This window comes from Nonomuraea sp. NPDC046570 (assembly GCF_040645915.1).
In the GTDB taxonomy this organism is placed as follows: domain Bacteria; phylum Actinomycetota; class Actinomycetes; order Streptosporangiales; family Streptosporangiaceae; genus Nonomuraea.
In genome coordinates this window covers 1-54,903 of the sequence record NZ_JBEYZF010000030.1, presented here as the reverse complement: position 1 = coordinate 54,903, position 54,903 = coordinate 1, and the positions used below count along the sequence as shown (strand labels likewise).

The window sequence follows — 54,903 nt, the reverse complement described above, 5'->3', positions numbered from 1 at the left end:
CTGGTCGGCGCCCTGCAGGGCCCCTGAAAGAACTCTCCGTTACTAATGGATCACAGGGTCCCTCAAGGGACCGGCAGGGAGCCGGAACCGGGGGCTCAAGGAGAGAGTCATGATCAAGAAGCTCGCGACGGGATTCCTCGCGGTCGCCGCCACCGGCGCGCTCGCCCTGTCGCTGCCCGCCGCCGCCCAGGCCGCCACCGCCGCCTCCTCCGCGCCCACCTCCTCCGCCGACTACGCCTCCTACTGGAGCGCGACCGGCAAGTACGGCCTGGCCAAGGCCCAGGGCTGGATCGGCGTCGAAGGCGAGTACGACCACGACAACACCGTCCACGTCAAGGGCCGTCTGTACGACCTCGACAACCGTTCCTACAAGCAGGGCGGACAGTGCGCCTACGTGAAGTTCCAGGCCGGCGACGACGAGTACGACTGGAACACGGTCTACGTCAAGAAGTACTGCGGCTACCCCGGCTACAAGGCGTTCCACTTCTCCGAGGACGACGTCTATGCGATGCGCGTCAAGGTGTGCCAGTGGAACCCGTTCGACCACTACACCACCAAGTGCGGCAAGTGGACCTACCTCTACGACGAGGGCGAGATGTGATCTCGTCCGGACAGGGGCCCCGCGAGGGGCCCCTTTCTCATGTCGTGTTGCGGTGGTAGATGAGCCGCAGCCCGATCAGCGTCAGCCACGGCTCGTGCACGTCGATGGAGCGCGACTCGCTCACCACCAGCGGCGCGTGCCCGCCGGTGGCCACCACGGTGACATCGTCGGGATCGTCGGCCAGCTCCGCCGCCATCCGCTCCACGATGCCGTCGACCTGCCCCGCGAAGCCGTAGATGATGCCCGCCTGCAGCGCCTCCACAGTGTTCTTCGCGATGACCGAGCGCGGTCTGATCAGCTCGACCTTGTGCAACTGGGCACCGGCCGCGGCCAGCGCGTCCACGGAGATCTCGATGCCGGGAGCGGTCACCGCGCCGACGTACTCACCCTTGGCCGAGACCGCGTCGAAGGAGGTGGCGGTGCCGAAGTCGACGACGATGCAGGGCCCGCCGTACTGGTCGATGGCGGCCAGGGAATTGACGATCCGGTCGCTGCCGACCTCCTTCGGGTTGTCCATCCTGACCGGCACGCCCGTACGGATGCCCGGCTCGACGATGACCGCGGTGACGTCGCCGTAGTAGCGGCGGCACATCTCGCGCATCTCGTTGAGCACCGACGGCACGGTCGAACAGATCGCGATCCCGCTGACATCGGCCCCCTTGAGCAACGGCGACTGCCCGAGCAGCCCCTGAAGCACGACGGCGACCTCATCGGCGGTACGGCGAGCGTCGGTGGCGATGCGCCAGTGCTCGATGACCTCCTCGCCCTCGAAGAGGCCGAGAACGGTGTGCGTGTTGCCGACGTCGATCGCGAGCAGCATCAGTTCCCCCGTAGGTCCAAGGCGATGTCCAGAGCCGCAGCGGAATGCGTGAGCGCTCCCACAGCAACGTAGTCCACGCCAGTGTCGGCTACAGCACGGGCCGATTCCAAGGTCAATCCGCCACTCGCCTCAAGCCGTGCCCGCCCCTTCACCATCTGTACGGCCCGCGCCGTCTCCTCGACGCTGAAGTTGTCGAGCAGAATCTCCCGCGCCCCCTCGGCGAGCACCGGCTCGATCTGGTCGATCCGGTCCACCTCCACCTCGATCGGCAGGTCGGGATACCGCTCGCGCACCGCCCTGAACGCCTCCGCGACCCCTCCGGCCGCCACCACATGGTTGTCCTTGATCAGCGCCGCGTCGGACAGCGACATCCGGTGGTTGACCCCGCCGCCCGCCCGCACCGCGTACTTCTCCAGCGCCCGCAGCCCCGGCAGCGTCTTCCTGCTGTCGCGCACCCGGGTGCCGGTGCCCGCCAGCGCCTCGACCCAGCGGGCGGTCTGGGTGGCGATGCCGGACAGGTGGGTGAGCACGTTCAGCGCGGTGCGCTCGGCGGTGAGCAGGTCTCTGGTCGTCCCGGTCACGGTCATCAGCACATCGCCTCTGGCGACCCGCTCGCCGTCCTTGGCGCCCCGCTCGACGCGGCTCGCGCCGAGCCTGGTGAAGACGGCCTCAGCGATCGCGAGCCCGGCCACCACGCCGCCGGCCCTGGCGACCACGTCGGCGGTCGAGGTGTGCGCGGCGGGGATGGTGGCCAGGCTGGTCACGTCCCCGGCCTCCTGCAGGTCCTCGGCGAGCGCCCGGTCGATCACGGCGCCGACGTCGGCGGGGTCGAGCCCGGCCGCGGTCAGCTCCTGCGCGAGCCGCTGCGGCATCGCGTCCCCGTGCGGCGTGTAGGTCATGCTCAGCCCCTTCTCGGTCAGCGTGATGTCGAGGTGCGCCAGCCACTGCCGGTCGTCGCGGTCCGGGTGGTCCTCGCGCCAGTGCGAGCCGCGGGTCTCCTCGCGGGTGCCGGCGGCGGCGGCCAGCACAGAGGCGACGGTGAGCAGGTTCGTCGCCTCCCACGACTCGGTGCGCGGTTCGACCTTCACCGGGGTCCAGCGGGCGTCCAGCAGGGCTCTGGCGGTCTCGGCCAGCGATTCGCCGCTGCGCAGGACGCTGGCGCCCCGGCTCATGTGGGCCTGGATCCGGCCGCGTACCCGGGGGTCGAACAGGCCCTCCGGGCCCTGGCCCGGGTGCGGGGCGCCGGGGGCGTGCCGTACCGCGTGGATGTCGTCGGCGATGCGTTCGGCGAAGACCAGGCCTTCGAGCAGGGAGTTGGAGGCCAGCCGATTGGCGCCGTGCACGCCGGTGCAGGCGACCTCGCCGCAGGCGTACAGGCCGTCGATCGAGGTACGGCCGTGCAGGTCGGTCCGGACGCCGCCGCTGGCGTAGTGGGCGGCGGGGGCGACCGGGATCAGGTCGGTGACCGGGTCGAGGCCGTGCTCACGGCAGACGGCGTGGATGGTGGGGAACCTGCGCCGCCACTTGTCCGCGCCGAAGTGGCGGCCGTCGAGGTACACGTGCTCGGCGCCGCTCTCCCGCATCCGGCGCATGATGGCCTTGGCGACCACGTCCCTGGGCGCCAGGTCGGCCAGCTCGTGCTGCCCCGCCATGAAACGGCTGCCCGCCGCGTCGACCAGGAACGCGCCCTCGCCCCTGACCGCCTCGGAGATCAGCGGCTGCTGCCCGGTGGAGTCGGCGCCGAGCCAGAGGACCGTGGGGTGGAACTGGACGAACTCCAGGTCCCTGACGACGGCTCCGGCCCTGAGCGCCAGCGCGACGCCGTCGCCGGTGGAGACAAGGGGGTTGGTGGTGGAGGAGTACACCTGGCCCATGCCGCCGGTGGCGAGCACCACCGCCCTGGCGTGTACGGCGCCGACGCCGTCGATCGCGCCTTCGCCCATGACGTGCAGCGTCACGCCCCTGGCGTGGTCCTGGGCGTCCTTGAGCAGGTCGAGGACGAGGGCGTGCTCGATCACCTCGATCGCGGGCCGCGCGCGCACGGCCTCGATGAGCGCCCGCTGCACCTCCGCGCCGGTGGCGTCGCCGCCGGCGTGCACGATGCGGTCGCGGTGGTGACCGCCCTCGCGGGTGAGCTGCAGCTCACCCCGCTCGTCGCGGTCGAAGCGGGCTCCTCGCTCGATCAGCCGCCGCAGCGCCCCAGGCCCCTCGGTGACCAGCGCCCGTACGGCCGGCACGTCGCAGAGGCCCACCCCTGCGGTCAGCGTGTCCCCCAGGTGCTCCTCGGGCGTGTCGCCGGGGTCGAGCACGGCGGCGATGCCCCCCTGGGCCCACTGGGTGGACCCGGCGGAGAGCACGTCCTTGGTGACGACCAGCACACTGGCCGAGGGGTCGAGTTCGGTCAGCCGCAGGGCCACGGTCAGCCCGGCGATGCCGGAGCCCACCACGACCACGTCGGCCTCGACGGTCCAGCCGGGGGCCGGCGCCGTCAGCCGCAGGGGAATCGCCGGTGCACTCATGGGGGTCTCCTCGCGGGGCGCGATTTCGTCAATATGACGATAACGCCTTTCCCGGGGACGCCCTCAGGAGGGGTCCAGCTCCAGCATCACGTTGTCGATGAGCCGGGTGCCGCCGACCCTGGCGGCGACCGCGAGCACGGCCTCCCCTCTATGGTCGTCGCCGACCTCGGCGAACGTCGCGGGATCGACCAGCGCCAGGTAGTCGAGGGCGAGTCCGGGCGCGCCCGCGTCGAGCACGGTCCGCGCGGCGCCCCTGATCAGCGTCGGGGTGGCGCCCGGAAGCGCGGCCTGCTCCTGACCGGCCCGGAGCGCCCTGGACAGGGCCAGCGCCGTCACCCGGTCGCCGGCGGACAGGTAGCGGTTGCGGCTGGACAGGGCCAGCCCGTCCGGCTCCCGCACGGTCGGCTCGCCGACCACCTCGACGGGCACGTCCAGGTCGGCGACCATCCGCCTGATCAGGGCGAGCTGCTGGGCGTCCTTCTGCCCGAAGACCGCGACATCGGGGCGGACCAGGTTGAACAGCTTGAGCACCACGGTCAGCATCCCGTCGAAGTGGCCGGGCCTGACCGCGCCCTCGACGATCGTGCCCATCTCCCCGGCGGAGACGCCGACCTGCCGGTCGGGGTGGTACATGTCCTCGACGGCGGGCGCGAAGACCACGCCGACCCCTTCGGCCTCGCAGACCTCCAGGTCGGCGTCGAAGGTGCGGGGGTAGCGGGAGTAGTCCTCGCCGGGGCCGAACTGCAGCGGGTTGACGAAGATACTGACCACCACCTGCGGGGCCAGCCGCCTGGCCGTCCGGATCAGGGATCGGTGGCCCTCGTGCAGGGCGCCCATGGTCGGCACCAGCGCGAGCCGCCCCTCCCCGCGTGCCTTGACCAGCTCGGCGCGGTTGTGCGCGACGACTACGTCCATATGTTGCCTCCCAGCGCGTCGAGAAGGCGCTCGGCGGCCTCGGGCTTGAGCAGCCCGGCGGCCAGCGCCCGGTCCGCGGTGAGCCTAGCGAGGGCCACATAGGCGTCCGCCGCCTCGGGTGCGGCCAGGATCAGCGCGTCGACGTGCTTGCGCACCGTGCCCGCGTCGCCTCGGACGACCGGGCCGGTCAGCGCGGTGATGCCCATCCTGAGCACGTTGTCGAGGGCGGCGCCGAGCAGTGGGCCGAGCATCCGCCCCGGATGCTCCACGCCGATCCTCTCCAGCAGTTCGGAGGACTCGGCGATCAGCGTCACCATGTGGTTGGCGGCGTTGGCCAGGGCGGCGTGGTAGAGCGCCCGGTCCTCATCGGCGATCCAGACCGGCTCGCCGCCCATCTCGATGACCAGTGCCTCGGCGATGGGCCGCAGCGGCTCGGGCGAGGTGACCCCGAACGAGCAGCCGGTGATCCTGGTCAGGTCGTCGTCGCGGCCGGTGAACGTCATGACCGGGTGCAGCGCGAGCGGGATGGCGCCGCTGCGCGCGGCGGGCTCCAGCACGGCCAGGCCGTAGGCGCCGCTGGTGTGCGCGAGCAGCTTGCCCCTGAGGTCGGCGCCGGTCGCGGCCAGCCCCGCGACCAGGTCGGGCAACGTGTCGTCGGGCACCGTCAGCAGAATGAGCTCGGCCGCGCGGACGACCTCCTCCGGATTGGTGGTGGGCACGCCCAAACGTTCGGCGGCCCAGCGTTGCGAGGTGTCGGAGACCCCGCTCGCGGCGACGACGCGGTGGCCCGCCTGCGCGAGCGCGGCGCCCAGCGCCGACCCGACCTTGCCCGCCCCCAGCACGCCGACGGCGAGCCGTGCGGGGCGATCCCCTGCGTCCATGACGTCCCGTCCCCTGTCAACCCGTTGCACTGCCGACCAGGGTATAGGCCGCGTGTGAGCGAGCCGGGGCACGGCACGTGACTGGGCCTTTGCCGCATGTTGAGGTAGCGACAAATCGGACAAGGGCATACAAACTACGCACCCCCTGTCGGAACGAGAGAGGGGAATTCATCAACACGGGCGCCGAGTCTGCCATTGACCCGACGCCCGCGATGATGCCCACTCCAGGGTGGTGCGCTCGACCGGTCATCCGCCGACTGACCGGCCGCGGCAGTGAAGGGGGCGGGCGGTCCGGTAACCAACCCGGTCCGCCCGTCTCTTCACGCTCTAGAAGTAGTTCTCCACCGAGGCGCCGCCCTTGCAGCCGGCGACGGCCACGCCCAGGATGGCGATCGCGTTGCCGCACACGTTGATCGGCACGGAGATCGGGGCGAAGATCTGGTTGCCGGAGAGCACGCCGCTCCGACCGCTGGTGTTGTTGTCGGCGTGGGCCGGAGCGGCGAGCGACATCATGGCCAGCACGCCGGCGACAACGATGGACTTCTTGAACACGAGGGGCTCCTCTCAGCATGCGGCCGGGGGCCGCAGGTCGGGATGATCGAGCCACCGGTGAGCGAACCGCGCCCGCTGGGGGTCGGGCCGGGGCGACCGCCCGGTGACAGTCCGTAACGCTAGCGCAAAGCGGCGACAGAGTGTGGCAATAGCATTACTCGGCGTGTCATTGGCGCGCCATGAGATAGTCCGTGACATGTGGCTCACCTGGCGGGCGGCCATGGAGCGCGCCCTCTATGGCGACGCGGGTTTCTACCTGCGCGAACGCCCATCCGGACACTTCCGCACCTCGGTCAGCGCGTCGGCCGCGTTCGCCGAGGCCGTACTGGCGCTGCTGGTCGAGACCGACGGCGAGCTCGGCAGGCCCGCGCGGATCGACCTGGTCGACATCGGCGCGGGTGAGGGGGTCCTGGTCAGCCGCGTGCTGGCCGCCGCGGAGCCCGCGCTGCGCGAGCGCCTGCGCCTCACCGCCGTCGACCTGTCCTCCAGGCCGCCGGGCCTGGACGACGCCATCGCCTGGAGCGCGAGCGTCCCGGAGTCCGTCACCGGCCTGGTGATCGCCAACGAGTGGCTGGACAACGTGCCACTCGACGTGGCCGAGCAGACCCCCGAGGGGCCCCGGCTGGTGCTGGTCGATCCGGATACCGGCGAGGAGCGGCTCGGCCCGCCGGTGTCCGGGCCCGATCTGGACTGGCTGGAGCGCTGGTGGCCGATGCCGCGCGTGGGCGCCCGCGCGGAGATCGGCAGGCCCAGGGACGAGGCCTGGGCGAGCGTGATCGTACGGCTCACGCGAGGCCGTGCGGTGGCCATAGATTATGCACACCCTGTGGATAACCGCCCGCCCTACGGGACGATCACCGGATACCGTGACGGGTCGGTCGTGGCACCCATACCCGACGGGACCTGCGATATCACCGCGCACGTGGCGCTCGACGCCTGTGCCGCCGCGGGCGAGAACGCCGGAGCGATATCCACAGGCTTGTCCACACAGCGTGACATCCTGCGCTCGCTCGGGATCACCGGCACCCGCCCTCCACTCGATCTCGCCGCCCTTGACCCGCGCGCCTACCTGCGCGCTCTCGCCCGCGCCGCCGAGGAGGCGGAGCTGATTGCCCCGGGGGGTCTGGGGGGCTTTGGGTGGCTTACCCAGATACGGTAAAAGAGTGGAGATCGAACAGACCGCCCTGCCGGGCATAGGACTCAAACATGAGTTCGCCACCCAGTCCGGCCGCCGCATCGCCGTCGTCTCACACCGTGCCGGTCGCCGGGACCTGGTCATCTATGACCGGTTCGACCCCGACCGGGCGTGTGAGGCCATACAACTGAACGACGAGGAGGCCGACGCGCTCGTCGAGCTTCTCGGCGCCCCTCGAATCGTGCAGCGTCTCAACGACCTGCATCGCGAAGTCGAGGGGCTGGTCAGCCTTCAGTTGCCGATCCTGGGCGGCTCACCGTACGACGGCAGGACGCTGGGCGAAGCCCGGATCAGGACGCGCACGGGGGCCTCCGTCGTCGCCGTGGTCAGGGCCGGGCAGGTGCACGCGAGCCCCACCCCGGACTTCTCGTTCGCCGCCGGAGACGTCGTGGTCGTCGTCGGTGACGAGGAAAACACCTCCGCAGTCGCCGACATACTGACGGACGGCTAGTGCATCACACCGCGATCGTCTTTCTCGAACTCGGTGGGATCATCCTTGCACTCGGTGTACTCGGCGCTCTCGCGTTGCGCGCCGGAATCTCCCCCATCCCCCTCTATCTCATCGCCGGCCTCGCCTTCGGTGAGGGCGGCATCCTCCCCCTCGCGACCAGCGAGGACTTCATCGCCATCGTCGCCGAGATCGGCGTGGTCCTCCTGCTGCTCACACTCGGCCTCGAGTACAACGCGAGTGAACTGGTCTCCAGTCTTCGCGGCAACGCCAGAGCCGGTTTCGTCGACATGGTGCTCAACGCGGCACCCGGCGCCATAGCCGCCCTGCTGCTCGGCTGGGGTCCCGTCGCCGCCGTGGCGATGGCGGGCGTGACCTACATGACCTCCTCGGGCATCACCGCGAAGGTGCTGTCCGATCTCGGGTGGATCGGTAACCGCGAGACACCCGTGGTGCTGAGCCTGCTGGTCTTCGAGGACCTGGCCATGGCCGTGTACCTGCCGGTGCTGACCGCGCTGCTGGCCGGGGTGAGCCTGGTGAGCGGCGCCATCACGGTGGCTATCGCGCTCGGCACGGTCACCGTCGTCCTCATCGTCGCGCTGCGCTTCGGCCGCTTCATCGAGGCGTTCGTGTCCAGCCCGAACAACGAGGTGCTGCTGCTCAAGGTCGTCGGCCTGGCCCTGCTGGTGGCCGGGATCGCCCAGCAGCTCCAGGTCTCGGCCGCGGTCGGCGCCTTCCTCGTCGGCATCGCGCTGTCGGGTGAGCTCGCGCACGAGGCACGCGCCCTGCTGATGCCGCTGCGCGATCTGTTCGCCGCGGTGTTCTTCGTCTTCTTCGGTCTGCAGACCGACCCGACGAAGATCGGGCCGGTCGCCGGGCTGGCCGTGCTGCTGGCGGTGATCAGCATGGTGACCAAGATGGCCACGGGCATCTACGCGGCGCGAAGAGCGGGGATCGCCAGGGCTGGCCGGGCCCGCGCGGGCATCGCGCTGATCCCGCGCGGCGAGTTCAACATCGTGGTCGCCGGCCTGGCCGTGGCCGCGGGCGTGCACCCGGACCTGGGGCCGCTGGCTGCGACCTACGTGCTGATCCTCGCCGCGTTCGGACCGCTGGCCGCCAGGCTGGTCGAGCCGCTCATCGAGCGGTTCACACAGACACGTCCAGCGACCGAAGCCCTCGAATGATGTAGCCGGGGTTCCAGACGGGCTCGGTGACGAGCTCCATCTTCGGCGCCTTCCGCAGGAGGGCGCCGAAGGATTCGGCCAGCTCGATCCTGGCCAGCGGCGCCCCCAGGCAGAAGTGGATGCCCGCGCCGAAGGAGATGTGCGGGTTGTCGGCCCGGCCGACGTCCAGCCGGTCGGGGTCGGGGAACACCTCCTCGTCGCGGTTGGCCGAACCGAACAGCAGCGCGACCTCCACGCCGCGCGGGATGCGCACGCCGCCGATCTCGATGTCCTCCAGCACCCAGCGCTCGAACATCTGCAGCGGGGTGTCCCACCGCATGAGCTCCTCGATCGCGGTGGGCAGCAGCGAGTGGTCGGCGCGCAGCCGGGCCAGCTCGCCGGGGTTGCGGAACAGCGACCACCAGCCGTTGCCGGTGACGTTCACCGTCGCCTCGTGACCCGCGTTGAGCAGCAGCACGCAGGTGCCGACCAGTTCGTCCTCGGTCAGCTTGTCGCCCTCGTCGGCGACCTGGGCGAGCAGGCTGATCAGGTCGTCACCCGGCTCGGCCCTGCGCCGGCGGGCCAGATCCTTGAGGTAGTCGGCGAACTCCGCCGCCGCCCGTACCGCGGTGTGCTGGACCTGCTCGGACGGGTTCAGCTCGTACATCCCGCAGATGTCGGCCGACCAGGGCCGCAGCAGGTGGCGGTCGGCCTCGGGGACGCCGAGCATCTCGGCGATGACCGTCACCGGGAGCGGCTCGGCCACCTCGGAGATGAGGTCGCCGCCGCCCTTGGCGACGAAGTCGTCGATCAGCGACTCCGCGATCGCCTTGACCTTCGGCCTGAGCGACTCGACCATGCGCGGGGTGAACGCCTTGGAGACCAGCCGCCGCAGACGGGTGTGCACGGGCGGCTCGACGTCGAGCATGCCGGCCCTGACCACCCGCCAGAACGGATCCTGGAAGTCCGGCTCCGGCTCGCGGCCGAACTCCTCGTGGGTGGTCACATGCAGGTACGCGCGGCCCAGGCGGCGGTCCCTGAGCAGCGCGTTCACATCGGCGTGACGGGCGATGAGCCACTGCCCCGTCGGCTCGAAGAAGCTGACCGGCGCCTCGCGCCTGAGCTGGGCGTAGACGTCGTACGGGTGCGCGACGAAATCAGGATTCCAAGGATCAAATTGCACTATTCCATCTTATGGTCGGCATTCCGTGCTTGCCTGGTCCGCATCCGGATGTTGAGCAGCTCCACCACCAGCGAGAACGCCATCGCGAAGTAGATGTAGCCCTTGGCGATGTGCTGGCCGAGCCCCTCGGCGATGAGCACCACGCCGATCAGCACGAGGAAGGACAGCGCCAGCATCTTGATGCTCGGGTGCTTGTCCACGAACCTGCTGATCGGGCCCGACGCGAACAGCATCACCAGCACCGCCACGATGACCGCCGCCACCATGACGCCGAGCTCGTCCACCATGCCCACCGCGGTGATCACCGAGTCGAGCGAGAACACGATGTCCAGCACCATGATCTGCAGGATCACCGAGGCGAAGGACGTGACCGCGCGCTCCTTGCCGCCCTTGTCCTTCAGCTCCATGCTGTCACCGATCTCGATGACGCTCTTGGCCAGCAGGAACAGCCCGCCCAGCAGCAGGATCAGATCTCGTCCCGAGATCTCCTGCCCGAACACCTCGAACAGCGGCGCGGTGAGCTTGATCACCCACGACAGCGCGAGCAGCAGCGCCAGCCTGCTGACCAGCGCGGCGCCGAGCCCCAGCACCCTGGCCCGGTCCCGCTGCTCGGGCGGGAGCTTCCCGGCCAGGATCGAGATGAAGATGATGTTGTCGATACCGAGCACGATCTCCAGAGCAACCAGGGTGAAGAACCCGATCCAGATCTGCGGGTCTGCCACCCAGTCCAACATCCGTGCCTCCATGCTCGCCGGTCTTCCTCCCTGGCCCCAACGAGCGACGTGTCGGAGAAGTTCATTTCATGGTCACACTCGTCTCGAATGCCGGGTTGCGAACGACCGCCAAGTGTCGGTTATAGTTCGGCCGTAGGTCATGAGTGCCAGCGCCAAGCCCCGGCTCGCTGGCCGGCAACCCTCGCGTCCGCGGCGGGGTGCCCCGGGTGAGGACCTGGTCCGTCACGAGGTGTGGCGGGCAAGCGCGGGCTCCGATACGCCACGGCCAGGGGTCCGATGACCTCCGGAGGCTTTCGCGTGTCCACTCTGACGATCTTCAACGCCGTGCCCGCCCAGGCCGACTCCCCCACCGCCATCGCCGTTCAGCGGGGCGGGCGGGCCATCCCCGCCGTGCTGGGCGCCGACCTTGAGGTTCCGGTCAGGGGCGGGCGGCTGGTGCCGTACGCCAACCTCGACTACGCCGCCAGCGCGCCGTGTCTGGAGCCGGTCAGCGCGGCCGTCAGCGCCGCGCTCCCGGCCTACTCCAGCGTGCACCGCGGCGCCGGGTACGCCTCCCAGCTCACCACCGCCCGGTACGAGCAGGCCAGGCACACCGTCCGCGCCTTCGCCGGCGCCCGCCCCGACGACGCGGTGATCTTCACCCGCAACACCACCGACTCCACCAACCTGCTGGCCAGGTCCCTGCCCGAGGGCACCACCGTGGTCGTCTTCGACACCGAGCACCACGCCTCCCTGCTCCCCTGGGACCGGACCGTACGCCTGGCCGCCCCCGCCTTCCCCGGCGAGGCCGTCCGCGCCGCCGACGCCGCGCTCGCCTCCGTCGACGGCCCCGCGCTGCTGGTCGTCACCGCCGCCTCCAACGTCACCGGCGAGCTGTGGCCGATCGCCGCCCTCGCGCACATCGCCCACCGGCACGGCGCCCGCATCCTGGTCGACGCCGCCCAGCTCGTCCCGCACCGGCGGCTCAACCTCACCGCGCTCGATCTCGACTACGTCGCCTTCTCCGGGCACAAGCTCTACGCCCCGTTCGGCGCGGGCGTGCTGATCGGGCGGCGGGACTGGCTGTCGGCGGGCGAGCCGTACCTCAAGGGGGGCGGCGCGGTGCGCGCCGTGGGCGCGGACGAGGCGGAGTGGCACGAGGACGCCGAGCCGCGCCATGAGGCGGGCACGCCGAACGTACTCGGCGCGCTGGCCATCGCCGCCGCCTGCGACGCGCTGACCTCGACCGGCTGGACCTCCCTGGTCCGCGAGGAGGAGCGGCTGATCTCCCGCCTGCGGGCCGGCCTGGCCGGGATCGGCGGGGTGCGCGAGCTGTCACTGTGGGGGCCCGAGCACCCGCGGGTGGGCATCGTGTCGTTCGTCGTGGACGGCTACACCGCCCGCGAGGTCGCCGAGGCGCTGTCCGGTGACTACGGCATCGGGGTGCGGGACGGCAAGTTCTGCGCGCACCCGTTCGTGCGTCACCTGCTGGGCGAGTCCGACGGAGGGTGCGAGGACGGTACGGCTTCCGCCGTACGGGCGTCGATCGGCATCGGGTCCACCGAGGAGCACGTGGACCGTCTCCTCGGCGCCCTGCGCGACCTCGTCGCCGGATCCGCTCGGCCCTAGCCGCGGTCCTTACGCCGCGGGTTGTCCGCGAGTAGCGCGTCGATGTCCTTGCGTTCCTCCTCCGACCAGCTCTGCGGGCCGCTCAGCCCCTGGCTGCCGGGCTCGCCGCCGGGCGCGGCGTGCTTGCCCGGCTCCCGCTGCCTGGGCAGCCCAGGTGACGAGGTGGACCCTGATTCGGTGACCTCCGACTGCGGCGGCGTCCCGGAGTCGTCGGCGTCCGACCGGCCGTACGTCGATGGCGTCTCGCCGGCCTCGGCGCTCTCTCCTCTGGCGGGCGCCGCCGTGTCGGCGGCGGTCTCGTCTCGGGCGGGCGTCGCAGGCCCGGCCATGGGCGCGGTCGGCTCGGTCGCGGCGGGCGTGGTGTCCGTCTCGGTGTAGGCGGGCTCTTCGGTCACGGGGATGGGCGCCCGAGCGGCCTCCGCCTCGGCGGCGCGACGCTCGTTCCGCCGTCTGTAGGCCCCCAGGAGAAGCCCGTCGACGCTGAAGCGGCCCCCACCCAGCACGGCGAGGAGCAGGCAGGCCGCGCCGAGCGCGCCCACCAGTTCCCAGCCGCCGTCGGCGATGAAGATCCCGTTGGGTGCGTGCACGAAGATCAGCGCTCCCAGAGCCACCCCCAGCACGGCCAGTGCCGCGAGCGGCACCAGCAGACCGATGATCAGGAACAGTCCCCCGATGGTCTCGGCCGTCATGGTGAACCCGGCGGCCAGCTGCGGTAGCGGGATGTTCAGCTGCGTGAACCCCTGGGTGATGCCTTCCAGCCCGGCGCCCTGCCATTTCTGCAAGCCGTGGGCGAGGAAGATGACGCCGATCGTCACCCGCGAGATCAGGGCGGCGATATCGAAAAGTACACGTTTCATGCCAAATCTCCCCCCATCACGAGAGTCCTCCCCGCCCTACACCCGGAAATGCGCTTCTTTGTCGTTCCTTGACCGACACCCGAGCTGGATCGCCTCCGCGCACGGTGGCAGCATGGCCGTATGACGGAACGCGTGGTCGGGATAGGAGCGGGCGCGGCCGAGGTCGCTCAGGGCAAAGAGCTGGCCACCGAGGACATGATCCTCAACATCGGCCCGCAGCATCCGTCCACGCACGGCGTGCTACGGCTGCGGCTCACCCTCGACGGCGAGCGCATCGCCACCGCCGAGCCCATCATCGGCTACATGCACCGCGGCGCCGAGAAGCTGTTCGAGGTCCGCGACTACCGCCAGATCATCATGCTGGCCAACCGGCACGACTGGCTGTCGGGCTTCGCCAACGAGCTGGGCGTGGTCATCGCCGCCGAGCGCATGCTCGGCATGGAGGTGCCCGTCCGCGCCGTCTGGGCGCGAACCCTGCTCGCCGAGCTGAACCGCGTGCTCAGCCACCTGATGTTCCTCGGCTCCTACCCGCTGGAACTCGGCGCGATCACCCCGGTCTTCTACGCCTTCAACGAGCGCGAACGCCTCCAGGGCGTCATGGAGGAGATCTCCGGCGGGCGCATGCACTACATGTTCAACCGCGTCGGCGGACTGAAGGAGGACCTGCCGGCCGGCTGGCTCACCCGGGTGTCGGAGGTGGTCGCGGAGACCCGGCGCCGAGTGCCGGCCATCGAGGACCTGATCCTGCACAACGAGATCTTCGTCGCCCGCACCAAGGGCGTCGGCGTCCTCGACCGCGACACCATCATGCAGTACGGCGTGAGCGGCCCCATCGCCCGCGCCTCCGGGGTCGACCTCGACCTGCGCCGCGACCAGCCGTACCTCGCCTACGACGAGTTGCCGGTGAAGGTCGTCACCCGTACGGCGGGCGACTGCCACGCGCGTTTCGAGGTGCTGCTGGAGCAGGTCAAGGTCTCTCTCGACCTGGCCGACAGCTGCGTCGAGAAGCTGCGCTCGCTGCCACCGGGCCCGATCAACCAGCGGCTGCCCAAGGTCCTGAAGGTGCCCGAAGGCCACACCTACGCCTGGACGGAGAACCCGCTCGGCATCAACGGCTACTTCCTCGTCTCCAAGGGCGACAAGACGCCGTGGCGGATGAAGCTGCGCTCGGCCTCCTACAGCAACGTCCAGGTGCTGCGCGAGATGCTGCCGGGGCACCTGGTCGCCGACATGGTCGCCATCCTGGGTTCGATGTTCTTCGTCGTGGGTGACATCGACAAGTGACCTCTCCCTCCCCTCCCCACCAGCGGGACAAGTACGTCGACTGGCTGCGCGCGCTCAGCCTGATCACCGTGGTGATCTGGCACTGGGCGTTCACCATCCTGCAGTGGGAGCCCGAGGGCCCGGTGCCGACCAGCCCGCTCGGCTTCACCTCCGGACTATGGATCCTCACCTGGCTGCTGCAGGTGCTGCCGCTGTTCTTCTACGTCGGCGGGCACGTCCACCTGCTGTCGTGGAACCGCGCGCAGGCCCGCGGCGTCGGCATCGGCGCCTTCGTCTGGCGGCGCATCCGCGCGCTGGCGGTCCCCGCGCTGACCCTGTGCGCGGTGTGGGTCGTCATCGGCGTCGTGGTGACGCGGGTGTTCGACATCCCGTGGATGGGCCGGGTGGTCCTGCTCGTGCTCAGCCCGCTCTGGTTCCTGGCCGTCTACCTGGTGCTCATCGCCCTGCTGCCGGTGGCCCTCTGGCTGCACCGCCGCTACGACGTGCTCGCCCTCGTCTGGCTGGGCGGCGCGGCCCTGGTGGTCGACGTCGTACGGCTGCGCTACGGCGTGGAGGCGGTCGGCTGGCTCAACATGATCCTGGTGTGGGGCCTGGCCCACCAGGCGGGCTTCTTCTACGACCGGGTGGTGGAGCTGCCCCGCCGCTACGACGTCGCCCTGCTGTGGACCGGCCTGTTCGCCCTGTTCGGGCTGGTCTATTCGGGCCTCTACCCCGGCTCCATGGTCGGCGTCCCCGGCGACAAGCTCTCGAACATGGCCCCGCCCACCTTCGTCATCGTCGCCCTCCTGATCTTCCAGATCGGCCTGGTCGAGGTCCTCCGCCCCGCGATGGAACGCCTGCTGGAGAAGCCGATCTGGCGCGGTGTCAACGACACCATCAACAGCTTCGCCCTCCCCTTGTTCCTCTTCCACACCACCGGCATGGCCATCGCCCTCGGCGTCTGGTGGTGGCTCTTCGGCTTCCCCTCCAGAAACCCCGCCCCCACCCTGGCCTGGTGGCTGGAACGCCCCTTCGCCATCCTCGGCCCCCTGATCTGCACCCTCCCGGTCATCGCCCTCTTCGCCCGCCGAGGCAGCCGTTGAACAAACGCGCGACAAATGTTCAACACGGAGTTAGCCTGAGGGCATGGCGACGATCGGTTTCCGGCCCAACGAGGAAGACGAGAAGATCATCCAGGCCGCCCTGCGCGAGGGCGAACGCACCAGCGACGTGATCCGCCGCGCCCTGCGGCTGCTGGAGCGCGAGGTCTGGATCGAGCACGCGCGCGCCGACGCGGAACAACTGACCGGCGAGGACCTCGCCACCGAACAGGACGCCTGGTGATCAGAGGCGCGGTCTACCGGATCGACCTGGGAGACACGAAACGTGGCCACGAGCAGCGGGGAAAGCGCTACGGCCTGGTGCTCAGCCCGACGTCCATGCCGTGGAGCGTGGCGACCGTCGTCCCCACCTCCACCAGCGCGGGGCCGGCCGTCTTCCGCCCCGAGATCGAGCTCGGCGGAACGCTCACCCGGTTCCTCGTCGACCAGATCCGCGTCCTCGACGTCGGATTCGTCCACGGCGAGCCTGTCTACTACCTGGGGCGGGACGAACTGGCCGAGGTCGAGCACGCGGTGACGCGCTACCTCGGGCTGTGAGTCAGGTCTTCTCTTCGGGGGACTTGGGGATGCGGCAGGAGTGCTCCAGGTAAAGGGCGGCGCCGATCAGGGCGACGAACGCCGCGAAGGAGGCGGTGGCGATGAAGAACTCGCCACGGGGGGTTTCGCGGGTCAGGAGCTGGACGGTGTGCAGGGCGAAACCGGCGAAGACACCCGCGAAGGCGGCGCCCGCGTAGGCCGAGGCCTTCGCCAGGGCCGCCAGCCGGGCCACCGCCAGCGGCTCGACCGGCTCGGTATCGGGTTTGCGGTCGATCCTGGCCTTGGTCATCCAGCCGGTGTAGGCCTCGCCGATCGCGAGCAGCAGCACCGTCGGGATCGCCGTCCACGGGATGACCGGCAGATCGGCGTAGATCGGGCGGACCACCAGCAAGGTGAGCAGGGCGACGACGACCACGATGCCGACGAGGATCGCGGGGCGGGTGGGCTTCACGCGTTCCTCCATACCCACGAACTCAATCGGGCCTCTGCAGTCTCATGTCAGGCCGCAGGCGCACCCCGCTCTGGTCGAGGCCCGCCAGCAGTTCGGCCACCGTACCGCGGCCGGGCACGACCGCGTCCGGGTCGGCCTGTGACCACGGGACCAGCACGAAGGCCCGCTCGTGTACGCGCGGGTGCGGCAGCGTCAGCTCGGGATCGTCGGAGGACTCCGTGCCCACCACGATGAGGTCGACGTCCAGCGTGCGCGGCCCGAAGCGCTCGACGCGCTCGCGGCCGAAGGCGTTCTCGACGCTCTGCGCCCGCTCCAGCAGGGTCGCCGGATCGAGCGTGGTCTCCACGACCACGACCGCGTTGAGGTACGGCTTCTGCCCCTCGGGCCCGCCCACCGGGTCGGTCTCGTACACCGGCGAGACCGCGACGAACTCCAGCCCCGGCGCGTCGAACAGCGTGTCGAGCGCGCCCTGCAGGGTCTGGAACCGCCTGCCGAGGTTGCTGCCGAGAGCGAGGACGGCTTTCATACGCGCCTCCGGAGAATCGTGACGACCACGTCGTCGAAGGGCAGCGGAATCGGTGCGGCCGGCTTGTGCACACTCACCTCGGCCGCCTGAACCAGCTCACTGGCCAGGCACACGTCGGCCAGCCGCTGGGCGAGCGTCTCGATCAGGTCGACCGGCTCGCCCTCGACGACCGCGACGAGCGCCTGGGCCAGCTCGCCGTAGTGGACGGTCTTGGTGAGGTCGTCGCCGGCCGCGGCGGGGGCGGTGTCGAGGAACAGCGTCGCGTCGACCACGAACTCCTGGCCGAGCTCCCGCTCGGCGGGGAGCACCCCGTGCCTGCCCCGGGCCCGCAGGCCGGTCAGCGCGATCCGGTCAGCGCTCAAGGTCGCCTTCCTCTTCCTCGTCGTCGCTCTGCAGCACCGGCGAGCCATGGTGCATCCACAGCCGCCAGCCCTGCGCGGTCTTGATGTAGACGTTGCTCGCCACCACCTTGCCCGCCGCGAAGCTGGAATCACCTTCGTCACCCGCGGTCAGGATGTTCTCCACACAGGTGAGGACGGCGACATCGCCGAGCACGTTGGTGTTCACGTCGGTCAGCACGAACTGGATGTAGGTCGTGTTGGCCATGATGAGCGCCCACGATCGCAGCACCTCCGCCCGCCCGGCCAGCAGGGACCACCCCGGATGTACGCAGCTCACCAGGTCGTCGCCGGAGTCCTCGGCCCAGATCTCGGTCATCCGGTCGAGGTCGGCGTCCTCGATCGCGGTGTAGAAGGCCTGGTTGACCGTCTCGATCGCGGAGATGTCGACGCTCATATGCTCCTTTCCGCCTCTCGCCCTGACGTCTGTACGGCGCCCCGCCACGCGGCGGCCACCCGGACCGCGTCGGCGTTGGGAGCGACGTCGTGCACGCGTACGCACCAGGCGCCCGCCTCGGCGGCCAGCGCGGTGACCGCCAGCGTCGCCGCGTCGCTGCGGTCGAAGGTCCGCGGGGTGCCGTCGGAGCCGGCCAGCAGCCGCCCGAGGAACCTCTTGCGCGACGCCCCGATCAGCAGCGGGTAGCCCAGCTCGGCCAGCCGGTCCATGCCGGCCAGCACCGCCCAGTTGTGTTCGGCGTTCTTGGCGAAGCCCAGCCCGGGGTCGAGCACGATCTGGCTCTCCGCGACACCCTCGGCCAGCACGGTGGCGACCCGCTTGGACAGCTCCTCGCACACCTCGGCGACCACGTCGGAGTAGACCGCCCGGTTGTCCATGTCATGGCTGTGCCCACGCCAGTGCATCACCACGTACGGCACGCCGGTAGCGGCCACCACCCTCGGCATGTCGGGGTCGGCCAGCCCGCCGCTCACGTCGTTGACCAGCCGGGCCCCCGCCTCGACGGCGGCCCTGGCCACATCGGCCCGCATGGTGTCGACGCTGACCGCCACACCTTCGGCGCTCAGCGCCCTGATCACGGGCACGACCCGGGCCAGCTCCTCCTCCAGGGACACCCTGGCCGCGCCAGGCCTGGTGGACTCGCCGCCCACGTCGACGATGTCGGCCCCTTCGGCGACCAGCTCCAGGCCGTGGCGGACGGCCGCGGCCTCGTCGAACCACAGCCCGCCGTCGGAGAATGAATCAGGGGTCACGTTGACCACGCCCATGACGAGGCACCGATCCTCGGCAGGCAGCCCCGGCACGCACTTCATGCGCCCAAGCCTAGGCGCTCCCGCCGACCGCTCGATGCCCAGGATGCCCGTTTCCCCTCAGGATGGCGTCAGCGGCTCAGGATCAGCGACATGGCCTCGGCACGGGTCTTGTCACTGGCCCGGAAGTCGCCGCGGACGGCCGAGGTGAGGGTCTTGGCGCCGGGCTTGCGCACCCCGCGCATCGTCATGCAGAGGTGCTCGCACTCCATCACCACGATCACCCCGCGCGGCTCCAGCACCCGCATCAGGGCGTCGGCGATCTGCGAGGTCATCCGCTCCTGGACCTGCGGCCTGCGGGCGAAGACGTCGACCAGCCTGGCCAGCTTGGACAGGCCGGTGACCTGCCCCTTCTCATTGGGGATGTAGCCCACGTGGGCCACGCCGTGGAAGGGGACGAGGTGGTGCTCGCAGGTGGAGTAGACCTCGATGTCCTTGACCAGGACCATCTCGTCGTGGTCGACGTCGAAGACCTTGGTCAGCACGTCCTCGGGGGTCTGGCGCAGCCCGGAGAACTGCTCGGCGTAGGCGCGGGCGACCCGGCCCGGGGTGTCGAGCAGGCCGTCGCGGTCGGGATCCTCGCCGATGGCGTAGAGGATCTCACGGACGGCCTTCTCGATCCGGGCCAGGTCGACGTTGTCGTACTTCACGCAGAGTCTCCGGACGGCAGGGCTTCCTGGTGCCCCGAGGTGATCGACCCGTTGCCGACCTGCTCCTTCGGGGTCAGGATCGGCGGGCGGTCCGAGGGGAGCCGCTTGCCGTAGCCCGCGTAGGACGGACGGTGCTCCCTGACGACCACGGACGAGAAGATCTCCACCACCTGCTGGCGGGAGAGGGTCTCCTTCTCCATGAGTTCGAGCACCAGGTTGTCGAGCACGTCACGGTATTCGACGAGGATGTCCCACGCCTGGTCGTGCGCGGTCTCGATCATCCGGCGGACTTCCTCGTCGATCGTCGAGGCGATCTTCTCGGAGTAGTCGCGCTCGTGGCCCATCTCGCGGCCGAGGAACACCTCGGCGTTGCCGGTGCCGAACTTACGGGCGCCGAGCTGCTCGCTCATGCCGTACTCGGTCACCATGCGGCGGGCGACGGCCGTGGCCTTCTCGATGTCGTTGGAGGCGCCGGTGGTGGGCTCGTGGAAGACGAGCTCCTCCGCCGCGCGACCGCCGAGCAGCATCGCGAGCTGGTCCATCATCTCCGACCGGGTGGCGAGGAACTTGTCCTCCATCGGCAGGGTCATGGTGTAACCGAGCGCGCGGCCACGAGACAGGATCGTGATCTTGTGGACCGGGTCGGAGTTGGGAAGCGCGTGGGCCACCAGGGCGTGGCCGCCCTCGTGGTACGCGATCATCTTCTTCTCCTTGTCCGACATCACCCTGGTCTTGCGCTCAGGGCCTGCCATGACGCGGTCGATCGACTCCTCCAGCAGCTCCATCGTGATCAGCTTCTGGTCGGCGCGCGCGGTGAGCAGCGCCGCCTCGTTGATCACGTTGGCCAGGTCGGCGCCGGTGAAGCCGGGCGTCCTGCGCGCGATGACGTCGAGGTCGACGTCGGGCGAGAACGGCTTGCCCCGGCCGTGCACCTTGAGGATGCCCTTACGGCCCTCCAGGTCGGGCCGGTCGACGGTGACCTGGCGGTCGAAGCGGCCGGGACGCAGCAGCGCCGGGTCGAGGATGTCGGGCCGGTTCGTCGCGGCGATGAGGATCACGCCGCCCTTGACGTCGAAGCCGTCCATCTCGACGAGGAGCTGGTTCAGCGTCTGCTCGCGCTCGTCGTGACCGCCGCCCAGGCCGGCGCCGCGGTGGCGGCCGACGGCGTCGATCTCGTCGATGAAGATGATCGCCGGGGCGTTGGCCTTGGCCTGCTCGAACAGGTCGCGGACACGCGAGGCGCCGACGCCGACGAACATCTCGACGAAGTCGGAGCCGGAGATGGAGTAGAAGGGGACGCCCGCCTCACCCGCGACCGCGCGGGCGAGCAGCGTCTTGCCGGTGCCGGGCGGGCCGTACAGCAGCACGCCCTTGGGGATCTTGGCGCCGATCGCCTGGAACTTGGCCGGGGCCTGCAGGAACTCCTTGATCTCCTGGAGTTCCTCGATGGCCTCGTCGGCTCCGGCGACGTCGGCGAAGGTGGTCTTCGGGGTGTCCTTGGTGATCAGCTTCGCCTTGGACTTGCCGAAGTTCATCACCCGCGAGCCGCCGCCCTGCATCTGGTTCATGATGAACAGGAAGAACAGCACGATGATGACGAACGGCAGGAAGCTCACCAGCAGGCCGACCAGGAAGTTCTCCCGCGGCACGTCCACGGTGAAGCTCTTCGTCTTGCCTGCGGCGACCTGCTTCTCCAGCTCTTCGACGAGCTGGGGACCCTGGCCGGTGACCCAGGAGGCCTGGATCAGCTTGACCGGCGCGTCGCCGGCCTTGACCGAGACCGCGTTATGGAGAGTCAGCTCGATGCGCTGGTCCTTGTCGACGACCTTGGCATTGCTGACATTGCCGCTCTTGAGCTGTTGGAGGGCCGTGGAGGTGTCCGCCGTCTTGAAGTTGCCGTCACCGCTCCACATCGTGGTGACGAGCAGGAGAAGCACGACGATGCCCAGGATCCACAGCAGTGGCCCACGTGTAAATCGCTTGAGATCCATCCGATGCGGAACCCCTTGCGGGCCCGTCCCTTCCTGACCATGGCCTGGAACCCCGGGTCACCCCGGGGCTGCGGCATCCTGAGCCGCTCCTACTGACTACCCGAGGGCGACACGAGGTCACCCCCTAGGTGTCAGAAGGTACACCGGGGAGGGCGCAGGGTCACTGCCCGCTCCTCCGGCCTTGCCCTACCAACGTACGTCAGGTCGTGCGGTGTTCCCGGCCCAGCGGGCAATGTCAGGACTGCCCGGACCTACACGGCCCCGTACACGTGGGGGGCGAGTGTCCCGATGAAGGGCAGATTGCGGTAGCTCTCGGCGTAGTCGAGGCCATAGCCGATGACGAACTCGTTGGGGATGTCGAAGCCGATGTACTTGACGTCGATCGGCACCTTGACCGCGTCCGGCTTGCGGAGCGCCGCGCAGATCTCCAGGCTGGCCGGGTCGCGCGACTTCAGGTTCTCGATCAGCCAGTGCAGGGTCAGGCCGGAGTCGATGATGTCCTCGACGATCAGCACGTGGCGGCCCATGATGTCGTTGTCGAGGTCCTTGAGGACCCGCACGACGCCGGAGGACTTGGTGCCCGCGCCGTACGACGAGACGGCCATCCAGTCCATCTGCACCGGCAGGTGCAGCGCTCTGGCCAGGTCGGCCATCACCATGACGGCGCCCTTCAGCACTCCGACGATGAGCAGGTCCTTGCCCGCGTAGTCCTCGTCGATCTGGGCGGCCAGCTCTCTGATCTTTGCCTGGAGCTCGTCCTCGGGGATGAGGACCTTCTCGAGGTCCGTGCCCATGTCGGCTGCGTCCACCTGGGAATTCCTTACGAGACGGGGCGTGCGTGGTGCTTGGCGAGTATCAGGGTGCCATATCGCCTGACCACGGCCACCCCCCCGGGTAGGTCCGCGGCTCCCTGCCCGCGCCACGCGGTGACGAGCCGGTCGGCAGCCTGCACATGGCCCGCCGACAGCGCCCCGGGGGGCGCTCCCGCCGCGATCGCGGCCCGCCGCAGCACCCGCCGCCGAACGGCCCCGGGAAGCCCTTCCAGGGCCGGTACGGCCAGCGTCACCGCCCCCGCGATATCGCTAAGAGCGCAATCCCGATAGGCCCGGTCCGCCCACTCGTCGAGCGCGTCCGCGTCCTCCCGCGCCAGCCCGGCCGTCCGCGCGAGCGCCTGCGCCACCCCCGGCCCCAGCTCCGCCTCCAGCACCGGAAGCACCCTGGACCTCACCTTCACCCGGGTGAAGCGGGGATCGTCGTTGTGCGGGTCGTCCCAGTAGTCCAGGCCGAGCGCCGCGCACGCCGCCTGGGTGGTGGCCCGCCCCAGTTCGAGGAAGGGCCTGCGGTAGCGCCCCGCTACGGCGGCCATGCCGGACAGCGACCTGGTGCCGCTGCCCCGCGCCAGCCCCAGCAGGACGGTCTCCGCCTGGTCGTCGCGGGTGTGCCCGAGCAGCACCGTCGCGGCGCCGAGCCGGTCGGCCGCCTCGCCCAGCGCCTGGTATCTGGCCTCGCGGGCGGCCGCCTCGGGGCCGCCCTCGGTGCCGACCCGCACGACGAGCACCTCGGCCGGGCCGAGCCCCAGCCCGGCCGCCAGCGCGGTCACCTTCTGCGCGCGCGCCGCCGACCCGTCCTGCAACTGGTGGTCGACCGTCAGCAGACCGGCCCTGAACCCCGCCCTGGGCGCGACGAAGCCGAGCGCGGCGGCCAGCGCCAGGGAGTCGGCCCCGCCGCTGCACGCGGCGAGGACGAGGTCGTCCCGCCGGAGGCCGGCCAGCGCCTGCCGGACGGCCCGGCGCACGTCGGCGACCGCGGGATGTGGGCCCATGACCGATCAGGCGGGGAGGGCTTCCGGGCCGATGACCCTGGCGATCCAGGTGTCGGGGGCGGCGATCTCGGCCAGCGTCGGCAGCGTCTCGGGCGAGGTCCAGACCTTGTTGAAGCCGTCCATGCCGGCCCTGGCCACCACGGCGTGCACGAAGGCCGAGCCTTCGGCGTACTGCTTCATCTTGAGGTCGAGGCCGAGCAGGCGGCGCATGGTGCGGTCGAGGCGGGAGCCGCCCTCGCGGCGCTGGCTGAACTTGGCCCTGATGTCGGCCACCGTCGGCACCACCGAGGGGCCGACCGCGTCCATCACGTAGTCGCCGTGGCCCTCCACCAGTGTCATCACCGCGGTGAGCCGGTCGAGGATCTCCTTCTGCTCCGGCGTCTGGATCGCGTCGATCAGGTTGCCCTCGCCGCCGCGGACCACCTCGGCGACCGTGTCGGCGGCGCTGCGCAGGCGCTCCAGCAGGGTGGGCAGGTCGAGGTCGGAGGCGAGCAGGAACTCGGTCATCTGCGCGCGGACGTACTCGCGCAGCCACGGCACCCCGGTGAACTGCACCCGGTGCGTCTCCTCGTGCAGGCAGACCCAGAGCCGGAAGTCGCGCGGCTGCACGCCCATCTCCCGCTCGGCGTGCACGATGTTGGGCGCGACCAGGGTGAGCCTGCCGATGGGCTCGCGGCCCGTGGGGTCGGGCGGCAGGAACAGCTCGTACTGGCCGAGGACGCGTGAGGCGAGGAAGGCCAGGACCGCGCCGACCTCGACGCCCGTGATGCGGGAGCCGACGGCGGAGACGATGGCGGGCGGCTGGTTGATTCTGCTGCTCATCCGCTCGGTCAGCGGTTCGAGCACGACGCGGAAGCCCTCGACGTTGGCTTTGATCCACCCGGGCCGGTCGACGACGGTGGCCGCCTCCGGCGGCGTACCCGTGTCGATCTTGGTGAACTCGCGCACGTGCCCTTCTGCTTCACGGGAGAGAGTGCGCAGGTCGGCGACGGCCTGCCTGGCCTCAGAGCTGCTTACCTGGGGACCGGGGCGCACCAGGCGCGTGCCGGTCGCGACGGCCAGATCCCAATCGATCACCTGCATACCGTCCACCGTACGTGCTCCTGTCTATGAGCGCGCGACGATGGCCGCGAGCCGGTCCAGCGCAGCCTCCGCCTTGCCCCACCCGGGCGGGACCCGGTCGGCCATGAAGGCGAAGGTGACCAGCCGTCCGTCCCTGGTGGTGGCCAGCCCCGCGAGGGTGTTGACGTTGTTGAGGGTGCCGGTCTTCGCTCTGACGATGCCGACCTCGCTCTTGCTGTCGCTTCGGGTGAAGCGGTGGCCGAGGGTGCCGGTGAAGCCGGCGATCGGCATGCCGGACAGGACCGGGCGCAGCCCGGGGTGCCGGGAGCCGGCGGCGACCGCCAGCAGCCGGGCCAGGCCGTCGGCGCTGATGCGGTTCCTGGTGGACAGGCCGCTGCCGTCGTGGACCTGGATGCCCTTGGACGCGCCGAGCCGCCCGAGCACCTCCATGGTGGCCTTCGAGGCGCCCTCGAAGGAGCCTGGCCGGCCCTCCTTGAGCGCGACGTGCCTGGCCAGCGCCTCCGACAGGTCGTTGTCGCTCTGCGTCAGCGCGCGTTCCACCAGCGCGTAGACGGGGGCGGACATGACCTCGCCGAGTTCGGCGGTGCCGGCGGGGGCCTTGGCGGGGCGGACGGTCTTGGCGACGCCGATGCCGTACTTGCCGAGGAGTCGGGCGAAGGCGGTGGCGGCGAAGCGGGCGGGGTCGGAGACGCGCGGGGTCGAGCTGGACGGGTGCTGCCTGCCCTCGTCGATGGCGAGCGCGCTGACCGGGGCCACATTGCCCTCGGGGACGTAGTTGGGCTTCCAGCCGGGGCCGAAGACCGGGCCGGTGAACAGGGACGCGTCGTAGGAGAGCGTGACCTTGGTCTGGCCGGCCTTCTTGAGCGCGGCGGCGGTGCGCGAGGCGAGCACCGCGAGGGAGGCCTGCTTGGGGTAGGCGCCGGGCTTGGCCGAGGGGCCGGCGAGCGTCGGGTCACCGCCGCCGACCAGCACGATCGAGCCCGCCGTACGGCCCTGGACCACACGGGTGGACAGGCGGGCGTCGGGGCCCAGCGAGGCGAGCGCGGCCACGCACGTGACGACCTTGGTGGTCGAGGCGGGGGTGATGCCGGCGTCGGCGTTGGCGGCGAAGATCGGCTCCCCGGTGGCGGCGTCCAGCACGACCGCGCCCACTCGGTCCCCCAGTGCTTTGTCCCCCAGCGCGGTGGTGAGCTGCCGCGTCAAAGTACCCTTAGTCGGGAGAGGTCCGTCCCCACCCGAGGCCAGTACCGGCCCCGCGGTGATCACCGGGACGGGGGGTGGTTCCGCCGGCACGTCCGGCTGTGGCGTCCGCCTCGTCAGCGCGCCCAGGCTGAAGTCGTTCGTCACCGCATAGACGCCGGTGGCGATCGTCACGGCCTGGAGCATGGCGAGTGTGGTCAACGCCACCCACCGCTCGCGCCGTGCCACGTCGCCTGCCCTCTCTCCTATGGGTAGTTCGCCTACGAGACATTAACGCCCAACCGGGGGTGCCCGGGGGCTTGAGCGGAGGAACCGCGGTGGAGTTCGACGTTGTCGTTGAGATTCCCAAGGGGCAACGGAACAAGTACGAGGTGGACCACGAGACCGGCCGGATCAGGCTGGACCGACTGCTGTTCACGTCCACGCAGTACCCCGCCGACTACGGCTTCATCGAGCACACCCTCGGTGAGGACGGCGACCCCCTGGACGCCCTCGTGCTGTTGCAGGAGCCGACGTTCCCCGGCTGTTACATCACCTGCCGGGCCGTCGGGATGTTCCGCATGACCGACGAGAAGGGCGGTGACGACAAGGTCCTGTGCGTCCCCGCCACCGATCCCCGAATGGAGCACATCCGCGACATCCACCACGTTCCGGAGTTCGACCGCCTGGAGATCCAGCACTTCTTCGAGGTCTACAAGGACCTGGAGCCGGGCAAGTCGGTCGAGGGCGCCAACTGGGTCGGCCGGGTCGAGGCCGAGGCCGAGATCGTCAAGTCGATCGAGCGGGCCAAGGAGCAGGGCTACCACGGTCACTGAGGCTCAGCGGGGCCTGGTCGCGCCGACCAGGTCCCGCCGCCACATCGAGGCGACCCGCACGACGTCACCCGTCTGCGGGGCGTGCACCATCAGGTCCCGGCCCACATAGATCCCCACATGGTGGATGTCGCCGGGGTTGGCGGTGACGCGGCCGAAGAACAGTAGGTCGCCGCGGCGCAACTGGTCGAGCGGGACGTGCGGGCCCGAGGTCCACTGGGTGCCCGTCCAGTGGTCGATCCGCACGCCGACCCGCTCCCACGCCCGCATGGTGAGCCCCGAGCAGTCGTAGCTCGACGGCCCGTCCGCCGCCCAGACGTACGGCTTGCCGAGCTGGGTGAGCGCCCAGTTGGCCGCGACGTCCCCCATCTCCGAGCCGTACCCCCACGCCTTCAGGCTCTCCCTCTCCCACCGGGCCCGCTCCAGGGCGGCGGCGCGTTCCCTGGCCAGGCGTTCGGCCTCGCCGCGCGCGGCTTCGACCCGTGTCTCCAGCCGCCTCTTCAGCGCCTTGATCCGCTTGGTCTCGGAGACCTGCCCGGTGACCGCCTCTTCGGCCGCGGCCTTCGCCTCCTCCGCCCGCTCGGCGGCCGCCTGCTGCTCCGCGTAGGTCTCCGCGGCCTGCTCGCGCAGGATCCCGGCGACCGTCTGGGCGTCGCGGACGTTCTTCAGGATCTCGCCCTGTTCGCCGCTGAGCTGCTCCATCATGCTGGCCCGGTGCAGGAAGTCCCGGTCGCCGCCCTGGTCGGCGAGCATGTTCACGACCGGCTTGCTGAAGTCGACGCCGCCGTAGCTCTGCGCGGCGATCGCCGCGACCGAGGTTCTGGCCTCCTCCACCCTGGCCTCGGCGGCTCGCAGCTTGGCCTGGGCGTCGCTGCCGGCCCGTCTGGCCTGGGCCAGCCGTACCAGCTCGCCGTTGTAGGTTTCGACCATGCGTTCGGAGCGGGTGGCCAGCTCGTCGAGGCGGGCCTCGGCGGCGGCGAGCTTCGCGCTGGCCGCGCCCAGCGCCCTGGCCCGTTCTCGTACGGTCTTACGGGCCTCGGCGACCTCGCCCGCCGACGGGGCGGGTTCGGCCAGTGCCCCGGACAGCAGGGCCGGCGAACCCAGGACGGCGGCCAGGCAGCAGGCGGCCGCCAGCCCCGTTCGTGCGGCGTGCATAGGAACCCCCTCGCGCATGGATGGTCACTCTATGCACACAATTCCCCATCGTCACGTTCCGCACACGCGCCACTCACACAACGTGATTACCGCAGGCGGAGCAGGCGTTTCAGCCACGGCCGGAGGCCGACCGAAGGGGATTCGGGGCTGCGGGGGTAGGTGAAGACCGGGGTCTGGCTGCCGTACTCGGTGTGGAGTTCGGCGGCTTTGCACCAGTCTGCGGCGACCCGGCCGGCCGCCCAGGCCGCGGCGATCGCGGCCCGCGCCTCGGGGTGGCGTTCATAGGTCTGGAAGAGGGTCACCGTGGCGCGCGCGGACCGGTCGCCGTCGCGCGGGTAGGCGGTGCTGGCCAGGTACGGGGCGGTCACCCGGCCGCCGTGGGGGGTGGCGAGCACCCAGGTCCAGTTGGCGGTCACCAGGGCGTGGACGGGGTCGGGGACGGCCGCGGCGGCGCCGTACAGGCGGTCCTGTCTGTTGCCGGTGAGGCGGCAGGCGGGCCACAGCCAGTCGAGGTCGGCGGGGGCGCTGCCCTCGGCCAGCCAGCACAGGGTGGCGAGGCCGCGGGCGGTCTGCAGGCGGCACAGTTCCAGCAGGTCCCTGAGCATGCGCGGTCCGGGGTCGAGCCAGGTGGGCCACTCGGCGTGGTGGACGCGGGGCACCAGGTCCGCGAGTTCCTCGGGGATGGGGCGCGGGCAGACCCGGTGGCCGCGCACGATGTAGGTCTCCACCGCGCCTCAGCCGCCCGTCGGGCTCTCCTGCGGAGCCGTGGTGGTCGGCTCCCGCGTGGGCGTCGGGGCGGCGGTGTGCGTGGGCGTCTGGGTGGGGGGCTCGGCGGGGGTGTGGGTGGGTGCCGGGGTGGGCTCCTGCGAGGGCGGCCGGGTGGGGGGCTGGGTGGGGGTTTCGGTGGGCGTCAGGGTGGGGGACTGGGTGGGCGTCTGGGTGGGGGTCTCCGTGGGCGTCGGGTCATGGGAGCCGCGGTCGGACGGGGTGGGCGGGTCGACCGGGCCGGTCGGCGGGTCAACCGGGCCGCCGGTCGGGCGCGGGCCGGGCCCGCCGGTGGGCGTGGGCAGCGGGTCGGCGACGCGGATCGGACCGGTGTCGGGTGCGATCACGGTGATCGGCGCGGTGGAGCGATTCGCCCCGATCGGGTAGGTCGCCGTGCTGTCCAGGATGGGCTCGACCTGGACCGGGGACTGACGCGGCGCCGCCTCCCAGGGCAGCCGGATGCCCGGCGGCTCGCCCGGCGCGGGGAACGCCTCCGAGGCGACCCCGCTCAGCCCCTCGCCGCCCTCCCGGCCGAAGAAGTTGAAGATCATCACGATCGCAGCGGCAGTAGCCACCGCGGCCAGCGCGCCCGCCACGGCCGGCCGCCAGCGGCGCCCTTCCTGGAGTACGGGAAATCCGTTCGCGTCGAGCGCCGCCGACCTCCGGGCGACGTAGAGGCGGTAGGGCTCCAGCTCGGGGTCGACGAAGCAGCTCATCACCCTGACCTTGAGCGTCTCGGGCAGCGCCACCGTGGGCAGCAGCTCGAAGACCTTCGCGGCCGAGACCTGGCGGGCGCGGTGCGGCTCGCAGGTCCCGCAGCGGCTCAGGTGCCTGATGACCTGCTCGCGCATCTCCAGGGTCAGCTCGCCGGAGAACCCGGTGAGGATGCGGGCCCGCAGCGGGCAGTCGTAGGGGCCCTTCCTGGCCAGGATCTCGGCGGTGATCGCGTCGCCGAGCCGTTCGCGGGACAGGTCGTGGTCGGCGCCGATCTGGCGCGGCGTACCCCCGAGGACCGCCGCGACATCGTCGGTGGACAGGTCGTGCCTGGTGGCCAGCTCCAGGATCTCGCGCTCGGGCGGCTCCAGGGCCTGCACGGCGTTCCAGGCCATCACCCGCAGGTCGGCGTCGTCGGGGTCGTCCAGCGGCGACGCCTCGACCAGGGCGAGCCCGGCCTGCGGCGGCCCGGAGAGCCGGCGCCGCAGGCACTCGCCGCGAGCCAGCGCCAGCAGCCACGGCCGCAGCCTGTCCGGGTCGGCCAGCGAGCCGGCGTGCGCCTCCGCCGCGATCAGCGTGTCACGCAGGGCGACCTGGGCGCTGTCGGCGCTCATGAGCAGCGACCAGCAGTATCGGTAGACGGCTTCGGCGTGGGTGTCGTACAGGGCAGCCAGGGCACCTGGATCGCGAGCGCGCAGCGCCTCGACCAGGTCGCGGTCATTCATATGACCGAAGGTAATGGATTGGTAACTAACAGTTCTACCGATTCTACGGCAATGACTTCACGCATATTCACCGGGCCAGGATCTTTGCCGAAACTCCTGCTGCCCACCTGGCCAAATACCGGATTTTTCGCCTTATTAGTTATTGCTTGTCCGACGGGAACGCCTGACGGCCCCGGTCCTTCGCGAACGGCTCCGTGACCGGCTTGGAGGTGTACACCGGCAGCGCGCCGCCGAGCGCGAGCTCCTCGTACGGCCGCCCCGTGGACCCCCACGTCCGCGCCGCCACCTCGGTGCTCTCCACCTTGGCCCCCTTGGGCACCCCACTGACCGTGAGGATGAACCTCGGCGGCCGGCCGGCCACCACGTCGTCCACGAACGTGCTGCCCCCGCCGAGCAGCTTGCCCGCCTTGTCGCGCAGCATCGCGCTGATCACCAGGCTGCTCGCGGGCAGCGAGAACGGGTTGGACACCTCACCGGTGATCAGGTAGGTCCCGTCCTTCTGCGGGGTGGTCAGCACCCGCGAGACCGGGAAGGGCTTGAACGCCGAGGTGATGCGGGCCGCCGGCCGCCACTGCGCCGAGCGGTAGTCGATGGTCACCTTGACCGGCTTCACCGCCGCCGCGGCCTGCCCGGTGAACGCCAGCGACCCGGCCGGCGGCACCGCGTCGAGCGGCTGGTCCATGCGGACCACCTCGGCGCCCTTGGCGTCCCGCCCGATGACCGTGGCCACCGCGTTCTCGCCGAAGTGCCACGGATTGCTGTTGGTGAGCACGGCCGCCCAGTTGACCACGTATCCGTCGCCGGACTTGACGATGGTGGAGGCTTGCTCCTTGAGCGCCAGCGGCTTGAGCTGGGCGCTGGTCGGCTTCTCACTGGAGCAGCCGGCGAGGGCGATCGTCCCCAGTGCGAGGACGCTGACGATTCGACTACGCAGGATCACTTTGCCGTGATAGCCGGTTTTCTGGGTACGGCAGGCGGGGACACGCGCCTGCCGTACCAACTCTTTAACGCTTCCGGACCACCCGCGACTCATCCCATACCGGCTCGGGTGCCTCGTAGACCATTCCGTCGGAGCCGAACACCAGGAACCTGTCGAAGTCGGCGGCGAACCATCGGTCGTGGGTGACCGCGACGACCGTGCCCTCGAAGGCGTTCAGGCCGATCTGCAGGGCCTCGGCACTGGCCAGGTCCAGGTTGTCGGTCGGCTCGTCGAGCAGCAGCAGCGTGGCCCCCGACAGTTCCAGCAGCAGGATCTGCAAGCGCGCCTGCTGGCCGCCGGAGAGCGTGTCGAAGCGCTGGTCGGCCACCAGCCCGGCCAGTTCGTACCGGGACAGGACCTTCATCGCCTCGTTCTTGAGCCTGGCGTGCTCGGTCATCACGATCTCGCACGGTGTCCGGCCGAGCAGGTCCGGCCTGGAGTGCGTCTGCGCGAAGTGGCCGGGCACGACGCGGGCGCCGAGCCTGGCGACGCCCTCGTGCCTGACCTGCTCGCCGGCGATCAGGCGCAGGAAGTGGGACTTGCCCGAGCCGTTCGAGCCGAGCACGGCGACCCGCTCGCCGTACCAGACCTCCAGGTCGAAGGGCTTCATCAGGCCGGTGAGTTCGAGGTTCTCGCAGATCACCGAGCGCTTGCCGGTGCGTCCGCCGCGCAGGCGCATGCGGATGTTCTGCTCGCGCGCCGCCTCCTCGGGCGGGCCCGCCTCCTCGAACCGGCGCAGCCGCGTCATGGCGGCGTGGTACGGCGCCGCCATGCCGTCGTTGTACCTGGCCTTGTTCTTCAGCATGTTGACCAGGTTCTTCAGCTTGACGTGTTCCTCGTCCCAGCGCCTGCGCAGCTCGTCGAGGCGCTCGTTGCGGGCCCTGCGCGCGTCGGCGTACGTGCCGAAGCCGCTGCCGTGGATCCACACCCCGCCGCCCTCGACGGTGACGATGCGCTCGGCGGCGTTGGCCAGCAGCTGCCGGTCGTGGCTGACCAGCATGACCGTCTTGGAGGTCTCCTTGAGCTGCTCCTCCAGCCACACCTTGCCCGGCACGTCGAGGTAGTTGTCGGGCTCGTCGAGCAGCAGCGTCTGGTCGGGCCCGCGCAGCAGCGCCTCCAGCACCAGCCGCTTCTGCTCCCCACCCGACAACGTCGACGTCTCCCGATATTTCACACTGTCGTACGGCACGCCGAGCGCGGCCACCGTGCAGGTGTCCCAGAGCACCTCGATGTCGTAGCCGCCCGCGTCCGTGTAGTCGGTGATCGCCTGGGCATAGCGCATCTGGGTCTTCTCGTCGTCGCGCTCCATCATGGCCAGCTCGGCCTTCTCCAGCCGCGCGGCGGCCTGCCGTACCGGCGGAGGGGCGACGCTGAGCAGCAGGTCGTGGACCGTGCTGTCGTCGCGGACGCTGCCGATGAACTGCCGCATCACCCCCAGCCCGCCCGAGCTGGTCACGCTGCCCTCGACCGGCTGGATGTCCCCGGCGACCAGCCGCATCAGCGTGGTCTTGCCCGCGCCGTTCGGCCCGACCAGGGCGGCCTTCACGCCGTCGCCGATCCTGAAGGACACGTCGTTCAGCAGTGGCCGCCCGTCGGGCAACACATAGGTCAGGTGCCCGACTTCGACGTGCCCCACAACGATTCCTTTCCTAGGCCCTCGCGCAGGGTACCCGTCGTTTTCGCCTGCGGGCATCCTAATTTCCCCCGGTACGGACCTGCTGGAATCATGCGGTCCGGCATCTCCTGCGGCGAGAACCCGATCCGGCCCTTCGGGAGACAGTGGGCATGACACCACGACGAGGGCCGGAGTGACCGCACAGCCGGTGGAGGCGGTCGAGATCGACGACGCAGAGCTGATCCGCCGATCCCGCGACGATCCCGAGCAGTTCGCCGCGCTGTTCGACCGCTACGTGGTGGGCGTCGAGGTCGCCCAGGCGCTGCCCGAGCTGTCGGAGAACGTCTCGCGTATGAAGATCCCCTGCCGACCTGGACATCAAGTGATCTGATGACTAGAAGTGGAGGCACCCTCCCCCAGCGATAGGGGCCTGCGATGCCGCGTCTGCTCTTCCTCGCGATGATCCTGCTGGGCGTCGCCGTCGTCCCCCACCAGGCGTCCGCGCTGTCGTGCGAGCGGCCCGCCTTCCAGGGCTCCTCGACCAACACCCGGCTGACCAGCCTGTTCACCCACTACGGCAACGACAACGACAGGCTCGACGACTGGACGGGCGCCGACGGCACCTACTCGCTGCGGCTGCCGGGCGGCAAGGAACTGTGGGTGTTCTCCGACACCTTCCTCGGCCAGGTCAACCCGGACGGCTCCCGCCCGCCGACCCACGAGGAGGGCGGCACCACCGCCTTCCTCAACAACTCCTTCGCGGTCGAACGGCACGGCAGGCTGGTCACCATCCACGACGGCACCGCCGAGGCCCCCAAGGCCGTGATGCCGCCCCGCGACGGCAAGCACTGGTACTGGGCGGGCGACGCCACCCTGGCCGGCGGCGTCGTCGAGGTGACCTACCAGGAGTACGAGCGCTTCGGGGCCGGCGCATGGGACTGGCGCCGGCACCGCAACGTGGTGGCCCGCTTCTCCCCCGGCCGCCTGCGGCGCCCGCTCAGCGTGCATCCCCTGCCGAGCGTCCGCGGCGTCGCCTGGGCCGCGGGCCTCCACCGCGACGGCCGCCACACCTACGTGTACGGGGTCGAGGACCACGGCTCGACCAAGTACATGCATGTCGCCAGGGTCGAGGGCAGGAGCCTGCTCGGCCGGTGGGAGTACCTCACCGCGGCGGGCGCCTGGTCTGCGCACGAGGCCGACTCGGGGCGCGTGATGGACGGGGTGGCCAACGAGTACAGCGTCAGCCGGGTCGGCGACGCCTACCTGCTGATCACGCACGACACCACCGAGGCGCTCAGCGCGCGGATCGTCGCCTACACCTCGTGCACGCCGTACGGGCCGTTCACCGGCAAGACCGTCGTGCACACGACGCCGGAGACCGGGGGGAACATCTTCACCTACAACGCGCACGCGCACCCGGAGATCAGGGAGGGCGGCAAGCTGGTGATCTCCTACAACGTCAACAGCTTCGTCGACACCGACCACTACCGGGACGTGACCATCTACCGCCCTCGCTTCGTGAACCTGAGCTTCCGGTCCTAGATCGTGGTTGACCTGCGGGAGCGTCGTGGGCACGCCCGGTAGGCTCCCGCCCGTGGAGATCATGACATTTCCGGAAATGGAGACGCCGAGGGGGCTGCGGGAGCAGGCTCTGGAGTTGCAGCGGGTCGCCTGGCCCGGGCTCGGCGGCCGCCGCAGTCACGATCCTGCCCTGCGGCCTGTCTCGATGCTGCTCGTGGAGGACGGGAAGGTGCTGGCGTCGCTGGACATCCTGTCCAAGGAGATCGTCCACGCGGGCGTGCCGTACCGTGCCGGAGGGTTGAGCACGGTCGTCGCCCACCTCGGCGCCCGCCGCCAGGGTCACGGCCGTCGGCTGGTGCGCGCCGCGCGCACCGCGATGGCCGCGTCCGGCCTGGACCTGGGCCTGTTCACCTGCGACCGCCCGCTCCTGCCCTTCTACGAGAGCGCCGGCTGGCAGCACCTCCCCGGCACGACGCTGGTGGGCGGCACGCCGTCCGCCCCGTTCCCGAGCGACGGCCCCGGCTTCGACAAGGTCACCCTCGGCTCCTTCTTCACCTTCACCGACCATCGGTCCTTCGTGAACGCCCGGATCGACCTGTACCCGGGCGAGATCGACAAGCTCTGGTAGCCGCCTGGGGTTAGGCGAGCCGATGTTCGATGACGGCCTTCACCTCCACCAGGTGCGCCCGCATGCGCTCCTCGGCCGCGCGGGCGTCGCCCTTCTCGATCGCGTCAAGGATCGCCAGGTGTTCGTCGTGGTCGCGCCGCCGGTCGTCGAAGACGCGCGGGGTCTCCAGCCGCGCCGAGGCGTGCACGCGCAGCAGCGAGTCGACGACCTCGTCGAGCACGCTGTTGCCGGCCAGCTGGGCGGTCGCCCGGTGGAAGGTCAGGTTGGCTTCGCGCAGTTCGGCGCCCTTGCCGCGCAGGTGCCGTCCCGCCTCGTCGAGCACGGCCCGCAGTTCGTCCCGCCCCGACTCGGTGGCCCGGTCGGCGGCGAGCGCGGCCAGTGGCGGCTCGACGAGGATGCGGGCGTCCAGGAGTTGCAGGAGCCGGCCTCCGGGCATCTCCCGCATGTTCGGATTGGGGAGCACGATCCGCTCGATGTCGGCGCCGACGTACAGGCCGGAGCCGTGCCGCAGCTCGACCGCGCCGGTGGCCTCCAGGCGGCGCAGCGCCTCGCGCAGCGTGGGAGTGGTCACGGCGAACCGTTGCGCCAGGTCACGGGTGCTCGGCAGCCGGTCACCCGGCCGCAGCCCACCCTCGCGGATCAGGTCGAGCATGCGCTCGGTGAGAACGTCCGAAAGCGTGGGACGAGCCACCTCGCTATGCATCATTAAGTCATCAAATCACTTAATGTCCACATAGTCTATGGTTCCTCTATGTGCAAGCGTCTGGCCTGGGAGGGCGGCAACGCCGCGCTCGGCCCGGTGCTCGCCAAGGCCGCCGGTACGGTGACCCGCAAGGTGGAGAAGGTCCGGCTGGGCGAGCTCAAGCCCGGTGTGCGGGCCTACAACGCCGACCCCGCGCGCTACGAGGCGGCGCTGCGCGCCTTCGTCACTCGTTGAGGATGACCAGCATCTGGTCGATCTGCGCCTCCCGCGACTGCTCGACCTGCTTGGCCCAGGTCTTGACCTCGGGATTGACGCCGTTGAAGATCTCTATCTTGGCCATCTGCACGGCGTCGTCCTGATGGGCGATCAGCAGGTTGAGGAAGTCGCGCTCGAAGTCCTTCGCCTTGCGCAGCGCGGCGATCTGCTCGCGGTCGGTCTCCGGCAGCCCGCCGTGGTGGGCGTGCGCGTTCGTCGGCGCGCTCTGCGGCTGACCCCACCCGGCCAGCCAGCCGATCATCGTGTTGACCTCGGCGTTCTGGCTCACCTCGATGGCGCCGGCCAGGATCCGGGTCTTCTCGCTCGTGGCGCCCGCGCGGACCTGCCGGACGATCTCGATGCCCTGCTTGTGGTGCGGGATCATCATCTGCAGGAACATGACGTCGTCGGCGTTGACCGGCGCCGCCTCGACCGGCTGGGCGCAACTCGTGAGCAGCAGAGCCACCAGGATCAGGCGTCTCATCTCCACCGCCTTCCGGAGGGACGGCCCCGCCGAGGGGGCGCGGCGGGGCCGTCGGACCACTTCCAGGTACGGCACGGCGTCCGCCCTGGTTCATACCCGCTTCCGTGCTTCTCCGGCGGCCTCGTTCAGAGCCGCTTCCAGAGGGCGGGTACGTTGGCGGGCTCCCACCCGGCGATCGCGGTGTGCGGCTGCAGGCACTCGTAGGTGCCGCCCGCGTAGGTCACCCGAGCCCCGGCCTGGTAGGCGGTGCCCGCCGTCCAGGTGCCGGACGGCACCGTCGGGGTCGGGGTGGGGGTGGGCGTGGGGGTCTGGGTCGGGGTGACCGTCGGCGTGGGGGTCGGTGTGGGGTTCCCGCCGCCGAAGTTCACGTCCGAGCAGGTGTAGAAGGCCTCGTTGCTGCCGACCACGCGCTGCCAGATGGAGTAGAGGATGTGCTTGCCGCTGCGCTGCGGCAGGTTGATCGTCCAGTTCGTGAACGTGGTGGGGTTCTGGTTGTTGAACGTCTTGATGTGGACGAGGTCCGACCACTTCAGGGGCATCGTCGGGTTCCACCCGTCACGGGTGATGTAGAACTCGAAGTTGCTGTTCGCGTGCGGCGCGCTCGCGTGGTAGGTCAGCGTGAAGGCGCCGGGCGAGACGTTGGTCGCGGGCCAGTCGGCGCGGGCCAGGTCCAGCCCGCGGTACTTCTCGCGCCCCGCGCTGCAGAGCTTGCCGTCGGGGATGAGCTGGCGGTGCCTGCCGCCCGCTTCGAGCAGCGAGACCTCGTTCCAGTCGTAGTACGCCTGGGTTCCTCCGGCGGCGACGGCGGCCTTGCAGGCGTCCGAGTCCGGCGACTCGGGGCCCTCGTTCTTGCAGGTGTAGACGCGGCTGGGCGGGTTGGACATGGTGCCGTGGGCGTTGGCCGCGCCCGCGGGCAGCAGGACCAGTGCGGCCGTGACCGACGCGACGGTGGCGAAGGCGGCCTTGTTTCTCCTGTGCACCTGAACTCCTCCGGGAATTGGGGGGTGGGGAGGTCGATCGGCAGCTAATTAAAAAGGAAACCTTCCTAAGAGTTAACTATGGAGCCGGGTCCGCGCAAGCGGTTCGGTCAGAAAGTGTTACGGTTCGGGCACACTGACTTCATGAGCAGCAGTGATCTCATCGCCGTGACAGGGTCCACCGGGCAGCTCGGCGGCCGGATCGCGGACAGGCTCGGCAACGCCGGGCTGAAGCCCCGGCTCGTCGTCCGTTCGCCCTCGCGGGCGCCCGCCGGATTCCCGGTCGCCACCGCCTCCTACTCTGACGGCTTCCAGCAGGCGATGTCCGGGGTGTCCACGCTCCTGCTCGTGTCCGCCACCGAGTCGGCCGATCGCGTCGCCCAGCACACCGCCGCCGTCGACGCGGCTGTCGCGGCCGAGGTGTCACACATTGTCTACATCTCGTTCATGGCGGCCGGGCCGGACGCGACCTTCACCTTCGCACGCGACCACTGGCGGACCGAGGAGCACATCCGGGCGTCCGGCCTGGGATTCACGTTCCTGCGCGACAACCTGTACCTGGACCTGCTGCCGTACTTCGCCGGGGAGGTCCTGTCCGAGGCTCCGCCCCCTCACCCCTCGCCGATGAAGCGTTCGCCCGCCGCCTCGACGCGCAGGATCTCGTCGCGGAAGAAACGGGAGAGTTCCGCGCAGGCGGCCGGGTCGACGGGACCTCCTTCGCGTTTGGGGAGATCGGGATAGGGGCTGCCGAGCACGAAGATGTTCTCGTCGTTGTAGTTGTTCGCGGGTTCGGTGTAGTTGAACGATCCGGCGATGACGACGGCCTCGTCGATGACCATGAGTTTGTGGTGGAGCTTTCCGAAGGCGGGGCTGCGTTTGGGGAAGTACAGCTCGATGTGGGCGCGGTCCAGGTCGTGGGTGGCCGCCCAGGTCTGCGCCCCCTGGCCGGGGTCCATCACACCGGTGACGGTGCGTTTGGCCGCGGCCAGGGCGATCATCGCGTCGTCGATTCCGGAGGATCCGGAGAAGGTGAAGATGGCGAAGTCGACGCGCTTGGCGGCTTTCAACATCTGCTTCATGATTTCCAGCTCGGGCGCGTGGTCGGGGGCGAACAGCACCTTCACCGGTATCCCGTTCAGGTTGTAGGCGTCCGGCACCTTTCCATGGGCCCCCCGGCCGAACTGCCCGGCACGCATCTGGTTGAACTCGTTGTTGTATTCACGGCAGATCCGCGAGTCGTGAAAGACCACGACGTGGTTGAGATTGCGGTGGCAGTCGGTGCCGGTGAAATTCGCCGACCCCGAGAGAATCGCCGAGGTGGGCAGCGCACGTTCGCGGTAGTCGCGGATGATGAACTTCTGGTGGAAGATCGCCGGATTGTAGTCCGCTTTCACATCGACGTTGCAGCGCAGCAACGCGGCCAGGATCTTCCGATTCGGCTCCAGACTCCGACTGCCCGGCTCCGCACCCCACTGGACACGACGGCGGGCGGCGGATTCGTCCTCATTGTCCTGGATAGCCACGGCCGGCAGTTTCGTCGAGACCAGATAATCCTGCTCCAGCACCATTCTGACATTAACCCCACGAAAGCGGGCATCCAGGATGGCTTGGGCGATGGGCTCGGAGTCCAGTTCCTGTACGGCGATGTCCAGGAAACGCTTGGCCCCATTGATGAAGTTGATGATCACGCGTTCGAGGTCGTCGGCAGCCCCCAGCTCAGTGGGCCCGACAAATGCTTCGATCTTGCCACCGGCGAATGTTGTCATAGTGCGAGAGTCGCACTACACAAGATGCCATACAAGACCATTAAGGGAGTGTCGTCCTAGCTGACACCTGATGTCTTGATCGTGGCCACTAGTCGGGATCCCTGCCGGACTCCTGCACGATTCGCGCCTCCCATGGCACATAAACTCCTTTACCCGCACTCAAGGTCTTCAAGGGACATCTTGATCTCCCGGGCCAGGCGACGACGCGCTTCGGCGACCGGAAGCCGAGTCGGACCCTGCCACGTCTGATCGTCCGGGGAGAACGGAGGACGTTGCTCCCGCTCTTACGTCCCGCTCGGGTGGCGGCGTGGCCGACGGTCGTGCCAGGGTCCCGGTGCCGCACCCGGCCAGCACGACAAGGACGGCCAAAGCCGCCAACGATCTCTTGGGCTCGCCGAAGACCATACTGCGCGGTACGAAGTATGGTCTACGGGGCTACTTCACCCTGGCGGCCGGGGCCTTGAACGTGTTGCAGGCGTCGGGAGACTCGGCGTCGAAGCCACGGCGTTCCCAGTACACCCGGTTCTTGGCCTGGCCGTACCCCTTCTGGTAGCCGTAGACGGCCTGCCACTCGATGATGAGGTCCGGCCCGAGAGCCTTGGTGTGCCCCAGCGAATCCCAGGCACTCCCCAGGAAGACGCCCGCCAGGTAGATGTTCTGTAGCGAGACCTTGGTGACCAGGGCGAGATCCTCGGACTTCGACAGACTCTTGGACGCCCTGGCCTGCTGACCGAGGATGCCGACCTCGTTCTGGACGTGGTAGCCGTACCCTATGGCGAGGCTTTCGAGGATCCGCGGATGGTCAGGCTCGTTCCTCAGCGCGGTATCGGTGACCATCAGGTAGATCGTCCTCCCGCAGTACAGGCTGAACGGCCGTTCCGGGTAATAGACCCCACAGGGAGTCCGCACGCGCTCCCCATGCTCAAGCACGACCTTGGGCTTCCTGTACGACATGCCGGCCTTCTTCACCTGCGCCCCCCATGCCCGGTCCAGGCACTTGGTGACGCTGCCGACATAGAGCCGGACAGTATCGAAATCACCCCCCGTGAGGGGCAACTCCTCGCAGGCCGCCGTCATCTTGCCGGTCTTGTAGAGCGGATTCTTGATGAGAGCGTCGGCACCGGTCGGCACGGGCCCACTCATGAGCACGCCGGCCATCAGCCCAACTAAAGGGGTATGCATGCCAGCGAACTCTACGTTGATCTTCACCACCCACGCCGCACCTTCTTCCCCACTGAGGCCAGGTGCGCAGCCGCCATGCGCAGGTCACGGCCATTGGCCGGTGCCCGTCAGGAACTCCCGGACCCGGGCGGGCCCGCCCGCGTGCGCGGCGAGTGGCGGAGTGTCCATGCCCGCCGAGGTCCGTACCCCCTCCATAAAGTCGATCAACGCGTCAACCGCCGTACGCCGCGGCGTCCACCCAAGCTCGGCCCGCGCCCGGGTGGTGTCCATGACCGGCAACCGCAACACCAGATCCACCAGGTACGGCGAAGCCGGCACCAGCCGCAACCGCCAGGCGGCGGCCACCACGCTCCGGAGCACCCACCCGGAGACCGGCACCAGGCGGGCGCCCAGCAGGTCGGCCAGCACCCGCGGCTCGATCACCGGGTCGGCCGCGATGTTGAACGCCCCCGACACGGCCTTGGTGATCGCCAGCCGGTACGCCTCGCCGACATCCTCACCGTGCACGGCCTGGAAGCTGAGCCCGGGCGTGTCGGGAACGAAGGGGATGAGACCGGGCCGGACGAGCCGATGAGGCAGGAGCGGACCGGCGAACAGACGGCGCTGCTCGGTGGAGGCCTGCCGATGGAAAATGAATCCGGGCCGCAGCCGCACCACCCGAATGTCCGGATAGTCACGCTCGAACACATCGAGTGCCCGCTCGACGTACGCCTTCTCCCGCCCGTAGGCGGTCTCCGGCCAGCTGTGCGTCGGCCAGTCCTCGGTGACCGGCCGATCCTTGGGCCCGGGAGAGTAGGCACCCACGGAGGAGGCGTAGACGAGGGCGGGCACCCGCGCCTGGGCGACCGCGCGGAAGACCCGCATGCTGCCGAGCGCGTTGATCCGCCACGTGGTGACCGGATCGTGCGTCGGCTGGAACGCCCAGGCCAGGTGCACCACCACGTCGGCCCCCGACAGGTGCGGCGAGAGGTCCCCGGTGGCCACGTCGACGGTATGCCAGGTGGTCTTGTCCGGCCGCCAGTCGGGCAGGCGGCGGGCCAGCCCGAGGATGGAGGTCACCTTCGGGTCGGCCGCCAGGGCGGAGACGACGCGCGTCCCCACGTTGCCGGTGGCGCCGATGACGACTACACGCATGGGCGTACGCTCCTTTCTTGGCAGGCGGTCAACCCGTTCAGGGTGATCGCCAGCGTGGTGCCGTACACGAGGTGACCCACCGCCATCACCGCCTGGCGGTCCGGGCGGTCGCGGGAGATCGGCGGCAGGATGCCCATGCGCGGCACCCAGCCGGCGTAGCTGCCGATCCAGATGCCCAGCGCGTAGACGTTGGCGAGCGGCAGGGATACGTGCCGCCCCCGGGCGAGGGCGCCGAACAGGGCTCCGGCGGCCATGCCGAAGCCGAAGTGGGCAACGGCGCCGACAGCGCCCTCGCCCGGTTTGGGCGTGTGCCGGTGACCAGGCAGAGCGGCGCGCGCGATGCGTTTGGGCGGTTGGTCACCCATGAGACCCGCCCGCTGCCCGGCGACCATCACCGCGCTCATGGTCGCGGTGGCGAGCGTGCCACCTACGACGCCGTTGACCAGATTCCGCATCATGAGGCCAGACCTACCCGGGATACCTCATAAGTAATTCTGGGCAGGTTTCACCCTGTACCAGGTCTTTTACCGATGAGGGGGGTGTCGGCCGTGCTGCTCGTCGACCGGGAGTGCGTTCGGCGACTGATGGAAGCGCCGGAGCCGGACGCGGTATTGGTGTACGTCCAAGGAGAGTGCGTCGTCCGTCCGGAGGGGGAACTGGACGAGGCACATCGCCACCTGGTGATCGCGCGTCGCACGGACCTGCCGCCGCAGGCCGACACCAGCGACCAGCAACTCGACCTGCTGGCGAACCGCCTCGACAACGTGGCCCGAGATCTGGGGGCCTGACCTGCGGTTTTCCACCTTTTGCCGCCGGGTAGGCGGAGGATATACACGATTGCCCGCCACCATGATGAGGTCGAACGCCCGGCTGATCCGGGACATCCGCCGTTCGGGCGTGAACGACGACCGCGTCCTTCACGCCATCGAGCTGACGCCGCGCGAGATGTTCGTCCCCCCGGAGTACGCCGCCCGCGCGTACGACGACCGCCCCGTCCCGATCGCGCACAACCAGACGACGTCGCAGCCCTCCCTGATCGCGCTCATGCTGTCGAGCCTGCGACTCCCCGAGGACGCGATCGCCCTGGAGATCGGCACCGGGTACGGCTACCAGACCGCCCTGCTGTCCCGGCTCACCCGCCACGTCTACTCCGTGGAGCGCTGGCCGGACCTGGCCGAACGGGCCCGCCAGAATCTGAGGGCCGCGGGCATCGAGAACGCGACCGTGGTGGTGGGCGACGGTATGAAGGGACTGGCGGAGCATGCGCCGTACCAGGGTGTCGTGGTGTCGGCCGTCGGCAAGCGCGTGCCGGATCCCCTGGCCGAGCAGGTGGCCGAGGGGGGACGGCTGGTCATGCCGCTGCTCTCCGGGTGGGCCGAGGTCGTCGTCCTGTTCCACAAGCGTGACGGGCGGCTGGCCGAGCAGGAATCCTTGACCTTCGCCCGCTTCGTCCCCCTCGTCCCTGGAACGGAGCCTCGCTGAGGCTCAGTGGTACTTGTACAACCTGGTGGCGACCCGCTTGTTGTGGTTGAACACCGAAGCGCGGAACTTGCTGATGGCCAGGTCCCCGTGTACGGCCTTCCCGCAGGTGTTGACCCCCGCCAGCTGATGGATCTCGAACCGCGCCGTCGGGTCACCCCCCACGAAGTACTCCGCACGAGCCTGATGCTTGTCGGAACCCGTGTCACACGCGAAGACGAACGTGGTCTTCTCAGCGAAGCACAGACTGGCAGCGCCCTTCGTCGAGGTACAGACGTCAGCGCGGGCCCGCGCGGTCCCCGGGGTGACTCGGGTCTCCCGCTTGACGGGGTACTTGGTGACATTGCGGGCAGTCATCCATCGGCCGGCCTTGACCCGACGGTTGCCCCTGTACACCGCAGCCCTGAACGTGACGACCTCGCCGACCTCGCCCGTCCCCCGGACCTCACCCTCGCCCGCGAGGTTGTGGATGACGTACTTCGTGCCCAGGTAGCCGTTCAGGTAGTACTCGACCGCGGGATGGAGGTGGTCGCTCGCCGTGTCCTCGACCGAGATCCCCGGCCGGTCACTGTCGTCCGATCCCACACACGCTTCCGCGCCCTTGACACGGACGCACTTGGGCTCGTCATCCGCGACGGCGGTGCGCGTCACTACGGTGGCGGGCACCGCACCGATCGGGCGGGCATCGGCACTCGCCGCAGCCCCCTCAACACTGAACGCGGCGGCCACCAGCATGACCGTCGATAGGAATGTCCGACCTAACACAACATCTACCTCTCAAAGCTCAGAAGTCACAGCGCTTTGCCTGTATCTGACGCTCCGAACACCAAAGAGGTTCAAGCCCGAACAGATCCTGCTCAACCAGCCCCGCAGCACCACCCAGCCGCCGCGCTCAAGGGGCCTGCACTGCCGGTCGGGAGGGTGCTGCTGCCGTGTGACGGGGGTTGCTGCACTTATGCGCTGTACAGCAGGCACCAGGATCAGCGCCATGCCTCGCCCCCCGCTGAAGGGTGGCTGAAACGGGTGGCGATCCATTGAGGAAGGAACGCCGGGTGAGCTCCGTCACGTCGAAGATCACATGGAGGCTACCCCGCGAAAGATCAGAATCGCGACCATCTTGATCCTTTCCCCGACCCTGACCGGAACCGTGATGGCACTGATCACGCTGCTCGCCTACGCACGAACCTCACTCACCCTGCCGGACTACCAGGATCCGCGGGAGATCTCGGCGGCGATGTGGCGCTCTGCGGCAAGCCAGTCCAGCATGAACCTCCGTGACCAGCTACTCGGGTTGGGCATATTCACCGCGGTGGCCACCGCCGCGTTCGGCGTGACCGCATGGAAGGTACGGCGTGGCCCACGCCGGCCCACGCTCCTCCTCGCGGTGGTCGCCGGACTGACCGTCGTCTATGTGGCCCTGCTCTGGCAGGTATTCCTCGAGCAGTCGTCCACCTTCTTGATCGTGACCGACAGCGGGGAACTGCCGCACGTGATCGATCTGAGTCAGCCCGGTTGGTACGGCCCCCTCCGCAGCGTCCTGCTCGTGGCCGGCGCAGTCGCACAGGTACAGGGCCTCGTCCTGCTGACCGGCAGCCACGGAGTGTCATGGTTGATCAGGCATCAGCAGAAACAACCCGTCGAGCAGAAACCCCCACCCCTGTGGGCGAGCCCACCCCGCCAGGCAGCCGTGCTGATGTTACTCACCCCGGCCTTGCTCCTGATCTACGCCGTAGTGAACTATGTCGGCTGTCTGGCCGGCCTGATCAACGAGCGCGGCGAACCAGACCTCCTCCCCAGAGCCTTCCTCCTCGACATGCAGGCCCACATCAAGTACCTCGCGATCCCGGCCATCCCTGTCGTGGTCGGGGGCCTGATCCTGCTGCTCGGCCACGGGCGCGCACGGTTATGGGCCGGCATGATGGCTGGAATCCTCGGACTGCCCTACACAGCAGCCTTGCTGGAATCCGCCCTGCATTACAGCGACACAAGCCTGTTCCACAATTACGTGGCCACTGAAATCGAAGCCCCCTGGTGGAACGAGCCCGCGATATCCACCACAGGCATTGCCATCCTCCTCTTACACTCGGCAAGCCTGGCCCTCCTCTTCCGCACCCCCCGCCCCGCAGAACAAACAACATAGCTCCGCTTCCAGACGCCACCTGGAAGCGGACCTTCGAGAGGACGCGAACCTTGAACCTTCTGATCCGTAGGAAGGGCAGGTGGCTCGTCGGCGACGCCCACCAACCGGCACACCTGCGCTTCGCTCCTCGCCGTCCTCGACATCCACCCGCCGGTGGCGCTGCGCATCCTTCGGCTCCCCCAGAAGTAAGCGAACGTCCGAGCGCGTACGCCTCGATCGTCACTCACTTTGTCACTCAGCAAACCGGCCGATCAGCCGGCCCAGACCAAGTCATAGATGGTGATCAGCTCAGCCTCTTCATCGACGTGGAAGTGAAGCAGGCCGTAATCACCGAAGGTGGCCTGCCTATAGTCCGTACGTCCGGGATACAGCACCTGCGCATCCCATGGCTCCACCAGCAGATCGGCCGTCCGCTCAACCAGAGCCGTCAGCGCAGCATCGGGGAAGTCCTTCATCCTCGCCAACGCCGAGGTAGACAGAACCGCGCGAAAGCTCACGTACGCCGCACTCGAGCCAGACGCTCGTCCCAATCGGGAATAGCCTCCTCAAGCGCCACGACCTCGCCAGCGCCCCGGGCTGCCTCCTCAGCACGCTGATCGTACGTGGGATCGGAAAACGCGATCGAGTTCAGCCACCACAGATTGAGGACCTCAGGCAGGCGATGGTACTCACCTGGCTCACGCGCTGCCTCCCACGCCTCGTGATACTGGGCCAGGAACACCGGACGCCACTTCTCCGGCAGAGCCCGGAGGATCGCTTCCGGATCGTACCGAGGATCATGGACAGGCTGCGCGCTCATGCCCCCACGTTACCCGTCGACTCCCCTCGCGCCTCAGGATCCACACCATCTCAAAAGATCAGGCGTGAAGTCGACGTCATCGGGCTTCGACGTGCAGTTGATGGTAGGTGATGCGAGCAATCCGCCCGCCGTCGCAGGCCGGCCGTTCGACGTGGTCCTTGTCCGTCACCTCGAGTGGACACTCCCGGCTCCAGCAAGAGCACTTGGCCACTGATTGAGCCTGCTACGCCCGAACGGGCGCCTGCTGCTGGTGGAAGGACGCTGGCAGCCCTCGCCACATACACGCCCGGCTCTCCGCCACTGCCCTGGCTCGGCGGCGTGCCTGCCACCCGGCTGATCGAAGCGCTTGAGCCGCTAGCCAACGTGGTCCACACCGAACAACTCACCGATCCGACGCTATGGGGCCGCCCGATCCATGACGAGAGATACGTCGTAATCGCCCACCCCAAGCCGATCACGGACGCCTGTTAGCAAAAGGGCCCCCGCGATCTTCGCGAGGGCCCTTTGACCTGGAGCCGCCTTCGGGATTCGAACCCGAGACCCCTTCATTACGAGTTAGAACACGACCGTCCAGGATCGTCCACCGCCGTCTTCCAGGCCTAATCGGGCGGAGTTTACGGGGCTCCTCAGTCCAGGGTCATCCACAACCGTCCAGGGTCATTGTTAGCATCCGCGTTAGCAAGATCACGCAGATGATGTCGGGCCAGGTCTGCAGCTGAGCGTTCTTCACCCGGTCGCGTACCACCGCGGCGCCCAGCCAGCGGTCATGAAGAACCCGGCCTTCGGGATCGAGGAGCATCCACAGCCCACCCGCGAGGAGACACCACAGCCCGACGTCGGGGACGAAGACGAGCAGGGGGAAGACCAGCGTGCGAAGCGCGGTCCTGCCCGCGCCCAGCCGTCCACCCGTCCGCACGGCGATGACCCGGACACCCAGCAGCCGCTTGCCCAACGTCCGCCCCCACAGAGCGTGCTGCACCCAGAAGTAAAGGAACAGCCCGGCCAGGACGGCCAGTCCCGCAGGCTTCACGCTGCTCCGGAACACGTACGCGTCGGCCCACTCCAGAAGCCCGGCTCCCATGCGGACCTTGAAGATCATGCCGATCAGGGGCCAGGCCGCCCCACGACAGCGCTGAGGACCGCAACAACGATCAAATAGTCGACCAGTGCCGCCACCGGACGACGCCACACCATCCCGGCCTGTGACTCACCCGGCTCGTCCGCGGTGACGGACCGCATCGCCCGCGACGCGGCGAACACCAGCGCCGCAGCCACCAGGAGACACAGCTGGGTGATCCCCCACCCACCGGCTGCCCCTCTGAACCAGCCTGCGCTGAACAGCGGGATCGTCTCATCGCAACTTTTCCGATAGCTGTACAACGAGGCGAGAGGTTCGATGACCGCGATCAGGACGAGGAGCCCCGCCACCCGCCGGCCCGTCACCCCGGGGTCCCTGTGGCCGAGACACGCCATGAGGCCGAGCAGGACCACGAGGGCCGGAAACGCCCAGTGCTCCGTGACCTCCATGACCGCTTCGAGATCACGGCGCAGCGGGGCAAGCGGTGACAGCGTCGATTCACCGCTGTACCGGCATACGAGCTCGTAGATATTCCCAGGGGTTCGGGTGGGCTCCTCGTGATTGAGTGGCTCGCGCCGCAGCTCCCAGGCCGACAAGGCAGCGACGGCCGCGGCCACGGGCGGTGGCCAGGTCTTCGCAGGTACCGGAGATGATGAGTTCGCGGATGAACTCGGCGAGTGTGGCGAAGACGTGGAAGACCAGGCACCCGCCCGGCGTGGTGATGTCCAAGCTCTCGTGCAGGGAAGTGAAGCCGATCTCGCGCCAGCGTAGTTCGACCACCGTGGTGATGAGTTCCTGCGGGGAGCGCGAGAGCCGGTTCAGGCTCGGCGCAACGAGGGGGTCGCCGAGCTGCATGAACTCCAGCGCCGTGGCGAGCTTAGCCCGGTCCACGCCGGATTTCTTCTCGGCGAACACCCGCCGGCGTCTGGCCGTCTTCAGCGCGTCCAGTTGCCGTTCCAGGTTCTGGCCGCCAGCGGAGACCTGAGCGTAACCGATCTTGATACCGGAGGGGCAGCCGGTTTGGCGACGAGCAGCTCGGAGACTTCCAGAAGCGTAGCCACCTCTGGGTTTTCTCAGAAAACGGTGCTGGAGGGTTGTTGCAGACCTGAGGTTTTCGGAGCCTTCAGACGACTTCAACCATGATCGTCAATGAATGATCGTTTTTGAAGGTCAAGCCCGGCCTCAAGCTAATCCGACGACGACCGCCACCTAGAGCTGCAAGATCAATATTGCCGATGAAGGTTGTTCCGTTGTTCCCCGAGGTTGTTGCGCCCTCGGGTAGGTATACGCCTGGATGCGATCTATTGCAGGGCTGACAGGTTGGCTCGTACACGTTTCGTCTCAGGGTGGTCGGTGCCCAGGACTCGCTTGCAGTCGACGAGGGTGCGTTCGAGGAGGGAGATCGCTCGTTCCAGGTCTCCCGTGGCCAGGTAGGCGCCAGCTAGGTTATTGCGAAAGCCCAGCGTGTTGGGGTGGTCAGTGCCCAGAATCCGCTCGGAGTCGGCGAGGGTGCGTTCGTGCAGAGGAACTGCTCGTTCCAGGTCTCCCGCGTCCTGGTAGGCGTAGGCCAGGTTGTTGCGAGAGGTCAGCGTGTTGGGGTGGTCAGCGCCCAGGATCCGCTCGTAATCGGGGAGGGTGCGTTCGAAGAGGGGGATTGCTCGTTCCAGGTCTCCCGCATCCTGGTAGGCACCGGCCAGGTTGTTGCGGGAGCCCAGCGTGTTGGGGTGGTCAGTGCCCAGAATCCGCTCGGAGTCGGCGAGAGCGCGTTCGAATAGGGGGATCGCTCGTTCCAGGTCTCCCGCGGCCCGGTAGGCGTAGGCCAGGTCGTTGCGAGAGGTCCGCGTGGAGGGGTGGTCGGCGCCTAAATTTTGCGCGGATGCGGTGTGGGCGCGCTGGAGGTGGTTGATCGCCTGGGTGATGGCGCCTTGGCCAAGCAAGAAGAGCCCGCTCCCATGGAGCAGGTGCGCGAGGGTATCGGTGGTGTCGGGGTGGGCGGTGAGGGCGGTGATATGGGGCAGCAAAATTCGCCACTGCGGCCAGCCGGCTGGCTCCTCCGGGTCGGCGGGGATTGCGTCATCCAGCAGATCGATGGCCTGGTGGTGGGCGGCTTGGATGTCGGTCTCGGCGCGGTGCGGGTCATGAGGGTCGGGAGTTCGCGCGACGGCTTGGACCAGGCGGTGCAGGCTCAGGGTGTCGTCGTCGGCCACGGTGATCATGTTGTAGGCGGCCAGTCGGCCGATCGCCTGTTGCACCAGAGCCGGCTCGCCCACCTCCTCCAGCAGAGTGCGCGGGATGGCCTCGGAGGCGTACCAACCCAGGATCCGCAGCACCTGCCCGGCCAGTGGGGTGTCGCTCAGCCGATCCAGGGTGGCGCGCCAGATGCGGGCGATGGTGCGCTCGGCGTCAGCGCCCTCAGCAGCCTGGTCGTAGATCACCGCAGGATTGCCGGCCAGCAGATCCAGATAGGCCAAAGGGGTTAGGCCGCTCTGGTGAAGGTAGGCGCCGACCTGCTCGATCGCCAGCGGAAGGTAGCCCAACTCTGCGCACAATCGCGCGGCCCCCTGCAGACGCGCGCCGGGCCGGCCCATGGCGGCGATGGCGGTCAGCAGGTCCAGCGCCTCGTCTTCTTCCAACACGCCCAGGCGCACCACCGCGGACGTGAGCTGATGCCAGCCGGTGGACAGCCGACTGGTGATCAGAAACCGGCCCGTAGGAGCGCGCGCCAGTAAGGGTTGGATGTGGGCAGGAGCGGTGACATTGTCCAAGATCAGCAGCCAGGTGGTGTAACTGGCCAGCCACCGCACCGCCTGCGCGGTCAATGCCTCCAGCGGTTGCCCAGCCAGCTCCGGCATCACAGCGACCGAGAGATCGGCCAGGCCTTGCTCGACGCCGGCCGGGGTGTCGGCGGTGATCCACCAGGTCAGGGTGTGCTCCGCCAGATGGGTGGCGGCCCAGTGCGCGGCCAGGGTGCTCTTGCCGATCCCGCCCAGGCCATGCACGGCCACCACAACCCCGCCCGTTCCCGCGGCCATACCTGCCGCGCCCGGTGCAGGCAGGGCTGCGGTTAGGCGGGCTAGTACTGGGCCGCGGCCGACGAAGGTTGCGCTGCGGTAGGGCAGATATACCGGCCCGGCCTGCTCGGCCCGCTGTTCACTGCCGATGACGCGCCCCCGCGCCTCCACCCATGGCGCGGGATCCTGCCCGCAGGCGCGCACAAACGCGCCCAGCGTCTTGGCCTGCGGCAAGACGTCGTCCTTGAGGATGGCCTGCACGGTCGCCGTGCTCAACCCGGCTTTGCCGGCGAGGCGATGGATACTCCACCCACCTGCGCGAAACAACTGGGCCAACAGCTGGGTGAGGTCGTGGCGCGTATGGATCTGCCGGGGGTCGATCGCGCTCATCACGGCCTTTTCTGCTGTTCGGTTTTGTTCACCGCCAGCACACACCATCGGTCCTAACCAGGTCAGGGAAACAGGATCATCGTTGCGTCTCGAAGGCGAACGGCCGCCGCCCAGATTCTTTGGTCATCGATCCACCCCGATAAAGGAGAGCCCGATGACCACCCCCACTCAGCCTTCGGCCGCGCCCACCCGGCGGGTACGCCGGAACATCGCCCGGCGCCTAGCGCGCGCCGCGCTGTTCGCCGCCGTACGCGGCGTGGCCTACGCCGCAGGCGCCACCACCGTGACCGTGATCATCTGGTGGATCAGCAACCGCTGACAACACGATCGGTCAGGTCCGGGACCCCATCGCCCGGACCGGCTGTCGGCGCCTCTAGAGCGCCCAGGTCATCACCGCCGAGCTCGCCGTAATTGACGCACTTTGGGAGGAGCACCGGCGCCGGACCCCGCTCCGAGTTGATCTCATGTGCGGTCGGAGAGTACCCCATCCCCGTTCGCCGAGGTCGAGCAGGGTAAGCGTCACTCGACCTGCGGAAACGTGTCGAACTCCGCGCCACAGTCGAGGTGAGATGCCGTTAAAAACATGTCACCAGCCGCAGCAAGCGGGAATACCGATTCCCGAGAGTTGGCCCTTGGCCGATTTTCCTGGGTTCGCACGGTCTGGCACTGGCGACGCACCTCGATCGTTTACCGAGAGGAACGGAGAATCCGGACGTCTTAACCGCCGCCCGCTTCATAGCGTTCATCGTGTCCGCACTGACGTCACGGGGCTCATACATACTTACCAGGGACGGAGACCCCGACCTCCCCCTTAGGGTCAGGTCTCCACGTTACGAGGGGAGGCTTAGTCGCCGCGTTCAGGTTCCTCTGTGCCGCTATCCTGGCCGAGCCAGACAAAGAAGACTGACATCCCCCCATCTGTATAAACACCCTGCTCCACCTTCTGGAAAACCTAGATTGCTCCCTGCCCGGGGCCCGGTAGTACTGGCCGGCAACCTAACGGATGTACCCCTGACCTGCTCTGATGGGAGGGCATCGCAGGGGTGGTGCGTCGGTTAGTGGATGTGACGGACTGGGCCGAGGATGCCGCTGGCCTCGCCCAAGTACTCCATGTCGACACTGGTCGACGATATCCGTTGGATTCGAAAGTGAAGGTGAGCCAGTGAAACCCTCTCGCCGCCATCGTCGTTGACGGATGACCGCTGCCAAGGAGCCTCCGGCAGCACGGAGCTGATCGCGTCGACCAGTCCGGCGTAGTAGTCACGCGATCACCTCGTTGAGGATCTTGCTCGCCGTTGGGGCTTGCGTCCGCGGCGATTGGGATGTGCATGTTGATCGTGCAGCTACCGTGACGCACTTTCTTGTGAGCCCGTCGATCCACGTCAACCCATGGGCAGGAGTTAGGGCCAGGTGCAGAGCTGGTCGACCAGCTGATCTAACCCCTACGCCGTCAGGCTGGCCTGGAACCTGAGGGTCACGAGGTAACGCCTGGCTTCACACCGAGCCCTTATTGGGGACAAAACGGCATGAATAACAATATAGAGACTATAAATTAGTTTTTCGGACGCTAGCGATCCAGAACGCGGCCGATCGCCGAGAGGCTCATGGCAGTAACACGTCAAGCTCCATCGACGCAGCCTGGGGAAACAGAAATGTTCGCACCCGTTGAGACGAAGAGAGGTCCTGCGGTGCCAATGTGAGTAGACGGTCGCGAAGTAACCGTCAAAGTGTCCCCGGCATGAATTACGATGCCGGTAGCTGATGCTCCCGCGGATCCAGTGGACCGCAGGAGCCAAAGGACAGCCGTAGCACAACTGAATGTGGGCCTAGTGAGCTAAAAATGCCGCTAGGCACCGGAAGGGAACCCCCATGGACCGTACGTCTATGCCCACACGGTGGGTCGTCGTCGCCAAACTCCAGGCTCGCCGTAGCAAGGTGCGACCGGGATCACGCGACGAGCAGATCATCGAGCGAGCGATCGACCTCGCGTTGAGCGATCGGCGCACACAGCAGGACCCTGACTATCTCTACAAGAATGTCCTTCGGAACGCGACCTACGCCCACGACCGGTCCGGGCGCCGGGCTTGTGCGAGTTTGCTGCGCTACTGCGGGGACGTAGACATCTGCCTGGCCGACAACTCGATCGACGTGGTTGCCACGGGCACCGTCGAAGAGGACGCAGAAGCGACTGAGCTTCACCAGCATCTGACAAATGTGGCCGCCGGCCTCGGCAACCACGGCGTCACCTTCCTCGAGCACCTCATGACCGGCCGACGCCCCACGGAGGCCGGACTTGCCGTCGGGATCTCGAAGGCAACCGCCTACCGCACCTGGGCGACTCTTAAAAAGCACGCGGTCGCCTGGACTCAGCAGGCCGGATGATCGACGTGATATCGAGCGAGTACGGCGACACCAGCCTGTCCACATTCTCACCGGGACGCCGCCTTGCGTTCCGGTTGGTTCCGGCTGTGATGCGCACGATGATTCCGGCGCAACGCACTGGGGTTTACATGCTGTTGCAGGAACGGGCTCCGATTTACGTTGGCCGCTCTGACCGCTGCTTACGAAAGAGGCTGGCAGGTCACAACTATATGTCGGTCGCTACGCACGTCATCTGGGAGTTCACACCCACGATCAACGCAGCGTACGCCCTTGAGGCCTACCTATTTCACCGTCACCGCGACGAGCTGATCAACCAAATCCATCCGGCTGCACCTGTCGCAACAAGGAGTAGCTGCCTGTTTTGCGCCCGCCACACTGGCCGTGCTCTCGCTCGGGCGTTGACGCCGCAGAACCTCACATGACATCGCAAACACGATCACGAGTCTCCCAGGAGGAGAAATGACAGCTGGAAGAGTACCCGTCGTTCTGACCGGTCAGGCACTACAGTCGCTTCGCGACTCCGGATACAGCCTGGCCGCAGCGATGGGCGAAGTGATCGATAACGCACTCGAAGCGAGCGCCAACAACATCATCATCCGCATGGATGAGGTCACCCCCACGGGACGCTCCAAGAAGAGCCACGTCCACCGGATCATCTTCGCCGACGATGGCACGGGCATGGACGAGGACGTCCTCCACCACTATCCGCAGATCGGGTACTCGACGCGGTACATGCGGACCGACACCATCGGCAAGTACGGGGTTGGGGCGAAGCTCTCGGCACTCAATTTCGGTAAGCGCATCGAGATCTGGTCTCGTACGAGCTCTGAAACGCCCTGGAAGCATGTCTACTTCGACCTCGATGAGGCACTTGAGGAGGAGAAGAGCGGCAACGGCGAGGCCATCGGTGTTGATGCCCCTACCGAGAAGCCCGTGCCAAGCGACCTACAGGAGCTTCTCCCCAAGGAAACCGGCACGCTTGTGATGTGGTCGAAGGTCGACCGACTGGAGGAGGGACGGCGAGCCAAGGACTTTAACAACCTCCGCCTAGAGGTTGAGAAAGAGATCTCTCGTATCTTCCGGGTCTTCCTTAACGATGGTCGAAACATCGAAATTAACACCACTCGGCTACTTCCCCACGATCCGCTCTTTAAGATGCGGAGTACTTGGGCCGAGAGTGTGATCCGAGATTATTACCTCAACGGCGAGGGAGGAAAGATCGGACTCACTGTCACTGAAGGAGACTTCGACGCTGAGGTAATCGCTACCGAGCCGATCAAGATCGGCGGCCACGAGGCATCCCTGAAGGTGACCCTCTACCCGAAGGCCGTGACCCGCAAGCGGGGCATGGGTGGAGATGACTTCGCCAAGAAGCTGCGCGTCCCGGAAAACGAGGGGTGCATCAGCTTTATGCGGCTGAACCGCGAGATCAGCTACACCAACGTTCCGATGATTTTCGGACGCCGGGTAGACGACCCGGACCGATTCATCGGCATCGAGGTCTCCTTCACCCCTGAGCTGGACGCCTACTTCGGGGTCCGCAATGTCAAGCGCGGCTTCGAGCCGCACGATGAGCTTCGGGACAAATTGCGCACGCTCCTGAATCGCCACGTCAAGACAGCCAGAACTAGGCTCGACGAGCGATGGGGACGGGTCGCTCAGGAACGCAAGGATCATGTCGGAGAACACCGGGATATTACACAGGCAGTGGCCGAGGCGAACCGGACCATGCCAACCCCACGCGCGAAGAGCCAGGCGGATTCCCAGCAAGCTCTCGAAGAGCTCGCCCTCGACGTCCTCGGACCGGAGGCCGACGAGCAGACGAAGGCTGAGTACACCGAACAAGTGAAGGACCTACCCTTTGTCATGGAGTCGGTCAGTTTCCCTGGCAAGCAATTCGTAGACATCCAGCATGTGGGAGGCAAGGTCCTCATCCGCCTCAACACCCGTCACCGGTTCTACCGGGAAATGTGGGAGCCGTTGTCGGAGGTTGCCAATGCCAGCGCTGAATCTGTCAGCCCGGCACAGGCGCAGAAGAGTGCCCGCCGCGCGGTGGAAGCCCTCACTCTGTTGCTCATCGCTTACGGCAAGGCAGAGTCGATGCACGAGGACCCGCAGGAGCAGTACGAGCCGCTCCGTGACTATTGGGGGATGTTCCTCGACTCGCTACTAAGCAAGGTTAAGGACATCCTCTAGCGAAAAGGCAGTACACAGAGAGGTACGGAAAGCACCCCAAGGTCGTCAAGCCTTGGGGCGCTTTTGCTGCTCAGGAGATGTGGTCAGCGGAAGGATTTACTAAGGAGAAACTGGGCTACTGGACCGTAGCTCGGTCACTGGCCGCGTGATGTAGAGCAGGTCTCGATCCTGGAAGAAGCTGCGGACAATTGCGGGCGTTGCCTGAAGCCGCTCGACGGCTCGCTCAATC

At 68.6% G+C, this 54,903-nt stretch carries 58 protein-coding genes, 1 pseudogene and 1 riboswitch; of the genes and pseudogenes, 21 read left to right on the top strand and 38 right to left on the bottom strand.

What is annotated here, in order from left to right; translation table 11 throughout:
• Positions 1 to 109 precede the first annotated feature (109 nt).
• Positions 110 to 601: a hypothetical protein gene (locus tag ABZ911_RS33680; RefSeq protein WP_358065293.1), complete on the top strand. Its 492-nt coding sequence runs from the start codon at positions 110 to 112 to the stop codon at positions 599 to 601.
• A gap of 37 nt (positions 602 to 638) precedes the next feature.
• Here the strand turns inward: ABZ911_RS33680 and ABZ911_RS33675 are convergent, their stop codons facing one another.
• The 5 genes from ABZ911_RS33675 to ABZ911_RS33655 form a co-directional block, all read right to left on the bottom strand.
• Complete coding sequence (locus tag ABZ911_RS33675; protein ID WP_358065290.1) at positions 639 to 1,421, bottom strand: type III pantothenate kinase; 783 nt, start codon at positions 1,419 to 1,421, stop codon at positions 639 to 641.
• Entirely contained in the window at positions 1,421 to 3,940 is a 2,520-nt protein-coding gene (locus tag ABZ911_RS33670; RefSeq protein WP_358065287.1) for an L-aspartate oxidase, read from the bottom strand. The genes ABZ911_RS33675 and ABZ911_RS33670 overlap by 1 nt, the downstream gene beginning before the upstream one ends.
• A gap of 63 nt (positions 3,941 to 4,003) precedes the next feature.
• Positions 4,004 to 4,855: a pantoate--beta-alanine ligase gene (gene panC / locus ABZ911_RS33665; RefSeq protein WP_358065285.1), complete on the bottom strand. Its 852-nt coding sequence runs from the start codon at positions 4,853 to 4,855 to the stop codon at positions 4,004 to 4,006.
• Positions 4,846 to 5,736, bottom strand: a complete 891-nt coding sequence (locus tag ABZ911_RS33660; RefSeq protein WP_358065282.1) for a DUF2520 domain-containing protein — start codon at positions 5,734 to 5,736, stop codon at positions 4,846 to 4,848. The genes panC and ABZ911_RS33660 overlap by 10 nt, the downstream gene beginning before the upstream one ends.
• Positions 5,737 to 6,063: 327 nt before the next feature.
• Complete coding sequence (locus tag ABZ911_RS33655) at positions 6,064 to 6,288, bottom strand: chaplin (RefSeq protein ID WP_358065279.1); 225 nt, start codon at positions 6,286 to 6,288, stop codon at positions 6,064 to 6,066.
• A 196-nt stretch (positions 6,289 to 6,484) separates the two neighbouring features.
• Between ABZ911_RS33655 and ABZ911_RS33650 the strand changes: the two genes are divergently transcribed.
• Genes ABZ911_RS33650 through ABZ911_RS33640 form a run of 3 tightly spaced genes read left to right on the top strand, consistent with a single transcriptional unit; the run spans position 6,485 to position 9,115 of the window.
• Positions 6,485 to 7,447, top strand: coding sequence for an SAM-dependent methyltransferase (locus ABZ911_RS33650; protein WP_358065276.1), 963 nt, complete (start codon positions 6,485 to 6,487; stop codon positions 7,445 to 7,447).
• A gap of 4 nt (positions 7,448 to 7,451) precedes the next feature.
• Positions 7,452 to 7,934: a cation:proton antiporter regulatory subunit gene (locus tag ABZ911_RS33645; RefSeq protein ID WP_358065273.1), complete on the top strand. Its 483-nt coding sequence runs from the start codon at positions 7,452 to 7,454 to the stop codon at positions 7,932 to 7,934.
• Positions 7,934 to 9,115, top strand: a complete 1,182-nt coding sequence (locus ABZ911_RS33640; protein WP_358065270.1) for a cation:proton antiporter — start codon at positions 7,934 to 7,936, stop codon at positions 9,113 to 9,115. Before ABZ911_RS33645 ends, ABZ911_RS33640 begins: the two co-directional genes overlap by 1 nt.
• Here the strand turns inward: ABZ911_RS33640 and ABZ911_RS33635 are convergent.
• The gene (locus ABZ911_RS33635) at positions 9,078 to 10,277 is read right to left on the bottom strand and encodes a cytochrome P450 (protein ID WP_358065267.1); all 1,200 of its coding nucleotides are present in this window, start codon (positions 10,275 to 10,277) and stop codon (positions 9,078 to 9,080) included. The two genes, ABZ911_RS33640 and ABZ911_RS33635, sit on opposite strands and share 38 nt — an antisense overlap.
• Positions 10,277 to 11,011 (bottom strand): TerC family protein, encoded by a 735-nt coding sequence (locus ABZ911_RS33630; RefSeq protein ID WP_358065265.1) that lies wholly within the window; start codon positions 11,009 to 11,011, stop codon positions 10,277 to 10,279. Before ABZ911_RS33630 ends, ABZ911_RS33635 begins: the two co-directional genes overlap by 1 nt.
• 135 nt (positions 11,012 to 11,146) lie before the next feature.
• Positions 11,147 to 11,262: riboswitch (SAM riboswitch) on the top strand.
• A 103-nt stretch (positions 11,263 to 11,365) separates the two neighbouring features.
• Between ABZ911_RS33630 and ABZ911_RS33625 the strand changes: the two genes are divergently transcribed.
• Positions 11,366 to 12,619: an aminotransferase class V-fold PLP-dependent enzyme gene (locus ABZ911_RS33625; protein ID WP_358065404.1), complete on the top strand. Its 1,254-nt coding sequence runs from the start codon at positions 11,366 to 11,368 to the stop codon at positions 12,617 to 12,619.
• On the opposite strand, the gene ABZ911_RS33620 is transcribed toward ABZ911_RS33625, so the two are convergent.
• Positions 12,616 to 13,476: a DoxX family membrane protein gene (locus ABZ911_RS33620; protein ID WP_358065262.1), complete on the bottom strand. Its 861-nt coding sequence runs from the start codon at positions 13,474 to 13,476 to the stop codon at positions 12,616 to 12,618. The two genes, ABZ911_RS33625 and ABZ911_RS33620, sit on opposite strands and share 4 nt — an antisense overlap.
• A gap of 120 nt (positions 13,477 to 13,596) precedes the next feature.
• Here ABZ911_RS33620 and ABZ911_RS33615 point away from each other — a divergent pair, with 120 nt between their 5' ends.
• From ABZ911_RS33615 to ABZ911_RS33600, 4 genes are read left to right on the top strand one after another with little or no spacing between them, the layout of a single operon-like run.
• On the top strand, positions 13,597 to 14,760 hold the full coding sequence (locus ABZ911_RS33615) for an NADH-quinone oxidoreductase subunit D (RefSeq protein WP_358065259.1): 1,164 nt from the start codon (positions 13,597 to 13,599) through the stop codon (positions 14,758 to 14,760).
• Positions 14,757 to 15,842 (top strand): acyltransferase, encoded by a 1,086-nt coding sequence (locus ABZ911_RS33610; RefSeq protein WP_358065256.1) that lies wholly within the window; start codon positions 14,757 to 14,759, stop codon positions 15,840 to 15,842. The genes ABZ911_RS33615 and ABZ911_RS33610 overlap by 4 nt, the downstream gene beginning before the upstream one ends.
• 43 nt (positions 15,843 to 15,885) lie before the next feature.
• On the top strand, positions 15,886 to 16,083 hold the full coding sequence (locus ABZ911_RS33605) for a hypothetical protein (RefSeq protein ID WP_358065254.1): 198 nt from the start codon (positions 15,886 to 15,888) through the stop codon (positions 16,081 to 16,083).
• Positions 16,080 to 16,397 (top strand): type II toxin-antitoxin system PemK/MazF family toxin, encoded by a 318-nt coding sequence (locus ABZ911_RS33600; protein ID WP_358065251.1) that lies wholly within the window; start codon positions 16,080 to 16,082, stop codon positions 16,395 to 16,397. The genes ABZ911_RS33605 and ABZ911_RS33600 overlap by 4 nt, the downstream gene beginning before the upstream one ends.
• A 1-nt stretch (position 16,398) precedes the next feature.
• Here the strand turns inward: ABZ911_RS33600 and ABZ911_RS33595 are convergent, their stop codons facing one another.
• The 11 genes from ABZ911_RS33595 to dacB all read right to left on the bottom strand — a co-directional run bounded on the left by ABZ911_RS33595 (position 16,399) and on the right by dacB (position 26,012).
• Positions 16,399 to 16,848, bottom strand: a complete 450-nt coding sequence (locus ABZ911_RS33595) for a DUF3180 domain-containing protein (RefSeq protein WP_358065248.1) — start codon at positions 16,846 to 16,848, stop codon at positions 16,399 to 16,401.
• A 22-nt stretch (positions 16,849 to 16,870) separates the two neighbouring features.
• The gene (folK, locus tag ABZ911_RS33590) at positions 16,871 to 17,374 is read right to left on the bottom strand and encodes a 2-amino-4-hydroxy-6-hydroxymethyldihydropteridine diphosphokinase (RefSeq protein WP_358065246.1); all 504 of its coding nucleotides are present in this window, start codon (positions 17,372 to 17,374) and stop codon (positions 16,871 to 16,873) included.
• Positions 17,371 to 17,784 (bottom strand): dihydroneopterin aldolase, encoded by a 414-nt coding sequence (gene folB, locus ABZ911_RS33585; protein ID WP_358065243.1) that lies wholly within the window; start codon positions 17,782 to 17,784, stop codon positions 17,371 to 17,373. The genes folK and folB overlap by 4 nt, the downstream gene beginning before the upstream one ends.
• Positions 17,726 to 18,169: a nuclear transport factor 2 family protein gene (locus tag ABZ911_RS33580; RefSeq protein WP_358065240.1), complete on the bottom strand. Its 444-nt coding sequence runs from the start codon at positions 18,167 to 18,169 to the stop codon at positions 17,726 to 17,728. Before ABZ911_RS33580 ends, folB begins: the two co-directional genes overlap by 59 nt.
• Positions 18,166 to 18,996: a dihydropteroate synthase gene (gene folP, locus ABZ911_RS33575; protein WP_358065402.1), complete on the bottom strand. Its 831-nt coding sequence runs from the start codon at positions 18,994 to 18,996 to the stop codon at positions 18,166 to 18,168. The genes ABZ911_RS33580 and folP overlap by 4 nt, the downstream gene beginning before the upstream one ends.
• Positions 18,997 to 19,109: 113 nt before the next feature.
• The gene (gene folE / locus ABZ911_RS33570; protein WP_358065237.1) at positions 19,110 to 19,688 is read right to left on the bottom strand and encodes a GTP cyclohydrolase I FolE; all 579 of its coding nucleotides are present in this window, start codon (positions 19,686 to 19,688) and stop codon (positions 19,110 to 19,112) included.
• Positions 19,685 to 21,679, bottom strand: coding sequence for an ATP-dependent zinc metalloprotease FtsH (gene ftsH, locus ABZ911_RS33565; protein WP_358065234.1), 1,995 nt, complete (start codon positions 21,677 to 21,679; stop codon positions 19,685 to 19,687). The genes folE and ftsH overlap by 4 nt, the downstream gene beginning before the upstream one ends.
• Before the next feature lie 251 nt (positions 21,680 to 21,930).
• Positions 21,931 to 22,488, bottom strand: coding sequence for a hypoxanthine phosphoribosyltransferase (gene hpt / locus ABZ911_RS33560; RefSeq protein WP_358065231.1), 558 nt, complete (start codon positions 22,486 to 22,488; stop codon positions 21,931 to 21,933).
• Between the two features lie 11 nt (positions 22,489 to 22,499).
• Positions 22,500 to 23,501 carry a tRNA lysidine(34) synthetase TilS gene (gene tilS, locus ABZ911_RS33555; RefSeq protein WP_358065228.1) on the bottom strand — a complete coding sequence of 334 codons (1,002 nt, stop codon included), beginning with the start codon at positions 23,499 to 23,501 and terminating at the stop codon, positions 22,500 to 22,502.
• Between the two features lie 6 nt (positions 23,502 to 23,507).
• Entirely contained in the window at positions 23,508 to 24,584 is a 1,077-nt protein-coding gene (locus ABZ911_RS33550) for a zinc-dependent metalloprotease (RefSeq protein WP_358065225.1), read from the bottom strand.
• Positions 24,585 to 24,608: 24 nt separating this feature from the next.
• Positions 24,609 to 26,012 carry a D-alanyl-D-alanine carboxypeptidase/D-alanyl-D-alanine-endopeptidase gene (gene dacB / locus ABZ911_RS33545; RefSeq protein ID WP_358065222.1) on the bottom strand — a complete coding sequence of 468 codons (1,404 nt, stop codon included), beginning with the start codon at positions 26,010 to 26,012 and terminating at the stop codon, positions 24,609 to 24,611.
• 89 nt (positions 26,013 to 26,101) lie between these two features.
• On the opposite strand from dacB, the gene ABZ911_RS33540 reads away from it, so the two are divergent.
• The gene (locus ABZ911_RS33540) at positions 26,102 to 26,599 is read left to right on the top strand and encodes an inorganic diphosphatase (protein WP_358065219.1); all 498 of its coding nucleotides are present in this window, start codon (positions 26,102 to 26,104) and stop codon (positions 26,597 to 26,599) included.
• A gap of 3 nt (positions 26,600 to 26,602) precedes the next feature.
• On the opposite strand, the gene ABZ911_RS33535 is transcribed toward ABZ911_RS33540, so the two are convergent.
• From ABZ911_RS33535 to ABZ911_RS33515, 5 genes are all read right to left on the bottom strand, one after another.
• The gene (locus ABZ911_RS33535; protein ID WP_358065216.1) at positions 26,603 to 27,751 is read right to left on the bottom strand and encodes a C40 family peptidase; all 1,149 of its coding nucleotides are present in this window, start codon (positions 27,749 to 27,751) and stop codon (positions 26,603 to 26,605) included.
• Between the two features lie 86 nt (positions 27,752 to 27,837).
• Positions 27,838 to 28,479, bottom strand: coding sequence for a hypothetical protein (locus tag ABZ911_RS33530; protein ID WP_358065213.1), 642 nt, complete (start codon positions 28,477 to 28,479; stop codon positions 27,838 to 27,840).
• Positions 28,480 to 28,485: 6 nt separating this feature from the next.
• Positions 28,486 to 29,955, bottom strand: coding sequence for a sigma-70 family RNA polymerase sigma factor (locus ABZ911_RS33525; protein WP_358065210.1), 1,470 nt, complete (start codon positions 29,953 to 29,955; stop codon positions 28,486 to 28,488).
• A gap of 139 nt (positions 29,956 to 30,094) precedes the next feature.
• Positions 30,095 to 30,895, bottom strand: coding sequence for a hypothetical protein (locus ABZ911_RS33520; RefSeq protein ID WP_358065207.1), 801 nt, complete (start codon positions 30,893 to 30,895; stop codon positions 30,095 to 30,097).
• A gap of 64 nt (positions 30,896 to 30,959) precedes the next feature.
• Positions 30,960 to 32,570 carry an ATP-binding cassette domain-containing protein gene (locus ABZ911_RS33515; protein ID WP_358065204.1) on the bottom strand — a complete coding sequence of 537 codons (1,611 nt, stop codon included), beginning with the start codon at positions 32,568 to 32,570 and terminating at the stop codon, positions 30,960 to 30,962.
• A 172-nt stretch (positions 32,571 to 32,742) separates the two neighbouring features.
• Here ABZ911_RS33515 and ABZ911_RS33510 point away from each other — a divergent pair, with 172 nt between their 5' ends.
• From ABZ911_RS33510 to ABZ911_RS33500, 3 genes are all read left to right on the top strand, one after another.
• Complete coding sequence (locus ABZ911_RS33510) at positions 32,743 to 32,940, top strand: hypothetical protein (protein ID WP_358065201.1); 198 nt, start codon at positions 32,743 to 32,745, stop codon at positions 32,938 to 32,940.
• Positions 32,941 to 32,984: 44 nt separating this feature from the next.
• Positions 32,985 to 34,091, top strand: a complete 1,107-nt coding sequence (locus ABZ911_RS33505; protein WP_358065198.1) for a DUF4185 domain-containing protein — start codon at positions 32,985 to 32,987, stop codon at positions 34,089 to 34,091.
• Positions 34,092 to 34,152: 61 nt separating this feature from the next.
• On the top strand, positions 34,153 to 34,698 hold the full coding sequence (locus ABZ911_RS33500) for a GNAT family N-acetyltransferase (protein WP_358065195.1): 546 nt from the start codon (positions 34,153 to 34,155) through the stop codon (positions 34,696 to 34,698).
• A 10-nt stretch (positions 34,699 to 34,708) separates the two neighbouring features.
• On the opposite strand, the gene ABZ911_RS33495 is transcribed toward ABZ911_RS33500, so the two are convergent.
• Positions 34,709 to 35,389, bottom strand: coding sequence for an FCD domain-containing protein (locus ABZ911_RS33495; RefSeq protein WP_358065193.1), 681 nt, complete (start codon positions 35,387 to 35,389; stop codon positions 34,709 to 34,711).
• Between the two features lie 60 nt (positions 35,390 to 35,449).
• Here ABZ911_RS33495 and ABZ911_RS33490 point away from each other — a divergent pair, with 60 nt between their 5' ends.
• Positions 35,450 to 35,635 carry a hypothetical protein gene (locus ABZ911_RS33490; RefSeq protein WP_358065190.1) on the top strand — a complete coding sequence of 62 codons (186 nt, stop codon included), beginning with the start codon at positions 35,450 to 35,452 and terminating at the stop codon, positions 35,633 to 35,635.
• On the opposite strand, the gene ABZ911_RS33485 is transcribed toward ABZ911_RS33490, so the two are convergent.
• Both ABZ911_RS33485 and ABZ911_RS33480 read right to left on the bottom strand, forming a co-directional pair.
• Entirely contained in the window at positions 35,625 to 36,140 is a 516-nt protein-coding gene (locus ABZ911_RS33485) for a DUF305 domain-containing protein (protein ID WP_358065187.1), read from the bottom strand. The two genes, ABZ911_RS33490 and ABZ911_RS33485, sit on opposite strands and share 11 nt — an antisense overlap.
• A gap of 125 nt (positions 36,141 to 36,265) precedes the next feature.
• Positions 36,266 to 37,120 carry a lytic polysaccharide monooxygenase gene (locus ABZ911_RS33480; protein WP_358065184.1) on the bottom strand — a complete coding sequence of 285 codons (855 nt, stop codon included), beginning with the start codon at positions 37,118 to 37,120 and terminating at the stop codon, positions 36,266 to 36,268.
• A gap of 78 nt (positions 37,121 to 37,198) precedes the next feature.
• Here ABZ911_RS33480 and ABZ911_RS33475 point away from each other — a divergent pair.
• A pseudogene (locus ABZ911_RS33475) lies at positions 37,199 to 37,669 on the top strand (NAD(P)H-binding protein); the annotation flags it as partial.
• A 59-nt stretch (positions 37,670 to 37,728) separates the two neighbouring features.
• On the opposite strand, the gene ABZ911_RS33470 reads toward ABZ911_RS33475, so the two are convergent.
• The 4 genes from ABZ911_RS33470 to ABZ911_RS33455 all read right to left on the bottom strand — a co-directional run bounded on the left by ABZ911_RS33470 (position 37,729) and on the right by ABZ911_RS33455 (position 41,657).
• Entirely contained in the window at positions 37,729 to 38,883 is a 1,155-nt protein-coding gene (locus ABZ911_RS33470) for a phospholipase D-like domain-containing protein (RefSeq protein WP_358065182.1), read from the bottom strand.
• Positions 38,884 to 39,318: 435 nt separating this feature from the next.
• Positions 39,319 to 40,095, bottom strand: coding sequence for a neutral zinc metallopeptidase (locus tag ABZ911_RS33465; protein WP_358065179.1), 777 nt, complete (start codon positions 40,093 to 40,095; stop codon positions 39,319 to 39,321).
• A 54-nt stretch (positions 40,096 to 40,149) separates the two neighbouring features.
• Positions 40,150 to 41,199 (bottom strand): NAD-dependent epimerase/dehydratase family protein, encoded by a 1,050-nt coding sequence (locus ABZ911_RS33460; RefSeq protein ID WP_358065176.1) that lies wholly within the window; start codon positions 41,197 to 41,199, stop codon positions 40,150 to 40,152.
• A complete protein-coding gene (locus tag ABZ911_RS33455; protein ID WP_358065173.1) occupies positions 41,190 to 41,657 on the bottom strand; it encodes a DUF6789 family protein in 468 nt (155 codons plus the stop codon). The genes ABZ911_RS33460 and ABZ911_RS33455 overlap by 10 nt, the downstream gene beginning before the upstream one ends.
• A 90-nt stretch (positions 41,658 to 41,747) precedes the next feature.
• Here ABZ911_RS33455 and ABZ911_RS33450 point away from each other — a divergent pair, with 90 nt between their 5' ends.
• Positions 41,748 to 41,987 carry a hypothetical protein gene (locus ABZ911_RS33450; RefSeq protein ID WP_358065170.1) on the top strand — a complete coding sequence of 80 codons (240 nt, stop codon included), beginning with the start codon at positions 41,748 to 41,750 and terminating at the stop codon, positions 41,985 to 41,987.
• A 49-nt stretch (positions 41,988 to 42,036) separates the two neighbouring features.
• A complete protein-coding gene (locus tag ABZ911_RS33445; RefSeq protein WP_358065167.1) occupies positions 42,037 to 42,681 on the top strand; it encodes a protein-L-isoaspartate(D-aspartate) O-methyltransferase in 645 nt (214 codons plus the stop codon).
• Between the two features lie 3 nt (positions 42,682 to 42,684).
• Here ABZ911_RS33445 and ABZ911_RS33440 read toward each other — a convergent pair whose 3' ends face one another.
• Positions 42,685 to 43,413, bottom strand: a complete 729-nt coding sequence (locus ABZ911_RS33440) for a hypothetical protein (protein ID WP_358065164.1) — start codon at positions 43,411 to 43,413, stop codon at positions 42,685 to 42,687.
• A gap of 382 nt (positions 43,414 to 43,795) precedes the next feature.
• Here ABZ911_RS33440 and ABZ911_RS33435 point away from each other — a divergent pair, with 382 nt between their 5' ends.
• Entirely contained in the window at positions 43,796 to 44,818 is a 1,023-nt protein-coding gene (locus ABZ911_RS33435) for a hypothetical protein (RefSeq protein ID WP_358065161.1), read from the top strand.
• Between the two features lie 251 nt (positions 44,819 to 45,069).
• Here ABZ911_RS33435 and ABZ911_RS33430 read toward each other — a convergent pair whose 3' ends face one another.
• The 6 genes from ABZ911_RS33430 to ABZ911_RS33405 all read right to left on the bottom strand — a co-directional run bounded on the left by ABZ911_RS33430 (position 45,070) and on the right by ABZ911_RS33405 (position 50,096).
• Positions 45,070 to 45,273, bottom strand: coding sequence for a hypothetical protein (locus tag ABZ911_RS33430; RefSeq protein WP_358065158.1), 204 nt, complete (start codon positions 45,271 to 45,273; stop codon positions 45,070 to 45,072).
• A gap of 38 nt (positions 45,274 to 45,311) precedes the next feature.
• Positions 45,312 to 45,617: a DUF6247 family protein gene (locus tag ABZ911_RS33425; protein WP_358065155.1), complete on the bottom strand. Its 306-nt coding sequence runs from the start codon at positions 45,615 to 45,617 to the stop codon at positions 45,312 to 45,314.
• 637 nt (positions 45,618 to 46,254) lie between these two features.
• A complete protein-coding gene (locus ABZ911_RS33420; RefSeq protein WP_358065152.1) occupies positions 46,255 to 46,716 on the bottom strand; it encodes an RDD family protein in 462 nt (153 codons plus the stop codon).
• Positions 46,717 to 46,721: 5 nt separating this feature from the next.
• Positions 46,722 to 47,144 carry a hypothetical protein gene (locus tag ABZ911_RS33415; protein WP_358065149.1) on the bottom strand — a complete coding sequence of 141 codons (423 nt, stop codon included), beginning with the start codon at positions 47,142 to 47,144 and terminating at the stop codon, positions 46,722 to 46,724.
• A 49-nt stretch (positions 47,145 to 47,193) separates the two neighbouring features.
• The gene (locus tag ABZ911_RS33410; RefSeq protein WP_358065146.1) at positions 47,194 to 47,832 is read right to left on the bottom strand and encodes a recombinase family protein; all 639 of its coding nucleotides are present in this window, start codon (positions 47,830 to 47,832) and stop codon (positions 47,194 to 47,196) included.
• Between the two features lie 164 nt (positions 47,833 to 47,996).
• Positions 47,997 to 50,096: a tetratricopeptide repeat protein gene (locus ABZ911_RS33405; RefSeq protein WP_358065143.1), complete on the bottom strand. Its 2,100-nt coding sequence runs from the start codon at positions 50,094 to 50,096 to the stop codon at positions 47,997 to 47,999.
• Between the two features lie 154 nt (positions 50,097 to 50,250).
• On the opposite strand from ABZ911_RS33405, the gene ABZ911_RS33400 reads away from it, so the two are divergent.
• The 3 genes from ABZ911_RS33400 (at position 50,251) to ABZ911_RS33390 (ending at position 54,674) form a co-directional block, all read left to right on the top strand.
• Positions 50,251 to 50,415: a hypothetical protein gene (locus tag ABZ911_RS33400; RefSeq protein WP_358065140.1), complete on the top strand. Its 165-nt coding sequence runs from the start codon at positions 50,251 to 50,253 to the stop codon at positions 50,413 to 50,415.
• 1,565 nt (positions 50,416 to 51,980) lie between these two features.
• Complete coding sequence (locus tag ABZ911_RS33395) at positions 51,981 to 52,478, top strand: hypothetical protein (RefSeq protein ID WP_358065137.1); 498 nt, start codon at positions 51,981 to 51,983, stop codon at positions 52,476 to 52,478.
• A gap of 459 nt (positions 52,479 to 52,937) precedes the next feature.
• Positions 52,938 to 54,674, top strand: coding sequence for an ATP-binding protein (locus ABZ911_RS33390; RefSeq protein WP_358065135.1), 1,737 nt, complete (start codon positions 52,938 to 52,940; stop codon positions 54,672 to 54,674).
• Positions 54,675 to 54,903: the final 229 nt, after the last annotated feature.

Excerpts from the sequence above, each read along its gene's own strand:
- ABZ911_RS33680 (WP_358065293.1), top strand. The coding sequence starts at position 110 with ATGATCAAGAAGCTCGCGACGGGATTCCTCGCGGTCGCCGCCACCGGC.
- ABZ911_RS33675 (WP_358065290.1), bottom strand. The coding sequence starts at position 1,421 with ATGCTGCTCGCGATCGACGTCGGCAACACGCACACCGTTCTCGGCCTC.
- ABZ911_RS33670 (WP_358065287.1), bottom strand. The coding sequence starts at position 3,940 with ATGAGTGCACCGGCGATTCCCCTGCGGCTGACGGCGCCGGCCCCCGGC.
- panC (WP_358065285.1), bottom strand. The coding sequence starts at position 4,855 with ATGGACGTAGTCGTCGCGCACAACCGCGCCGAGCTGGTCAAGGCACGC.
- ABZ911_RS33660 (WP_358065282.1), bottom strand. The coding sequence starts at position 5,736 with ATGGACGCAGGGGATCGCCCCGCACGGCTCGCCGTCGGCGTGCTGGGG.
- ABZ911_RS33650 (WP_358065276.1), top strand. The coding sequence starts at position 6,485 with ATGTGGCTCACCTGGCGGGCGGCCATGGAGCGCGCCCTCTATGGCGAC.
- ABZ911_RS33630 (WP_358065265.1), bottom strand. The coding sequence starts at position 11,011 with ATGTTGGACTGGGTGGCAGACCCGCAGATCTGGATCGGGTTCTTCACC.
- ABZ911_RS33620 (WP_358065262.1), bottom strand. The coding sequence starts at position 13,476 with ATGAAACGTGTACTTTTCGATATCGCCGCCCTGATCTCGCGGGTGACG.
- ABZ911_RS33615 (WP_358065259.1), top strand. The coding sequence starts at position 13,597 with ATGACGGAACGCGTGGTCGGGATAGGAGCGGGCGCGGCCGAGGTCGCT.
- ABZ911_RS33605 (WP_358065254.1), top strand. The coding sequence starts at position 15,886 with ATGGCGACGATCGGTTTCCGGCCCAACGAGGAAGACGAGAAGATCATC.
- folK (WP_358065246.1), bottom strand. The coding sequence starts at position 17,374 with ATGAAAGCCGTCCTCGCTCTCGGCAGCAACCTCGGCAGGCGGTTCCAG.
- folB (WP_358065243.1), bottom strand. The coding sequence starts at position 17,784 with ATGGCTCGCCGGTGCTGCAGAGCGACGACGAGGAAGAGGAAGGCGACC.
- ABZ911_RS33580 (WP_358065240.1), bottom strand. The coding sequence starts at position 18,169 with ATGAGCGTCGACATCTCCGCGATCGAGACGGTCAACCAGGCCTTCTAC.
- folP (WP_358065402.1), bottom strand. The coding sequence starts at position 18,996 with ATGGGCGTGGTCAACGTGACCCCTGATTCATTCTCCGACGGCGGGCTG.
- ftsH (WP_358065234.1), bottom strand. The coding sequence starts at position 21,679 with ATGGATCTCAAGCGATTTACACGTGGGCCACTGCTGTGGATCCTGGGC.
- tilS (WP_358065228.1), bottom strand. The coding sequence starts at position 23,501 with ATGGGCCCACATCCCGCGGTCGCCGACGTGCGCCGGGCCGTCCGGCAG.
- ABZ911_RS33550 (WP_358065225.1), bottom strand. The coding sequence starts at position 24,584 with ATGCAGGTGATCGATTGGGATCTGGCCGTCGCGACCGGCACGCGCCTG.
- ABZ911_RS33535 (WP_358065216.1), bottom strand. The coding sequence starts at position 27,751 with ATGCACGCCGCACGAACGGGGCTGGCGGCCGCCTGCTGCCTGGCCGCC.
- ABZ911_RS33525 (WP_358065210.1), bottom strand. The coding sequence starts at position 29,955 with ATGAATGACCGCGACCTGGTCGAGGCGCTGCGCGCTCGCGATCCAGGT.
- ABZ911_RS33505 (WP_358065198.1), top strand. The coding sequence starts at position 32,985 with ATGCCGCGTCTGCTCTTCCTCGCGATGATCCTGCTGGGCGTCGCCGTC.
- ABZ911_RS33500 (WP_358065195.1), top strand. The coding sequence starts at position 34,153 with ATGACATTTCCGGAAATGGAGACGCCGAGGGGGCTGCGGGAGCAGGCT.
- ABZ911_RS33490 (WP_358065190.1), top strand. The coding sequence starts at position 35,450 with ATGTGCAAGCGTCTGGCCTGGGAGGGCGGCAACGCCGCGCTCGGCCCG.
- ABZ911_RS33485 (WP_358065187.1), bottom strand. The coding sequence starts at position 36,140 with ATGAGACGCCTGATCCTGGTGGCTCTGCTGCTCACGAGTTGCGCCCAG.
- ABZ911_RS33470 (WP_358065182.1), bottom strand. The coding sequence starts at position 38,883 with ATGACAACATTCGCCGGTGGCAAGATCGAAGCATTTGTCGGGCCCACT.
- ABZ911_RS33460 (WP_358065176.1), bottom strand. The coding sequence starts at position 41,199 with ATGCGTGTAGTCGTCATCGGCGCCACCGGCAACGTGGGGACGCGCGTC.
- ABZ911_RS33455 (WP_358065173.1), bottom strand. The coding sequence starts at position 41,657 with ATGATGCGGAATCTGGTCAACGGCGTCGTAGGTGGCACGCTCGCCACC.
- ABZ911_RS33440 (WP_358065164.1), bottom strand. The coding sequence starts at position 43,413 with ATGCTGGTGGCCGCCGCGTTCAGTGTTGAGGGGGCTGCGGCGAGTGCC.
- ABZ911_RS33430 (WP_358065158.1), bottom strand. The coding sequence starts at position 45,273 with ATGAAGGACTTCCCCGATGCTGCGCTGACGGCTCTGGTTGAGCGGACG.
- ABZ911_RS33425 (WP_358065155.1), bottom strand. The coding sequence starts at position 45,617 with ATGAGCGCGCAGCCTGTCCATGATCCTCGGTACGATCCGGAAGCGATC.
- ABZ911_RS33420 (WP_358065152.1), bottom strand. The coding sequence starts at position 46,716 with ATGATCTTCAAGGTCCGCATGGGAGCCGGGCTTCTGGAGTGGGCCGAC.
- ABZ911_RS33415 (WP_358065149.1), bottom strand. The coding sequence starts at position 47,144 with ATGGAGGTCACGGAGCACTGGGCGTTTCCGGCCCTCGTGGTCCTGCTC.
- ABZ911_RS33405 (WP_358065143.1), bottom strand. The coding sequence starts at position 50,096 with ATGAGCGCGATCGACCCCCGGCAGATCCATACGCGCCACGACCTCACC.
- ABZ911_RS33400 (WP_358065140.1), top strand. The coding sequence starts at position 50,251 with ATGACCACCCCCACTCAGCCTTCGGCCGCGCCCACCCGGCGGGTACGC.
- ABZ911_RS33395 (WP_358065137.1), top strand. The coding sequence starts at position 51,981 with ATGCCCACACGGTGGGTCGTCGTCGCCAAACTCCAGGCTCGCCGTAGC.
- ABZ911_RS33390 (WP_358065135.1), top strand. The coding sequence starts at position 52,938 with ATGACAGCTGGAAGAGTACCCGTCGTTCTGACCGGTCAGGCACTACAG.